The organism is Amycolatopsis sp. NPDC104587, from assembly GCF_055583645.1.
In genome coordinates, this window is the sequence record NZ_JBVJNO010000008.1 from 461,257 (window position 1) to 509,884 (window position 48,628).

52 protein-coding genes are annotated in these 48,628 nt (G+C 71.4%); 31 read left to right on the forward strand and 21 right to left on the reverse strand.

The features are described from left to right. Positions 1-141: 141 nt before the first annotated feature. Together ACZ61C_RS27215 and ACZ61C_RS27220 are read left to right on the forward strand one after the other, a co-directional pair. Positions 142-966 (forward strand): NAD(P)H-binding protein, encoded by an 825-nt coding sequence (locus ACZ61C_RS27215; RefSeq protein ID WP_465310640.1) that lies wholly within the window; start codon positions 142-144, stop codon positions 964-966. 7 nt (positions 967-973) lie between these two features. Continuing rightward, entirely contained in the window at positions 974-1,849 is an 876-nt protein-coding gene (locus ACZ61C_RS27220) for a M48 family metalloprotease (protein WP_465310641.1), read from the forward strand. Here the strand turns inward: ACZ61C_RS27220 and ACZ61C_RS27225 are convergent. Genes ACZ61C_RS27225 through ACZ61C_RS27235 form a run of 3 tightly spaced genes read right to left on the reverse strand, consistent with a single transcriptional unit; the run spans position 1,839 to position 3,477 of the window. Then, positions 1,839-2,792, reverse strand: a complete 954-nt coding sequence (locus ACZ61C_RS27225; protein ID WP_465310642.1) for an NAD(P)-dependent alcohol dehydrogenase — start codon at positions 2,790-2,792, stop codon at positions 1,839-1,841. The genes ACZ61C_RS27220 and ACZ61C_RS27225 overlap by 11 nt on opposite strands. Next, positions 2,789-3,013 carry a helix-turn-helix transcriptional regulator gene (locus ACZ61C_RS27230; RefSeq protein WP_465310643.1) on the reverse strand — a complete coding sequence of 75 codons (225 nt, stop codon included), beginning with the start codon at positions 3,011-3,013 and terminating at the stop codon, positions 2,789-2,791. The genes ACZ61C_RS27225 and ACZ61C_RS27230 overlap by 4 nt, the downstream gene beginning before the upstream one ends. Further along, entirely contained in the window at positions 3,007-3,477 is a 471-nt protein-coding gene (locus ACZ61C_RS27235; protein ID WP_465310644.1) for a hypothetical protein, read from the reverse strand. The genes ACZ61C_RS27230 and ACZ61C_RS27235 overlap by 7 nt, the downstream gene beginning before the upstream one ends. Positions 3,478-3,562: 85 nt before the next feature. Here ACZ61C_RS27235 and ACZ61C_RS27240 point away from each other — a divergent pair, with 85 nt between their 5' ends. The 3 genes from ACZ61C_RS27240 to ACZ61C_RS27250 are packed head-to-tail and all read left to right on the forward strand — an operon-like array spanning position 3,563 to position 5,706. After that, a complete protein-coding gene (locus ACZ61C_RS27240; protein ID WP_465310645.1) occupies positions 3,563-3,913 on the forward strand; it encodes a YciI family protein in 351 nt (116 codons plus the stop codon). 2 nt (positions 3,914-3,915) lie between these two features. Then, on the forward strand, positions 3,916-5,154 hold the full coding sequence (locus ACZ61C_RS27245; RefSeq protein ID WP_465310646.1) for an RNA polymerase sigma factor: 1,239 nt from the start codon (positions 3,916-3,918) through the stop codon (positions 5,152-5,154). 9 nt (positions 5,155-5,163) lie between these two features. Further along, on the forward strand, positions 5,164-5,706 hold the full coding sequence (locus ACZ61C_RS27250; protein ID WP_465310647.1) for a hypothetical protein: 543 nt from the start codon (positions 5,164-5,166) through the stop codon (positions 5,704-5,706). On the opposite strand, the gene ACZ61C_RS27255 is transcribed toward ACZ61C_RS27250, so the two are convergent. Both ACZ61C_RS27255 and ACZ61C_RS27260 read right to left on the reverse strand, forming a co-directional pair. Beyond that, positions 5,682-6,326 carry an enoyl-CoA hydratase/isomerase family protein gene (locus ACZ61C_RS27255; protein ID WP_465310648.1) on the reverse strand — a complete coding sequence of 215 codons (645 nt, stop codon included), beginning with the start codon at positions 6,324-6,326 and terminating at the stop codon, positions 5,682-5,684. The genes ACZ61C_RS27250 and ACZ61C_RS27255 overlap by 25 nt on opposite strands. Further along, entirely contained in the window at positions 6,323-6,916 is a 594-nt protein-coding gene (locus ACZ61C_RS27260) for a TetR/AcrR family transcriptional regulator (RefSeq protein WP_465310649.1), read from the reverse strand. The genes ACZ61C_RS27255 and ACZ61C_RS27260 overlap by 4 nt, the downstream gene beginning before the upstream one ends. A 53-nt stretch (positions 6,917-6,969) precedes the next feature. On the opposite strand from ACZ61C_RS27260, the gene ACZ61C_RS27265 reads away from it, so the two are divergent. Genes ACZ61C_RS27265 through ACZ61C_RS27275 form a run of 3 tightly spaced genes read left to right on the forward strand, consistent with a single transcriptional unit; the run spans position 6,970 to position 8,589 of the window. Continuing rightward, positions 6,970-7,326 carry an arsenate reductase family protein gene (locus ACZ61C_RS27265; RefSeq protein WP_465310650.1) on the forward strand — a complete coding sequence of 119 codons (357 nt, stop codon included), beginning with the start codon at positions 6,970-6,972 and terminating at the stop codon, positions 7,324-7,326. Between the two features lie 10 nt (positions 7,327-7,336). Next, a complete protein-coding gene (locus ACZ61C_RS27270; protein WP_465310651.1) occupies positions 7,337-8,134 on the forward strand; it encodes a thymidylate synthase in 798 nt (265 codons plus the stop codon). After that, positions 8,131-8,589 carry a dihydrofolate reductase gene (locus tag ACZ61C_RS27275; protein ID WP_465310652.1) on the forward strand — a complete coding sequence of 153 codons (459 nt, stop codon included), beginning with the start codon at positions 8,131-8,133 and terminating at the stop codon, positions 8,587-8,589. The genes ACZ61C_RS27270 and ACZ61C_RS27275 overlap by 4 nt, the downstream gene beginning before the upstream one ends. Here ACZ61C_RS27275 and ACZ61C_RS27280 read toward each other — a convergent pair. Continuing rightward, a complete protein-coding gene (locus tag ACZ61C_RS27280) occupies positions 8,551-9,798 on the reverse strand; it encodes a threonine synthase (RefSeq protein ID WP_465310653.1) in 1,248 nt (415 codons plus the stop codon). The two genes, ACZ61C_RS27275 and ACZ61C_RS27280, sit on opposite strands and share 39 nt — an antisense overlap. A gap of 13 nt (positions 9,799-9,811) precedes the next feature. Next, positions 9,812-10,303, reverse strand: coding sequence for an EXPERA domain-containing protein (locus ACZ61C_RS27285; RefSeq protein ID WP_465310654.1), 492 nt, complete (start codon positions 10,301-10,303; stop codon positions 9,812-9,814). Positions 10,304-10,333: 30 nt separating this feature from the next. On the opposite strand from ACZ61C_RS27285, the gene ACZ61C_RS27290 reads away from it, so the two are divergent. Both ACZ61C_RS27290 and ACZ61C_RS27295 read left to right on the forward strand, forming a co-directional pair. Further along, positions 10,334-11,128, forward strand: a complete 795-nt coding sequence (locus tag ACZ61C_RS27290) for a DUF1295 domain-containing protein (RefSeq protein WP_465310655.1) — start codon at positions 10,334-10,336, stop codon at positions 11,126-11,128. Then, positions 11,098-11,937: a carbon-nitrogen hydrolase family protein gene (locus ACZ61C_RS27295; protein ID WP_465310656.1), complete on the forward strand. Its 840-nt coding sequence runs from the start codon at positions 11,098-11,100 to the stop codon at positions 11,935-11,937. The genes ACZ61C_RS27290 and ACZ61C_RS27295 overlap by 31 nt, the downstream gene beginning before the upstream one ends. A 17-nt stretch (positions 11,938-11,954) precedes the next feature. Here ACZ61C_RS27295 and ACZ61C_RS27300 read toward each other — a convergent pair whose 3' ends face one another. From ACZ61C_RS27300 to ACZ61C_RS27310, 3 genes are all read right to left on the reverse strand, one after another. Beyond that, positions 11,955-12,701 (reverse strand): SDR family NAD(P)-dependent oxidoreductase, encoded by a 747-nt coding sequence (locus tag ACZ61C_RS27300; protein WP_465310657.1) that lies wholly within the window; start codon positions 12,699-12,701, stop codon positions 11,955-11,957. Positions 12,702-12,785: 84 nt separating this feature from the next. Continuing rightward, a complete protein-coding gene (locus tag ACZ61C_RS27305; RefSeq protein WP_465310658.1) occupies positions 12,786-13,685 on the reverse strand; it encodes a LysR family transcriptional regulator in 900 nt (299 codons plus the stop codon). Then, positions 13,685-14,947, reverse strand: a complete 1,263-nt coding sequence (locus ACZ61C_RS27310) for a cytochrome P450 (RefSeq protein ID WP_465310659.1) — start codon at positions 14,945-14,947, stop codon at positions 13,685-13,687. The genes ACZ61C_RS27305 and ACZ61C_RS27310 overlap by 1 nt, the downstream gene beginning before the upstream one ends. Before the next feature lie 46 nt (positions 14,948-14,993). Between ACZ61C_RS27310 and ACZ61C_RS27315 the strand changes: the two genes are divergently transcribed. Together ACZ61C_RS27315 and ACZ61C_RS27320 are read left to right on the forward strand one after the other, a co-directional pair. After that, complete coding sequence (locus ACZ61C_RS27315; RefSeq protein ID WP_465310660.1) at positions 14,994-15,722, forward strand: alpha/beta fold hydrolase; 729 nt, start codon at positions 14,994-14,996, stop codon at positions 15,720-15,722. A 241-nt stretch (positions 15,723-15,963) separates the two neighbouring features. Continuing rightward, the gene (locus tag ACZ61C_RS27320; RefSeq protein ID WP_465310661.1) at positions 15,964-19,203 is read left to right on the forward strand and encodes a tetratricopeptide repeat protein; all 3,240 of its coding nucleotides are present in this window, start codon (positions 15,964-15,966) and stop codon (positions 19,201-19,203) included. Positions 19,204-19,300: 97 nt separating this feature from the next. On the opposite strand, the gene ACZ61C_RS27325 is transcribed toward ACZ61C_RS27320, so the two are convergent. Next, on the reverse strand, positions 19,301-20,077 hold the full coding sequence (locus ACZ61C_RS27325) for a methyltransferase (RefSeq protein WP_465310662.1): 777 nt from the start codon (positions 20,075-20,077) through the stop codon (positions 19,301-19,303). Positions 20,078-20,105: 28 nt separating this feature from the next. Between ACZ61C_RS27325 and pdxR the strand changes: the two genes are divergently transcribed. From pdxR to ACZ61C_RS27340, 3 genes are all read left to right on the forward strand, one after another. Next, positions 20,106-21,551 carry a MocR-like pyridoxine biosynthesis transcription factor PdxR gene (pdxR, locus tag ACZ61C_RS27330; protein WP_465310663.1) on the forward strand — a complete coding sequence of 482 codons (1,446 nt, stop codon included), beginning with the start codon at positions 20,106-20,108 and terminating at the stop codon, positions 21,549-21,551. 173 nt (positions 21,552-21,724) lie between these two features. After that, positions 21,725-23,494 (forward strand): MFS transporter, encoded by a 1,770-nt coding sequence (locus ACZ61C_RS27335; protein WP_465310664.1) that lies wholly within the window; start codon positions 21,725-21,727, stop codon positions 23,492-23,494. Positions 23,495-23,556: 62 nt separating this feature from the next. Further along, positions 23,557-24,549 (forward strand): hypothetical protein, encoded by a 993-nt coding sequence (locus tag ACZ61C_RS27340; RefSeq protein ID WP_465310665.1) that lies wholly within the window; start codon positions 23,557-23,559, stop codon positions 24,547-24,549. Here the strand turns inward: ACZ61C_RS27340 and ACZ61C_RS27345 are convergent. Further along, positions 24,539-25,636, reverse strand: coding sequence for an acyltransferase family protein (locus tag ACZ61C_RS27345; RefSeq protein WP_465310666.1), 1,098 nt, complete (start codon positions 25,634-25,636; stop codon positions 24,539-24,541). The two genes, ACZ61C_RS27340 and ACZ61C_RS27345, sit on opposite strands and share 11 nt — an antisense overlap. A gap of 246 nt (positions 25,637-25,882) precedes the next feature. Between ACZ61C_RS27345 and ACZ61C_RS27350 the strand changes: the two genes are divergently transcribed. The 4 genes from ACZ61C_RS27350 to ACZ61C_RS27365 all read left to right on the forward strand — a co-directional run bounded on the left by ACZ61C_RS27350 (position 25,883) and on the right by ACZ61C_RS27365 (position 28,940). Beyond that, on the forward strand, positions 25,883-26,920 hold the full coding sequence (locus ACZ61C_RS27350) for an HYD1 signature containing ADP-ribosyltransferase family protein (protein WP_465310667.1): 1,038 nt from the start codon (positions 25,883-25,885) through the stop codon (positions 26,918-26,920). A gap of 2 nt (positions 26,921-26,922) precedes the next feature. Beyond that, positions 26,923-27,201, forward strand: a complete 279-nt coding sequence (locus tag ACZ61C_RS27355) for a DUF6881 domain-containing protein (protein ID WP_465310668.1) — start codon at positions 26,923-26,925, stop codon at positions 27,199-27,201. 211 nt (positions 27,202-27,412) lie between these two features. Next, positions 27,413-28,378, forward strand: coding sequence for a hypothetical protein (locus ACZ61C_RS27360; protein ID WP_465310669.1), 966 nt, complete (start codon positions 27,413-27,415; stop codon positions 28,376-28,378). Positions 28,379-28,457: 79 nt separating this feature from the next. Beyond that, positions 28,458-28,940: a hypothetical protein gene (locus tag ACZ61C_RS27365; RefSeq protein WP_465310670.1), complete on the forward strand. Its 483-nt coding sequence runs from the start codon at positions 28,458-28,460 to the stop codon at positions 28,938-28,940. 528 nt (positions 28,941-29,468) lie between these two features. On the opposite strand, the gene ACZ61C_RS27370 is transcribed toward ACZ61C_RS27365, so the two are convergent. Further along, complete coding sequence (locus ACZ61C_RS27370) at positions 29,469-30,128, reverse strand: peptidylprolyl isomerase (RefSeq protein ID WP_465310671.1); 660 nt, start codon at positions 30,126-30,128, stop codon at positions 29,469-29,471. A gap of 26 nt (positions 30,129-30,154) precedes the next feature. Continuing rightward, the gene (locus ACZ61C_RS27375) at positions 30,155-30,409 is read right to left on the reverse strand and encodes a DUF2631 domain-containing protein (protein WP_465310672.1); all 255 of its coding nucleotides are present in this window, start codon (positions 30,407-30,409) and stop codon (positions 30,155-30,157) included. 199 nt (positions 30,410-30,608) lie between these two features. On the opposite strand from ACZ61C_RS27375, the gene dxr reads away from it, so the two are divergent. From dxr to ACZ61C_RS27395, 4 genes are all read left to right on the forward strand, one after another. After that, a complete protein-coding gene (gene dxr / locus ACZ61C_RS27380; protein ID WP_465310673.1) occupies positions 30,609-31,811 on the forward strand; it encodes a 1-deoxy-D-xylulose-5-phosphate reductoisomerase in 1,203 nt (400 codons plus the stop codon). 3 nt (positions 31,812-31,814) lie between these two features. Further along, positions 31,815-33,029, forward strand: coding sequence for a M50 family metallopeptidase (locus tag ACZ61C_RS27385; RefSeq protein ID WP_465310674.1), 1,215 nt, complete (start codon positions 31,815-31,817; stop codon positions 33,027-33,029). Positions 33,030-33,147: 118 nt separating this feature from the next. Next, entirely contained in the window at positions 33,148-34,299 is a 1,152-nt protein-coding gene (gene ispG / locus ACZ61C_RS27390) for a flavodoxin-dependent (E)-4-hydroxy-3-methylbut-2-enyl-diphosphate synthase (RefSeq protein WP_465310675.1), read from the forward strand. 52 nt (positions 34,300-34,351) lie between these two features. Further along, on the forward strand, positions 34,352-34,924 hold the full coding sequence (locus ACZ61C_RS27395) for a class I SAM-dependent methyltransferase (protein ID WP_465310676.1): 573 nt from the start codon (positions 34,352-34,354) through the stop codon (positions 34,922-34,924). Here the strand turns inward: ACZ61C_RS27395 and ACZ61C_RS27400 are convergent. Beyond that, positions 34,913-35,167: a hypothetical protein gene (locus ACZ61C_RS27400; RefSeq protein WP_247062465.1), complete on the reverse strand. Its 255-nt coding sequence runs from the start codon at positions 35,165-35,167 to the stop codon at positions 34,913-34,915. The two genes, ACZ61C_RS27395 and ACZ61C_RS27400, sit on opposite strands and share 12 nt — an antisense overlap. An 81-nt stretch (positions 35,168-35,248) precedes the next feature. On the opposite strand from ACZ61C_RS27400, the gene ACZ61C_RS27405 reads away from it, so the two are divergent. Beyond that, positions 35,249-36,055, forward strand: a complete 807-nt coding sequence (locus ACZ61C_RS27405; RefSeq protein ID WP_465310677.1) for a helix-turn-helix domain-containing protein — start codon at positions 35,249-35,251, stop codon at positions 36,053-36,055. Next, on the forward strand, positions 36,052-36,441 hold the full coding sequence (locus ACZ61C_RS27410; RefSeq protein WP_465310678.1) for a VOC family protein: 390 nt from the start codon (positions 36,052-36,054) through the stop codon (positions 36,439-36,441). Before ACZ61C_RS27405 ends, ACZ61C_RS27410 begins: the two co-directional genes overlap by 4 nt. A gap of 9 nt (positions 36,442-36,450) precedes the next feature. Here the strand turns inward: ACZ61C_RS27410 and ACZ61C_RS27415 are convergent, their stop codons facing one another. Next, positions 36,451-36,657, reverse strand: coding sequence for a DUF4177 domain-containing protein (locus ACZ61C_RS27415; RefSeq protein ID WP_465310679.1), 207 nt, complete (start codon positions 36,655-36,657; stop codon positions 36,451-36,453). 100 nt (positions 36,658-36,757) lie between these two features. On the opposite strand from ACZ61C_RS27415, the gene ACZ61C_RS27420 reads away from it, so the two are divergent. From ACZ61C_RS27420 to map, 3 genes are all read left to right on the forward strand, one after another. Further along, complete coding sequence (locus ACZ61C_RS27420) at positions 36,758-37,612, forward strand: GNAT family N-acetyltransferase (protein ID WP_465310680.1); 855 nt, start codon at positions 36,758-36,760, stop codon at positions 37,610-37,612. Between the two features lie 61 nt (positions 37,613-37,673). Continuing rightward, on the forward strand, positions 37,674-39,470 hold the full coding sequence (locus tag ACZ61C_RS27425) for a penicillin-binding transpeptidase domain-containing protein (protein ID WP_465310681.1): 1,797 nt from the start codon (positions 37,674-37,676) through the stop codon (positions 39,468-39,470). 23 nt (positions 39,471-39,493) lie between these two features. Further along, positions 39,494-40,351: a type I methionyl aminopeptidase gene (gene map, locus ACZ61C_RS27430; RefSeq protein WP_465310682.1), complete on the forward strand. Its 858-nt coding sequence runs from the start codon at positions 39,494-39,496 to the stop codon at positions 40,349-40,351. 1 nt (position 40,352) lies between these two features. On the opposite strand, the gene ACZ61C_RS27435 is transcribed toward map, so the two are convergent. From ACZ61C_RS27435 to ACZ61C_RS27455, 5 genes are all read right to left on the reverse strand, one after another. Then, positions 40,353-41,156 carry an ABC transporter permease gene (locus tag ACZ61C_RS27435; RefSeq protein WP_465310683.1) on the reverse strand — a complete coding sequence of 268 codons (804 nt, stop codon included), beginning with the start codon at positions 41,154-41,156 and terminating at the stop codon, positions 40,353-40,355. After that, positions 41,156-42,112: an ATP-binding cassette domain-containing protein gene (locus ACZ61C_RS27440; protein WP_465310684.1), complete on the reverse strand. Its 957-nt coding sequence runs from the start codon at positions 42,110-42,112 to the stop codon at positions 41,156-41,158. Before ACZ61C_RS27440 ends, ACZ61C_RS27435 begins: the two co-directional genes overlap by 1 nt. Positions 42,113-42,140: 28 nt before the next feature. Then, complete coding sequence (locus ACZ61C_RS27445) at positions 42,141-42,983, reverse strand: DUF4097 family beta strand repeat-containing protein (RefSeq protein ID WP_465310685.1); 843 nt, start codon at positions 42,981-42,983, stop codon at positions 42,141-42,143. A gap of 70 nt (positions 42,984-43,053) precedes the next feature. Further along, positions 43,054-43,545, reverse strand: coding sequence for a toxin-antitoxin system HicB family antitoxin (locus tag ACZ61C_RS27450; RefSeq protein ID WP_465310686.1), 492 nt, complete (start codon positions 43,543-43,545; stop codon positions 43,054-43,056). Positions 43,546-43,709: 164 nt separating this feature from the next. Continuing rightward, on the reverse strand, positions 43,710-44,393 hold the full coding sequence (locus ACZ61C_RS27455) for a FadR/GntR family transcriptional regulator (RefSeq protein WP_465310687.1): 684 nt from the start codon (positions 44,391-44,393) through the stop codon (positions 43,710-43,712). Between the two features lie 49 nt (positions 44,394-44,442). Between ACZ61C_RS27455 and ACZ61C_RS27460 the strand changes: the two genes are divergently transcribed. The 3 genes from ACZ61C_RS27460 (at position 44,443) to ACZ61C_RS27470 (ending at position 48,518) form a co-directional block, all read left to right on the forward strand. Beyond that, positions 44,443-45,672 carry an MFS transporter gene (locus ACZ61C_RS27460; RefSeq protein ID WP_465310688.1) on the forward strand — a complete coding sequence of 410 codons (1,230 nt, stop codon included), beginning with the start codon at positions 44,443-44,445 and terminating at the stop codon, positions 45,670-45,672. A gap of 52 nt (positions 45,673-45,724) precedes the next feature. Continuing rightward, positions 45,725-46,621: an XRE family transcriptional regulator gene (locus ACZ61C_RS27465; protein WP_465310689.1), complete on the forward strand. Its 897-nt coding sequence runs from the start codon at positions 45,725-45,727 to the stop codon at positions 46,619-46,621. 85 nt (positions 46,622-46,706) lie between these two features. Next, positions 46,707-48,518, forward strand: coding sequence for a proprotein convertase P-domain-containing protein (locus ACZ61C_RS27470; protein WP_465310690.1), 1,812 nt, complete (start codon positions 46,707-46,709; stop codon positions 48,516-48,518). Positions 48,519-48,628 lie beyond the last annotated feature (110 nt).

Sequence of the window (48,628 nt, forward strand, 5' to 3'; positions counted from 1 at the left end):
CGTCTGGGCGAGAGGGGGGGGGCGTGGCCGAGCTCGGCCAGCCCCAACCCCCCCCCCCCCCCCCCCCCCCCCCCCCCCCCCCCCCCCCCCCCCCCCCCCCCGCACGGCGCTACTCTCGCCCCCAACACTGGGGGAGGGGTCATGTTCCTGGTCACCGGCGCCACCGGAAACGTCGGCGCGGAAGTGGTTTCGGCACTCGCGGGAGCGGGCGAGCCGGTCCGGGCGCTGGTGCGCCGGGCGGACGCCCTCCTGCCGGAGGGCGCCGAAGCCGTCGTCGGGGACCTCAACGATCCCGGCGGCCTCGACGACGCGCTCAAGGGCGTCGAAGGTGTTTTCCTGCTCGCCGGCTACAACGACATGCCCGGCATGCTGCGGAAGGCGCGCGACGCGGGCGTGCGGCGGATCGTGCTGCTTTCCGGCGGTTCGGCCGCACTGGAAGACCTCGGCAACGCGGTTTCGCGGTACATGACGCTCGCCGAACGCGCGGTGCGCGCGTCCGGGCTGGACTGGACGTTCCTGCGGCCGCGCGCGTTCATGTCCAACGCGCTGCGCTGGCTGCCGCAGCTGCGCGAGGGTGACACCGTGCGCGCGCAGTTCCCCGAGGTGGCTGCCGCGAGTGTCGACCCGGCCGACATCGCGGCGGTCGCGGCCCGCGCGCTCGCGGGCGGCCACGAAGGACGCGCCTACGACCTGACCGGCCCGGTTGCGCTGCGGCCCGCGGAGCAGGTCGCCGTGCTGGCCGAGGTGCTCGGCCGGGACCTGGAGTTAGTCGGCCTGACGAACGACGAGACGCGCGCGGAGCTCGAGGCGAGCCTGCCGGCCGAGTACGTCGACGCGTTCTGGAACTTCTACGTCGACGGCACGCTCGACGAGGCGACGGTCCACCCCGCCGTCCCCGAGGTGACGGGACGGCCGGCGCGCACGTTCGCCGAGTGGGCGGCCGCGCACGCGGACCTGTTCCGCTGAGGCGGTCGTGACCGAGCGGAAGCGCACCGACCTTTCCGCGGTGCTGGGGGTCGTGCTGGCTGTGCCGGTCGTCGCCAGCAGCCTGTTCGTGCTGGCGTTGCTCGGGAAGCTCGTCTGGCCGCCGTACTTCTGGGTGCTGCCGGCCGGGTGGGTGGTGGCCGGGGCGATCACGTTCGTGCCCGCCTTCGAGCACTTCCTGCTGCCGCTGCTGTTCGGCATGCGGTCGCCGACGGCGCGGGAGCTCGAGCGGCTCGGCCCGTGCTGGCAAGCCGTCTGCGAGGCGGCGGAGGTCGACGGCGGCAAGTACCGGCTGTGGGTCGAGCGGTCGCGCGAGCTGAACGCCTTCGCCGCGGGCGGGCACACCGTCGCGGTGACGCGGACCGCGCTCGAACTCCCGCAGGCCGGCCTGGAGGCGATCCTGGCGCACGAGCTCGGCCACCACCTGTCCGGCCACACGCGCATCTCGCTCTACGTCTGGTGGCTGGAGCTGCCGGCCCGGGTCCTGACGCTCGTGGTCCGGCTGCTCGCGCTTGCCGTGCCGCACATCGGCCGCGCGTTCGCCGCCTTCGGCCGGTCGGTGGCGGTGCTCGTCACCGTGCTGCTGACGCTGGGGATCCTCACCGCGCTCGCGTTCCTCGACCCGTGGCTGCTGCTGGCGCCGCTGCTCGGCCCGGTGCTCGCCTGGTCGAAACGGCTCGGCGAGTACCGGGCCGACCTGATGGCGGCGCGGCTGGGGTACGGCCCGGAGCTGATCACGCTGTTCCGCGAGTGGATCCGGGTCAACGGCGGTGACGAGCGGCGGCTGTGGTCGCGCCTGCTGGCCGGGCACCCGGCCCACATCGACCGGATCAAGCACCTGAAGGACCGCGGTTTCAGAGCGTGAGGACGACCTTGCCCGCCGCGTGCCCCGCGTGGACGTGGGCGATCGCGGCGACGGCGTCGGCGAGCGGGTAGGTCCGGTCGAGCAGCGGCGTGAGCTGCCCGGCCTCGATCTTCTCGCGCAGCGCTTCGAGGTCCGCGCGGCGGACGCTCGAGATGAGCCCGCGCAGCTGCTGCCGCACGAACGGGTTCAGCAGCGCCGCGCGGAACACGCGCTGGATCCCGCCCAGCCACCGGCCGCCTTCCCCGCCGACGATCACGAGCGTGCTGCGCGGGGTCAGCGCCCGGCGCAGGTGGCGCAGCGAGCGCAGGCCCGCGGTGTCCACGACCAGGTCGTACCGCTCGGTCGTGATGTCCTCGCGGGTGTAGTCGACGACGTCGTCGGCGCCGAGCGTGCGGACGAGGTCCGTCTTCGCCGTGCTGCACACCGCCGTGACGTGCGCGCCGGCGGTCTTGGCCAGCTGCACCGTGAACGACCCGACCCCGCCTGCCGCGCCGATCACCAGGACGCGCTGTCCCGGCTCGACGTCGTGCAGCGCCTGGAGCGCGGTGCAGCCGGAGACCGCGACGGCCGCCGCCTGCTCGAACGAGAGGCGGGCGGGCTTCGCCACCACGAGGTCCTCGTTGGCGACGGCCAGTTCGGCGAACGCGCCTTCGCAGGTGCCGAACACTTCGTCACCCGGCCGGAAGCGCCGGACGCCGTCGCCGATCTCCTCGACGGTGCCGGCAAAGTCGAGGCCCCGCACCGGTTTCTTCGGCCGGCGCAACCCGAAACCCAGCAGCCGCAACAAGTACGGCTGCCCGGTGGTGAGGTGCCGGACGCCCGGGTCGACGCCGGCCGCGTGCACCCGCACGAGGACCTCGCCGGCTCCGGGCGCGGGTCTGTCGAGGTCGCGGAACACGAGCGTTTCGGGCGGGCCGTAGCGGTCCTGGACCAGGGCTTTCACGAGGACTCCTCCGGGTACTGGAACACTTCTTCGAGCGGGACGCCGAACACGTGCGCGAGCTGGAACGCCATCTCGAGCGACGGCGAGTAGCGGCCCTGCTCGATCGCGATGACGGTCTGGCGGGTGACGCCGATCCGGGTGGCGAGCTCGGCCTGGGTCAGCCGGCCGTGCGCGAACCGGAGGGCGCGGAGCGAGTTGGTGACGCGGGTCGGTTTCACCACGGCTGGAAACCACGGCGGTAGGCGAAGATCCGGGCGACCGACCCGAGGATCGCCGAGAGCGTGAACGCCAGGTACACCGTGTTGGCGATCCAGAAGTGCGGCGTCTCGGCCATCGCCAGCAGCAGCGCCGTGACGGCGCCGATGACGACGAACGAGTGGCCGACGTACTCGCCGAACCGGCCGATCTCGCGGTCGCGCTGGTCCTTGCCGCCGTCCTTCGAGAGCACCGCGGCGAGGATGCTCGCCACGATCGTCGCGGCGATGGACGCGCCGACCGTCCACAGCAGCGTCCCGGTGTACGGGACGTCGGCCAGCGGTCGTCCGCCGGCCCGGCCGAGCACCACCACCAGGTACACCGCGTAGCTCACTATCGCGGCGATCCCGAGGATCCAGGCGCGCTTCTCTTCGTGGGTCACCTCCTCAAAGTAAAACAAACCAGACACCGTGTCAAAGTTTCTTGACATGAGAAAATCTTCGGCGAGGGTGTCCAAGGCGGCGTCGGCCGTTCGTAGTCACCGCGTACGGCAACCGAGCCACCGGAGGATCCCCATGCAGTACCTGATGCTGATCAACGCTTCGCTCAACGCCGACGGCGAGCCCACCGGCTGCAGCACGCCCGAGGACTGGATGCTGTTCGACAAGGCGATGAAGGACGCCGGTGTCCACGTCGGCGGCAACTCGCTCGCCGACTTCACGACGGCCGCCGCGGTGCGCGTCACCGAGGGCGGCGAGCGGGTCGTCACCGACGGGCCGTTCGCGGAGTCCCGCGAGGTGCTCGGCGGTTACTTCGTCATCGACGTGCCGGACTTCGACGTCGCGCTCGACTGGGCGGCGCGTTGCCCAGGCGCCCGCGACGGCGGGCACATCGTGGTCCGGCCGCTCGCTTCCTACGGAGGCTGACGGTGCCGGGGCGGGCCGCGGTCGAGGCGGTGTTCCGGGAGGAGCGCGGGCTGGTGCTGGCCGCGCTCGTCCGCCGGTTCGGCGACCTCGACCTGGCCGAGGAGGTGACGTCGGAGGCGATCGAGGCCGCGCTGGTGCACTGGCCGGCCGACGGCGTGCCGCCGAAACCGGGCGCCTGGCTGATGACGACGGCCCGGCGCAAGGCCGTCGACCGGCTGCGCCGCGACCAGGCCTACGCGGCCCGGCTCGCGGTGCTGCGGGTCGAGGCCGAGCGCGCGCCCGCCCCGCCGCCGGACGCCGGCGGCGACCTGCCGGACGAGCGGCTCCAGCTGTTCTTCACCTGCGCCCACCCGGCCCTGTCGGCCGAGGACCGGACGGCGTTGACCCTGCGCTGCCTCGCCGGCCTGACCACGCCGGAGGTGGCGCGCGCGTTCCTGGTGCCCGGCGCGACGATGGGGAAGCGGATCGTGCGGGCGAAGAACCGGATCCGCACGTTGCGCATCCCGTTCCGGGTGCCGGACGCCGATGAGCTGCCCGCGCGGCTGCCGGGTGTGCTCCAGGTCGTCTACTCGATCTTCACCGAGGGGTACGCGGCCAGCTCCGGACCGGACCTGCAGCGGCTCGACCTGGCGGAGGAGGCGATCCGGCTGGCCAGGATCCTGCGCCGGTTGCTGCCGGGGGAACGCGAGGTGGCGGGGCTGCTGGCGCTGATGCTGCTGATCCACGCGCGCCGCGACGCCCGCACCGGCCCGGACGGCGACCTGGTGCTGCTCGACGACCAGGACCGCGCCCGCTGGGACCGCGAGATGATCGACGAAGGGGCGTCGCTGGTTCTCGTGGCCCTCACGGGCGGGCCGCCGGGACTGTACGGCGTCCAGGCGGCGATCGCGGCCCTGCACGACGAAGCGGCGGACGTGGCGAGCACGGACTGGCCGCAGATCGTGGGGTTGTACGAGGTGCTGCGCGGGCTGGCGCCGTCCCCGGTGGTGGAGCTGAACCGCGCGGTGGCGGTGGCGATGCGCGACGGCCCGTCGGCGGGGCTGGCCCTGCTCGACGACCTGGCGGGCGACCCGCGGCTGAGCGCCTACAGCCCGTTCCCGGCCGCCCGCGGCGATCTCCTCGTCCGCCTCGGCCGGTCCGCGGAGGCGGCCACCGCCTACGGTGAGGCTCTCGCGTTGGCCGGGACCGAACCCGAGCGGGCCCACCTGCGCCGCCGGCTTGCCGAGTGTGAAGAGTGGTGAAGGGCAACCGTGGACATCGTCGAAGGTGAGCTGCGGCGCCTCCGGTCCGGACTCGACGCCGAGGACGCCCGGCAGCGGCCGTTCCTCGTCCGGGTCCGGTTCACCGCCGAGGATCCCGGCCGGGTCGTCGCCGACGCGCGTGCGGTGCTGACGTGCGTGGTCGAGCAGGCGGGTGACCGGCCCGCCTTCGAGCGGTGGGCGCAGGTGCTGCCGGCGTGGTTCGTCCGGCGGTGCGCGCCCGAGCCCGAGGATCCCGGCGTGCCCTTCGACGTCGAGGCCTGGCAACGGCAGTGGCGGGCGATGACGCCGGCGCGGAAAGCGGCCGCCGCCGAAGGGGCGTGGACCCTGTCGGATTGGCTGTACTCCTTCGACCTCGCCGAAGGAGCCGGCGACGATCGCGGCTGGTGGTGGTGGCACGCGGGAGCCGACGAGTCCGGCGGCTGGATCCAGGTCGCCACCACCGGCCGGCCGTTCGGCAGCGGTGCGCTGTCCTGGCTGATCGAGGCCGGCGGCGGCGCGGACCTCCGTTACGGGGTGGGGGCGGAGGGCTGAGCCGGACTGCGCAGCGCCGCGATCGCCGGGGCGAACATCGTCGCCTTGATCGCCCCCAGCGTCCCGCGATCCTTGCCCGCCAACACCTCGACCCGCTCCGAAGCGACCTGGACCACGGCGGACTCGGCCGCGATCTCGTCGACGAGGCCGAAGGAAAGCGCGTCCGCCCCACCGAACCGGCGTCCCGTGGTCATCGACGCGATCGCGGCCGACGGCGTCAGCTTCCCCTGGATCAGCGCCGCCATCCCCGGGGTGAACGGGATGTTGATGTCGGCCTCCGGAAAGCAGAAGTACCCGCGGTCCGAACGCATCACGCGGAAGTCGTGCGCCATCGCGAGCATCGCGCCCGCGCCGAACGCGTGGCCGTTGATCGCCGCCACCGTCGGGACCGGCAGGGCCAGCACACGCGCGAACAGCTCCTGCACGTCGGCGACGTACTCGGAAGCCTTGTCCCCGTTGGCCATCAGCCAGTCGAGGTCGAGGCCGTTCGAGTAGAACTTGCCGCTGCCGGTCGTCACCACCGCATCGGAGACACCGTCCAAAAAGGAATGCGCACGCTGCAGCCAGTCGGGGGAGAAGCGGTTTTCGTCGTCGCCCAGGTCGAACACGGAGACGGTCACGGTCGGTCCTTTTCTCGAGGGGGCACGGTCAGCACGGCCCGCACGGCGGCGGCGAGCCGTGCCCGCACCAGGGGATCGGTGATGTCCCGCCGGAAGAACGCGGTCGGCAGGTCGACGACGCAGGTGGTGATCACCTCGACCGCCAGGCCGTCACCGCGGTCCCACACCAGGCGCGCGAGCCGCACGAGCAGCGCGACCAGGCGTTTGTCCAGCGCGTGCAGGGCGTCGGCCAGCTCGTCGGGCAGCTCGGGCCCGAAGAGCCGGTCGCCGCGGACCCGCAGCAGCATCCGCGCCCCGTCGGGACGCAGGGAAGCGAACACCGCCGGGGTGTCCGCTGCCGCGACGACGGCCTCCACCGGGGAGGACGCCGCGTCCACGTGCGCGGTCTGCAGGTCGAGGAACGCCGTCGCCGCGCGCAGCCAGACCCGGGCCAGCAGCGCGCTGAGCGAGCCGAACGCGTGGTAGATCGTCCCGTTCGGCACGCCCGCGGCGGCGGCCAGCTCCCGCACGGTGACCTCCCCGGACGACGCCACGAGCCGCTCGGCGACGTCGAGGAGCTCGTCGAGGTCGTGGACGCGGGGGCGGGGCATGCCGCGACCGTAACAGAACGCGTGCTCCAAAACCAGGACGGTAAGCTGCCGCCGTGGAGATCTGGGTCAACCCGGCGTGCGCGAAGTGCCGGTCCGCCGTGTCCCTGCTGGACGAGGCCGGCGCGGAGTACACCGTGCGCCGCTACCTCGACGAGCCGCCGTCCGCGGCGGAGCTCGAGGCCGTCCTCGAGCGCCTCGGCCTCGAACCGTGGGACATCGCGCGCACCACCGAGGCGGTCGCGAAGGAGCTCGGCCTCAAGACGTGGGGCCGCACCCCCGACGACCGCTCGCGCTGGATCGACGCGCTGGCCGAGCACCCGAAGCTGATCCAGCGGCCGATCATCACGGCCGACGACGGCACGACGGTCGTGGCGCGGACGCCCGAAGCGGTGCGTTCGGTCCTGCCTTAGGCTCGCAGGCATGCCGGACACGCAGTACGAAGACCTGCTCCGCCACGTGCTCGACACGGGCGCCCGCAAAGCGGACCGCACCGGGACGGGCACCCGCTCGATCTTCGGGCACCAGCTGCGTTACCGGCTCTCCGACGGCTTCCCGCTGGTCACGACGAAGAAGGTCCACTTCCGCTCGATCGCCTTCGAGCTGCTGTGGTTCCTGCGCGGCGACTCGAACGTCTCGTGGCTGCAGGAGAACGGCGTCTCCATCTGGGACGAGTGGGCGTCCCCCGAGGGTGAGCTCGGCCCGGTCTACGGCGTGCAGTGGCGCTCGTGGCCGACGCCCGACGGCGGGCACGTCGACCAGATCTCCGAGGTGCTGCGCACGCTGCGCGAGAACCCCGACTCGCGGCGGATCATCGTCTCGGCGTGGAACGTCGCCGACATCCCGCGGATGGCGCTGCCGCCGTGCCACGCGTTCTTCCAGTTCTACGTCGCCGACGGCGAGCTCTCCTGCCAGCTCTACCAGCGCAGCGCGGACCTGTTCCTCGGTGTGCCGTTCAACATCGCGAGCTACGCGCTGCTGACGCACATGATCGCCGAGCAGGTCGGCCTGCGGGCCGGCGACTTCGTCTGGACCGGTGGCGACTGCCACGTCTACGACAACCACGTCGAGCAGGTCCGCACGCAGCTCGCGCGCGAGGCGCGGCCGTTCCCGACGCTGAGCCTCAAACCGGCGGAGAGCCTCTTCGACTACACCTACGAGCACTTCGCGCTGGAGGGCTACGACCCGCATCCGGGCATCAAGGCGCCGGTGGCGGTGTGATCGGGCTCGTCTGGGCGCAGTCCGCGAACGGGGTCATCGGCCGTGACGGCACGCTGCCGTGGCACCTGCCGGAGGACCTGAAGCACTTCCGGTCGGTGACCGCCGGCGCGACCGTCCTCATGGGCCGCCGGACTTGGGAGTCGCTGCCGCCGCGGTTCCGGCCGCTGCCGGGCCGGCGCAACCTCGTGCTGTCACGCACGCCGCAGCAGGGCGTCGAGACGTTCCCCGACCTGCCGGAGGCGCTCGCCGCGGTGTCCGGTGACGGCTGGGTGATCGGCGGCGCGGCCGTCTACCGGGCGACCCTGCCGTTCGCCGACCGGATCGTCGTCACCGAGCTCCGGGAGAGCTTCGACGGCGACACGCTCGCACCGGACGTCGGGCGCCCGCCGGACGCGGCCGGGGAGTGGCTCGAGTCGTCAACCGGGCTGCACTACCGGTTCCTGACCTGGGGCTGAAGGGATCTCACCGGTCTTCGCGAGCAGCGGGACGTCGAGCGGGACCGTCTCCGGGTACTTGATCCCGGCGCCGGTGTTGAGGACCACGACGTCTTCGTCGCCTTCGAGCCAGCCTGACTCGCGAAGGTGCCTCAACGCGGCGAAGCACGCTCCGCCTTCCGGGCAGACGAAGGTGCCTTCGTGTTCGGTGAGCTCCCGTTGCGCCGCAAGCAGTTCGTCGTCGGTGACGGCGACCGCCGTGCCGCCGGTCGCGTACACGGCGTCGAGCACGAGGAAGTCGCCCAAGGCCTTCGGCACGGTGATGCCGAAGGCGACTGTCCGCGCGTCGGGGAACGGCTCGCTCTCGCGGGCGCCCTGCTCGAAGGCCGTCACGATCGGCGCGCAGCCGGTGGCCTGCACAGCGACGAGCCGGGGCAGGTCACCGGACACCCAGCCCAGCTCCCGCATCTCCAGCAGCGCCTTGTAGATGCCGATGATCCCGACCCCGCCGCCGGTCGGGTAGAGGATGACGTCGGGCAGCCGCCAGCCGAACTGCTCGGCGATCTCGTACCCCATCGTCTTCTTGCCCTCGATGCGGTAGGGCTCCTTCAGCGTCGAGACGTCCTGGACGCCCGGGCGACGCGGAACCGCCGCGGCGACGAGCTTCCCCGCGTCGCCGATCAGACCGTCCACGCGGTACAGCTCGGCGCCCGCGGCGACGCATTCGCGCATGGTGATCTGCGGCGCGTCGTCCGGCATGGCGATCAGGCTCGTCATCCCCGCGCGGGCCGCGTACAACGCCCACGCGGCGCCCGCGTTGCCGTTGGTCGGCATCGCGATCCCGCGCACACCCAGCTCGGCCGCCCGTGAGACGCCGACCGCGGCGCCCCTCGCCTTGAACGTGCCCGTCGGGACCAGGCCTTCGTCCTTCATCCACAGCCGCGACAGCCCCAGCTCACGGCCGTAGCGCGGCAGGCGCAGCAACGGCGTCATACCCTCGCCGAGGCTGACGACGTTCTCGGCCGACCGCACCGGCAGCACCTCGTGGTAGCGCCACAGCGTCGGCTCCCGCCCGGCGATGTCCTTCGGCGTCACGGCCTCGCGGACACCGTCGAGGTCGTACCGCGCGAGCAGCGGCGCGCCGGCCGGCGACAGGCCCTGGACGACGTCGGCGTCGAAGCGCTCGCCGGTCCGGGAGCAGTCGAGGTGGCTGAGGAACGAGTGCGGCACGGCGCCTCCGGGGTCAGAAACGGCGGGTGAACGGCAGCGGCCTGCGCATCCGGACCAGCAGCAGGAGCGGGACCAGGACGTACGGCAGGTTGAAGGCGAGGAACTTCGCCGGGTTGCCGGTGCGCGTCGCCGGGTCGCCGAAGAACTCGACACCGAACACGACGACCCCGGTGAGCGTGACGATCATCGTCGCGTAGACCACCGACGGCAGCTGGATCCAGTTCCGGCCGGTCAGCAGCGCGAAGACGAGCACGACGTAGAACGGCAGGTAGACGAACGCCGAGAGCCCGGTGACGATCCGCATCCAGTCCGGCGGGTGCATGAACAGCGGGTCGGCGTCGTGGGCGTACCAGTAGTTCGAGTTCACGAAGAAGTTGTCCGACGGCGTCGAGAAGTCGACCCCGACGGTCGGCAGCAGGTCGCTGATCAGCGACGTCACCGTGAAGGCCGAGAACAGCACCGCGAAGAAGACGTCGATCTTCCGGTCCCGCAGCGGCAGGTTCATGTGATCGATCCTAGGTCCTATTCTGAGGAGATGGACGCGCTGCGGGTCTGCCTGTACGTCTTCGCCGGGGTGACGCTCGGTACGTGGCTGATGTCGGTGCTGACCAGGGAGTACTCCTGGGTCGACCGGATCTGGTCGATCGTCCCGGTCGCCTACGTGGCGATCTTCGCCGGCGCGGCCGGGTTCGCCGACGCGCGCCTCGACGTGCTGTTCGCGCTGGTCACCCTGTGGGGGATCCGGCTGACGTTCAACTTCGCCCGGAAGGGTGGTTACGCCCGCGGCGGCGAGGACTACCGGTGGGCGGTGCTGCGCGAGCGGATGGCGCCGTGGCAGTTCCAGGTGTTCAACTTCTTCTTCATCTCGCTGTACCAGAACGCGATCCTGCTGCTGATCACGCTGCCCGCGTACACGGCTTTGCAGCACCGGGGCTCGTTCGGGGTGGCGGACGTCGTCGTGGCGGTGATCTTCGCCGGGTTCCTCGCCGGCGAGACGGTCGCGGACCAGCAGCAGTGGGAGTTCCACGGCGAGAAGCACGCGGGCCGCGCGTCGACGCGGTTCCTCCAGGAGGGGCTGTTCCGCTACTCGCGGCACCCGAACTTCTTCTTCGAGCAGGCCCAGTGGTGGGCAGTGGCGGCGTTCGGCGTCGTCGCCGGCGGTCTGCAGTGGACGGTCGTCGGCGCGGTGCTGCTGACGCTGCTGTTCGTCGGCTCGACGAAGTTCACCGAGAGCATCACGAAGTCGCGGTACCCGGAGTACGCCGACTACCAGCGGCGGACGTCGGCGGTGGTGCTGTGGTGGCCGCGACGCGAACCCGCCCGCTCGTGACGGTCGTCGCTGCCCTCCAGGTCGGGACGGGCGTGCCGCTTTCCCGGATCCTGGAGTTCGAGGACGAGATCAGTGGCGCCTCTCTGGTGGTCCTGCCGGAAGCCGTCCTCGGCGGCTACCCGCGCGGCGGGCCGTTCGTCGAGTACTTCGCCTCGTCGGTGACCGTGCCGGGCCCCGAGACGGCCGCGCTGGCCGGGCTCGCGGCGCGCACGGGCGCGAGCCTGGTCGTCGGCGTGATCGAGCGCGACGGCTCCACGCTGTACAGCACGGTGGTGTTCCTCGACCCCGGCCTCGGACTGGTCGCCAAGCACCGGAAGCTGGTGCCGACCGCCCGTGAACGGCTGGTCTGGGGCCGCGGCGACGGCTCGACGCTCCCGGCGGTGCCCACGGCGGCGGGCCTCGCCGGGGCGGCGATCTGCTGGGAGAACCACATGCCGCTGCTGCGCGCGGCGATGTACGCGAAGGGCGTGGAGATCTGGTGCGCCCCGACCGCGGACGACCGTGACGTCTGGCAGGCGTCGATGCGTCACATCGCCGACGAGGGCCGGTGTTTCGTGGTTTCGGCGTGCCCGTACGAAAGCGAGGGCGACGACCCGTTCCGCGGCGGAAGCGTGATCGTGGGCCCGCTCGGCGACGTCCTGGCCGGCCCGCTGCACGATCGCGAGGGCCTGATCACGGCGGAGATCAACCTCGAGGACGTGGTGGCCGCGCGTCACAGCCTCGACGTCTCGGGGCACTACGCGCGGCCGGACGTCTTCGCGCTGACCGTGGACGAGCGTCCCCAGGACGGCGTCACCTTCCTGCGGTGACGCCGTCCCCCAACGGCTCACACCGCCAAGCGGCCGCCGTCCACCGGGAGCACCGCGCCCTGGACAAAACTCGACTCTTCGCTCACCAGGAACACGATCGCCGCCGCGATCTCTTCCGGCGCTGCCACGCGGCCGGCCGGGCCCGCCGCGGCCAGCTCGTCCAGGCCGTCGCCGAAGACCGCGGTGCCTTCGGTGCGGGTCGGGCCCGGGCTGATCGCGTTGACGCGGACCCCGGACGGCCCGAACTCCGCCGCCCACGCCTTGGTCATCAGCTCGACCGCCGCCTTCGACGAGCCGTAGAGCGCCATTCCCGCCATACCCCGCGTCGCGACCATCGTGGACACGTTGACGATTGCGCCGTGCCCGCGCGAAGCCATCTCCGGCGCCAGCGAAGCGACGAGGAAGTACGGGATCTTCACGTTCGTCTCGTAGACGCGGTCGAAGTCGGCCTCGGCCGTGTCCGAAGTGGACCCCGTCGGGAAGATCCCGGCGTTGTTCACCAGCACGTCGATGGGCCCGCCCACCTCACGGGCCCGCGCGGCCAGCGAGCGTGCCGACGCGGCGTCCGTCAGGTCGGCCGCGACGAAGTCGGCCTTCCCGCCCGCCGCCCGGATCCGCGAGACGACCTCTTCGCCGCGGGTCGCGTCCCGGCCGGACAGCACGACGTGCGCGCCGAGCCCGGCCAGCGCGACCGCCGTCGCCCGCCCGATGCCGCTCGTTCCGCCGGTCACCAGCGCCGTCGACCCGGAAAGTTCCGAACTCATCACTCAACTCCTCGTACCCGTTGTCCTTCACCGGGTACAAGGACGAGCGCTCCGGCGGGCTTCCGGAGATGCGTTCGGCGCTGCTTATGCCCGCGATTCGCCGGGCCGATGGTCGTCGAGCGCCGCGACGAACTCCGCGACGTCCCGGCGGTGCGACGTCGCCGGCCACACGGCCCACGTCCGGCGCACGATCGGGTTGCCCGCCAGGGGCAGCCACCGCACGGTGTCCGGCATCGGGTACGGCCACTGCGGCGGCGCGAACGCGTACGCTCCACCGGAGCTGACCGCCGGGATCTTCAGCTCGACGATCAGCCGCTGCTCCTCGGGCACCTCGGGCCCGACGTCGAGGCCGTGGCTGCGCAGGATCGCGGCCAGCTCGTCGTACCAGGCCGGGCTGCCCGCCCGGGCGAACGCGAACCACTCCAGCCCGGCCAGCTCCTCCAGCCGGACCGGCGAGCCCAGCTTCTCGGCCAGGTCCGCCGCCAGCAGAACGCCGACGTTCTCCGCCACCGCGAGCACCGCGTCCAGGTCGGGGCCGGGCGGGCGTTCGCGGACCAGCCCGACGTCCAGCTCGCCGGCCCGCAGCGCCGCCACCTGCGCGACCGACGACAGGTGCCGGGCCTGCACCCGCGTGTCCGGGAACGTCTCCGCCAGCCTTGCGAGCGCCGAGGGCAGCAGGTCCGGCGGCAGCTCCAGGGGGATGCCGACCCGCAGGACGTCGGTCGTCGTGTGCCGCGCCAGCGCGGCGAGAGCCTGCTCGTGCCGCGCCAGCACCGCGCGCGCTTCGCCCAGCAACGTCGTCCCGGCGTCGGTCGTCTGGACGCCGGTGCTGGTGCGGACCAGCAGCTGGACGCCGAGCCGCCGTTCGAGCGCGGTCATCGTCTGCGACAGCGCGGGCTGGCTCACGTGCAGCTGCCGCGCCGCCTTCGACATCGCGCCCGCCTCGACCACCGCGACGAACGCCCGCATCTCCCGGATCTCCATCAGCGGCGCCACCGGATCGGCAGGGACTTCAGGCCGTTCTGGAAGTTCGACCGCAGCCGCACCGGCTCGCCGGCGAGCTCGGCTTCGCCCAGCAGGTCGAGGACCGCGGTGAACATCGCCCGCAGCTGGACGCGCGCGAGCTGGGCGCCGAGGCAGAAGTGCGGGCCGTGGCCGAAGGTCAGGTGGTCGTTCGGGGTCCGGGCGACGTCGAAGGTGTCCGGATCGGCGAACACCGAAGGGTCGCGGTTGGCCGCGGAGAACCAGACCACCACCTTGTCCCCGGCCCGGATGTCCACATCGGACAGTCGCGTGTCCGCGGTCGCCGTGCGGCGGAAGTGCATCACCGGCGTCCACCAGCGGAGCATCTCCTCGACGGCGGCGGGCAGCAGCGACCGGTCGGCCAGCAGCCGCCGGTACTGCGCCGGGTGCGCCAGCAGCGCCAGCATCCCGCCGGGCAGGCCGTTGCGCAGGGTTTCGTTGCCCGCCACGGAAAACAGCCAGAAGAGGTTCTCGAACTCGGCGAGCGAGACGCGTCCGCCGTCGTCGGCGACGTGCTGCATGAGGGTGCTCATGACGTCGTCACCCGGGTGCTCGCGCTTGTGCTCGCCGAGGGCGTTCGCGTACGCGTAGAGGTCCGGCATCCCCGCTCGCGTGCGCGGGTCCGGCATCACCCCGTCCGGGCCCGGGGACGGGCGGACGGCGAGCGCGGCCCGCGCCAAATCGGTCACGTCCGCCTCGGCGACGGTGGCGCTGACCGCGTAGTCGGCGTCCTGGTAACCGATGACGCGGTTGCTCCAGTCGTACATCAGCCGCCGGTCCTGCTCCGGCACGCCGAACACCGCGGCCAGCGTCAGCAGCGGCAGGTCCGCGGCCAGCGCGGCGAAGTCGCACTCGCCCCGGCCCGCGACCGCGGTGACGAGGGCACGCGCGTGCGTCTCGATCCGCTCGGTCAGCTTCGCGATCGCCCGCGGGGTGAACGCCTTCGTGAGCAGCCCGCGCAGCCGGCCGTGCTCCGGCGGGTCCATGTTGAGCATCATCCGGCGCACGTAGGCCAGGTCCGAAGCCGACGCCGGGTCGCGGATCTGCGTGCCGCCGAGCTGCGAGGAGAACAGGCCGGGAGCACGCAGCACCGTGCGCACGTCGGCGTGCCGCAGCACCGCCCAGAAGTCGTCGACGCGCACCACCGGCGAGCCGCGCCGCAGCCGCGCCAGCTCGTCGTACGGGACACCCCGCACGTAGGTGTCCGGATCCGTGATCCCCACGAGCCGACCCTAGCCGCGAACGCCGTTGTCGGGCAGGCTGCTGCGGATGGACACGCTCACCATGCGCACCGGCGGCGAGGGCGAGCCCGCCGTTCTCCTCCTGCACGGCCTGGGCGCGACCGGCGCCGCGTGGGCCCACTTCCCCGAGCTGCTCGCCCGGCGCGTCCTGGTGCCCGACCTGCCCGGCCACGGCCGGTCGGCGCCGCTGCCGCACTACAGCTTCCGGACGCTCACCGCCGCGGTCGCGCGGGCGCTGCCGGACCGGCGTCCGCTCGTCGTCGTCGGCCACTCCCTCGGTGGGGTGCTCGCGCTCGAGCTGGCGTCCGGCGAGTACGACGTCGAGGTCGCCGGGGTGCTGGCGGTCGGCGTGAAGGTCGAGTGGAGCCAGGACGACCTCGGGCGGGCGGCGAGCTTCGCGGCGCGGCCGGCCCGGGTGTTCGAGACCCGGGAAGACGCCGAGCAGGCGTACCTGAAGGTGTCGGGGCTGCTGGGGATCGCGCCCGCCGACCCGGCCGGGCTTCGCGAGACCGAGGGAGGTTACCGCCTCGCGATGGACCCGGCCGCGTTCGGCGTCGGCGCGCCGGACATGCCGGCGCTCCTGACCGCGGCGCGGTGCCCGGTCGTGCTGGCGGCGGGGGAGACCGACCCGATGAGCCGGCCCGAGCAGCTGCGGGCACTCGACCCGGACGCGGTCGTCCTCACCGGCCTCGGGCACAACGCCCACGTCGAGGACCCAGCCGCCGTGCGGGCCCTCTTGGCACGCTTCGACGTCTAGGAGGCTCGGGTGCAGCCGTCGTACCCCACGCGACGGCTGCTCCGAACCCCTCGCCACCACCGGACCCCCGAAAGCCTAGGAACCCGTGGTGGACGAGCGCCTGTACTCGCGGGATACGCCGTTGTCACCGTCGGTACCTGCGGAAACGGTTATCTTCGCCGTTCGGTGGTACTCGGGGAGCGGCACGATCGTGATGCTTGAGGGGTACGTTTCCGCTCGGGGCACGCGGGAGAGGACACCAGTGGACGAAGGCCTGTCGTTCGCCGGCTGGCTGCGGGAACGCCGGGTGCTCGCCGGGCTCACCCAGGCCCAGCTGGCCGAGCGCGCCGGCGTGAGCCTGCGCGCGGTGCGCAACGCCGAGCTCGGCACCGTCCGGCGGCCCCGGCCGGGGACCGAACGGCGGTTGCGGGAAGCGCTTGCCGAAGCCCCGCCGGAGCCGGTGCGGATCGGTGTGCTGGGCCCGCTCGTGGTGCGGCGCGGGGAGACGCCGGTCGAGATCGGCGCGGAGAAGCAGCGGCTGCTGCTGGCGATGCTGGCCCTGCAGCCGAACCGGACCGTGCGGCGCGAGGACCTCGTCGACGTCATCTGGGCCGAGCCGCCGCCGTCGTGCCTGGACCTGCTCCACACCTACGTCGCGCGGCTGCGGCGGGCGCTGCGGCCCGCCGACCTCATCACCACGGACAAGGGCGGCTACCGGCTGTCCGCGGACGAGGACGTCCTCGACCTCCTGCGCTTCGAAGCACTCGCGGACCGCGGCGCCCACCGCGAGGCCCTGGAGCTCTGGCGCGGTCCGGTGCTCGCCGACGTCGAACGCCTCCGGCAGTACCCGGCTCGGCTGGGGCTGGCCATGAAGCGCGCGAAGACGGTAATGGCCTACGCCGACGTCGCGGATCCGGAGGACGCGGCGGTGCAGCTGCGCGGGCTGACCGCCGAGGAGCCGCTGAACGAGTCCGCGCACGCGCGGCTGATGCTCGCCCTCGCCGCGTCCGGACGCCAGGCCGGCGCCCTGGCCCTGTTCGAAGAGGTCCGCCACCGGCTCGACGGTGAGCTGGGCATCGAGCCCGGTCCGGAGCTGCGCGCGGCCCAGCAGCAGGTGCTCCGGCAGGACTTCGCCGGCCGGGAGCTGCCCTCCCGCGGTCCCGCGCAGCTGCCCGCGGACGTCGCCGGCTTCCGCGGCCGCGCCACCCAGCTCGCCGAGCTGGACGACCTCCTGAACCGTGACGGCACCGGCGCCCGCATCGCCGTCCTGTCCGGCACTGGCGGGGTCGGCAAGACCGCACTCGCCGTCCACTGGGCCCAGCGCTCGCGGGCGGAGTTCCCGGACGGCCAGCTCTACCTCGACCTGCACGGCTACGGCACGGTCCGGCCGGTCGAGCCGGGCGACGCGTTGTCCGGGTTCCTGCGCGCCCTCGGGGTCGACGGCGCGGACATCCCCGCCGAGCAGGACGAACGCGCGGCGAAGTTCCGCACCGCGCTGGCGGGCCGGCGGATGGTGCTGGTGCTGGACAACGCCGGGTCGGTCGGGCAGGTCCGCCCGCTGCTCCCGGGTTCGGCGTCGTGCCTGGTGCTGGTGACCAGCCGGGACGCGCTGCCCGGGCTGGTCGCCCGGCACGGCGCCCGCCGGGTGCTCGTCGACCTGCTCACCGAAGCCGAAGCCCGCGACCTGCTGCGGACGTTGCTCGGCCGGCGCGCCGACGACGAACCGGACGCCACCGCGGCGCTGATCGGTTACTCCGCCCGGCTGCCGCTGGCCCTGCGGCTCGTCGCGGAGCTGGCGCTGAGCCGGCCGGGGGAGCGGCTCGCCGCCCTCGCGGCCGAGCTGGCCGACGAACGCAGGCGGCTCGACCTGCTCGACGGCGGCGGTGACCCGCTGACCGCGGTCCGCGCCGTGTTCTCGTGGTCCTACCGGCACCTGGCGGCCGACGCCGCGCGCGTGTTCCGGCTCTGCGGCCTGCACCCGGGCCGCGACCTCACCCCCGCCGCGATCGCCGCGCTCGCCCGCGTCCCGCTGCCGGAAGCGGAACGGCTGACCGGCGCCCTGGTGCGCGCCCACCTCGCGCAGGAGACCGGCGACGACCGCGTCCAGCTGCACGACCTGCTGCGGGTCTACGCCGCCGAGCTCGCGGCCGAATCGGCCGGCGAAAGCCACGAGGCGCAGGAGCGGCTATTCGACTTCTACGTCCGATCGGCCGCGCAGGCCATGGACGTCGTCCTGCCGCAGGAACGGCACCTGCGCCCGGAGGTGCCGGACCCCGACGTCAAGGTGATCGACGCGCAGGCGTGGCTGGAGGCCGAGCGCCGCAACCTGCTGGCGGTCGCCGCGCACGCGACCCGGCACGGCTGGGCCGACCACCTGCGGCTGCTGTCCGGGATCCTGTGGCACTACCTCGACGTCGGCGGTTACCACGAGGAGTCGCTGGTGCTGCACTCGCACGCGTCGGCGCTGGCCCACGACGCCGGCGACCGGGTGGCCGAAGGCGAGCGGCTGACGCTCATCGGGCTGGGGCACTGGCGCGTCGGCCGGTCCCGGGAGGCGCGGCGGTACCTCGAGGAGGCGCTCGTCCTCGTCCGAGAGACCGGTGACCGGCGGACCGAGATCCACGTGCTCAACACGCTCGGCCTGGTCTGCCGGGCGCTCGGCCGGTTCGCCGAAGCGATCACGTACTCGACCGAAGCGCTGGCGCTGGCCCGCAAGAACGGTGACCGCACCAGCGAAGGCCTGGTGCTGGTGGTGCTCGGCTGCTCGTGCCGCGGCATCGGCCGGTACGGCGAGGCGATCGGCCACCACGAGGACGCGCTCGCTCTCGCGCGGGAGATCGCCGACCGCACGAGCGAGGGATACGCCCTGGTCAACCGGGGTGACGCGCTCTCGGCGCTCGGCCGTCACGACGAAGCCGCGCGTTCGCTGGCCGAGGGGATGGAGCACTTCCGCGCGATGGGGGTGCGGGTCAGCGAGGGCTACGCGCTGGGCATCCTCGGCGACGTCGAGCACGCGCGAGGCCGTGACACCGAGGCCGCGGCGCACCTGGAGCGCGCGCTGGGAATCGCCCAGGAGACCGGAAGCCCGACGAACCGGAGTGTCGCGTTGAAGCACCTGGGCGACGTCCGGCTGGCGCAGGGGAAGCACGCGGAGGCGGCCCAGCACCTCGAAGAAGCGCTGGGACTCGCCCGCGAATGCGGGGACCGCGGGGTGGAGTCCCGGGTCCTCAACAGCCTCGGCGCGCTGTCCGCCGCGCGCGGGATGGCTTCGGACGCGCTCACGTACCACCGCGAAGCCCTGGCCGCGGCGAAGGAGACGGGCTGCCGTCCCGAGCAGGGTCGCGCCCACTGCGGGCTCGGTGAAGTCCACTGTGGACTCGGGGAGCCGGAAGCCGCACGTGAGCACTGGGAACGCGCGATGGCCTGTTACGCCGGGGAGTGGGTGCCCGGGGCGAGCCGCGTCCAGGACCACCTGCGGGCGCTGGACCGCGTCGCCGGGTAGGGGCGGTCGAGCGCGACGAGGTCGTTTTCGACGCGCTGGCGGTCGCGGTCGACGAAGTTCGTGCTGCCCGCGAGACGGCGGGTGCGGCGCCAGGTGATCACGATGTCCCTCCGGTGGCCTTGAAGAACGTGTAGTGGAAGGTGCCGTCCTCGGTGCGGCGCAGGTCCGCGACCCCGCGGGCCCAGGCGGCCTCGGTGCTGAGCCCGCTCGCGACGGCCGGTTCGCCGACGCCTTCGACCATCGCCGTGAAGGTGTCGCGGGTGAACCCGGTGACCAGCTCCGGCCGCGACCGGTCGACGTAGACCGTGCGGGGTTCGACCACGACGTCGCCGAACCCGGCGCCGTCGAGGAGCGGGAAGAGCCGGCGGCCGATGAGCGCGTCGCCGCCGGCGTCGGCCTGCAGGCGGACGAGGCAGTCGATCGCGGCCTGGGCGTGCTCGCTGCGCGGGTGGAAGAAGGCCGAGCCGTGGTCACCCTCGATCACGGTGATCGTGCCGCCCGGCCGCAGCAGCGTCTTCAGGTGCGACAGCGCTTCCTCCGGCTCCAGCAGGTGTTCCAGGACGAAGCAGACGAAGACGTGGTCGTAGCTGCCGTCGAGGTCGAACAGGTCGGCCTGGCGGAAGTCGGCGCCCGGCACTCTTCGTCTCGCCTGGGCGAGGGAGTCCGCGGAGACGTCGACCGCGGTCAGGTGCGCGTCCGGGCTGCGGGCGGCGAGGTGGACGGTCTGCGCGCCGACCCCGCAGCCGACCTCCAGCACGCGGCTCCCGGCCGGGTAGGCCGTGCCGGCGTGGAGCAGCTCGGACAGGGTGTCGGCCTGGTCGCCCAGGCGGCGGGCCTCGGGGCGGGTGTATCCGTGCACGTAGGTGGTGTCCATGAGTCCAGCGTGCTGCGACAATGGCCTGATGGACAGGGCCAAAACTTCGCTTCCGGAGGGGTCCATAGGCTCGGACTTCCTGCAGCTCGACGTCCGCGAGGCGCCGCCGGGCGGGCTCGCGGACTGGCTGGCCGGGCAGCTGCGCGCCGCGGTCGCCGACGGCCGCCTCCCGGTCGGCGGCCGGCTGCCCGCGTCCCGGGTGCTGGCCGCCGAACTGCGTGTCTCGCGAGGTGTGGTCACCGAGGCCTACCAGCGGCTGATCGACGACGGCCACGCGGCGGGCCGCGGCCGGGCGGGCACCGTGGTGGTCGCCGCGCCGGTGAGCGCGCCGGAGCCCGCGCGCGTCCGGCCGCCGTCGAAGGTGATCACGCCGCTGCCGGGCGTCGAGGTCTTCGACGAGGTCCGCGCGGCCCCGGCCCGCATCGACCTCACCCCCGGCATGCCGGACCTGACGGCGTTCCCGCGCGCGGCGTGGCTGAAGGCGGAACGCGCGGTGCTCGACGAGCTCGAGCCCGCCCACTTCGGCTACGGCGACCCGCGCGGGGCGCCGGCGATGCGGCTGGCGGTGTCGCGCTGGCTGGCGCGCAGCCGCGGCATCCGCGCCGACCCGGGCGAGATCATCGTGGTAGCCGGCGTCGCGCAGGCGTTGACGCTGGTCGGGGCGGTGCTGCGGCAGCACGGGATCACCGAGATCGCGGTGGAGGACCCGAGCTCACTCGGCGCGCGTCAGCACCTGCACCACTGCGGCCTGGCGACCCCGCCGGTCCCGGTGGACGACGACGGCCTGCGCGTCGCGGAGCTCAACGCCCCGGCGGTGCTGCTGACTCCGGCCCACCAGTTCCCGATGGGCGTGGTCCTCGGCGGCGAGCGCCGCCGAGCCCTGATGCGCTGGGCGCACGACGGCGGCGTGATCGTCGAGGACGACTACGACGCCGAGCACCGGTACGACCGCGCGCCGGTGCCGGCGGTCCGGTCGATGGTGCCCGAAGTCTGTTACACGGGAAGCGTTTCGAAGCTGCTGGCCCCGGCGTTGCGCGTCGGCTGGCTGGTGGCGCCGCCCCGTTTCCGCGACGATCTGGTGGCCGCGAAGCGGTTCGCGGACCTGGGCAACGCGGTGCTGGCCCAGCTGGTCCTGGCCCGGCTCATGGAGACCGGCGAGCTGGAGCGCCAGCTGAGGGTGGTCCGCGGCAGGCACCGCCGCCGCCGTGACGCGATGATCCGCGCGCTGACATCGGACGTGCCGTCGGCGGTCGTCCACGGCGCGGCGGCGGGGTTGCACCTGACGATCACGTTCTCGTCGGAGGTGGACGACGTTGCTCTGGCGGCGGCCGCGCTGGAGGAGGGGGTGAAGGTGCAGCCGCTGTCTTGGCACCGTCAACGGCCGGGGAGGCCGGGGTTGGTGCTGGGGTACGCGGCCCGGACGGGGACGGAGATCGAAGAGGGGGTGGCGGTGCTGGGCCGGCTGCTGCGGTGACGGCGGTGCTCGCGGGGCGAGCCACTCCTGCCGTGCGGTCTTGAGTAAAGACTCCACAAAGGACAGTCAAGCGACTGTGATCATGCTCTCCCAGGCAAATCCGGAACTTGGTTGCCATACGCAAGCAAGTTGCTTAGCCTAGCTAAGGGACTGATGAGCGGAAGGGTTGCACAGTGGCGGAACGCCGGACGTATTCGATCGCGGAACTGGGGCCGCGGTACAAGTGGATCGCGCTGTCCAACACGACGCTGGGCATGCTGATCGCCACGATCAACTCCTCGATCGTGCTGATCGCGCTGCCCGACATCTTCAAGGGCATCGGCATCAACCCCCTGGAACCGGCCAACACGAGCTACCTGCTCTGGATGATCATGGGCTTCCTCGTGGTCACCGCGGTGCTGGTGGTGAGCTTCGGCAGGCTCGGCGACATGTACGGCCGCGCGAGGATGTACAACCTCGGCTTCGCCGTCTTCACGGTTTCTTCCATCATGCTCGCCATCACCTGGTTCGACGGTGACGCCGCCGCGTTGTGGCTCATCGGCTGGCGGATCGTGCAGGGTGTCGGCGGCGCCTTCCTGATGGCGAACTCCTCGGCGATCCTCACCGACGCCTTCCCGGCCAACCAGCGCGGCCTCGCGCTCGGCATGAACGGTGTCGCGGCCATCGCCGGCTCGTTCCTCGGCCTGGTCGTCGGCGGGGTGCTCGCCCCGGTCGACTGGAACCTCATCTTCCTGGTCTCGGTGCCCTTCGGCGTCATCGGCACGATCTGGGCGTACCTCAAGCTGCACGACACCGGTGTCCGCAAGCACGCGCGGATGGACTGGTGGGGCAACATCACCTTCGCCGTCGGCCTGATCGCGGTCCTGGTCGGCATCACCTACGGCATCCAGCCCTACGGCTCCTCGCCGACCGGCTGGGGCAGCCCGATGGTCCTCTCCTGCCTGATCGGCGGCGTCGCGGTGCTGGTCGCGTTCGTGGTCATCGAGACGAAGGTCGACAACCCGCTGTTCCGCCTGTCGCTGTTCAAGATCCGCTCGTTCACGTGGGGCAACGTCGCGAACCTGACGGCGTCGCTCGGCCGCGGCGGGCTGCAGTTCATCCTGATCATCTGGCTGCAGGGCATCTGGCTGCCGCAGCACGGCTACACCTTCGAGCAGACGCCGTTGTGGGCGGGCATCTACATGCTCCCGATGACGGTCGGCTTCCTGGTGGCCGCGCCGACGTCGGGCATCCTCGCCGACCGGATCGGCAGCCGCCTGCTCGCCTCCAGCGGCCTGCTGATCACGGCGATCACGTTCCTGCTGCTGATCATCCTGCCGGTGAACTTCGACTACTGGGCGTTCGCGGCGATCCTGCTGGTCAACGGCATCGGCATGGGCATGTTCTCCTCGCCGAACCGCGCCGAGGTGATGAACAGCCTGCCGGCGGACTCGCGCGGCTCCGGCGCGGGCATGATGACGACGTTCCAGAACGCGGCGATGGTGCTCTCGATCGGCTTCTTCTTCAGCCTGATCATCGCGGGCCTGTCGAGCAGCCTCCCGTCGACGATGCACGCGGGCCTGATCGCCCACGGCGTCCCCGACGCGGCGGCCACCCAGGTGGCGAACCTGCCGGCGGTGGCGGTGCTGTTCGCGGCGTTCCTCGGGTACAACCCGATCCAGCAGCTGCTGGGCGGCCAGCTCACGTCGCTGCCGCCGGACCAGGCTTCGTTCCTGACCGGACGCAGCTTCTTCCCGAACCTGATCTCGGGCCCGTTCCAGTCCGGCCTCGCGGTGGCGTTCGGCTTCGCGATCGCGGTCTGCCTGATCGGCGCGGTGGCGTCCCTGCTGACCAAGGACGCGCGCCCGAAGAACGGCGAATCGGTGGGCGAAGAGCTGGCGGCGGTCGCCGGGGAGTCCGGCGGCGGGCCGAGCGAACTGGTGTCGCCCGCGAGCGAACGCTGACGGTAGTTTCGAAACCGGGTGCCGCACTGCGCGGCACCCGGTTTTTCCGTCCTGGGGGAGTGGTGGCGCGCGTCTACCGAGTTCTGTGCGGCCGGGAACCGGAGCTGCCGGTGCTGGCCCGGCCGGCGACGCCGGTGCTGCGTGAACTGACCGGTGGCGACGACGAAGTCGTGGCCGGAGCGCGGGAGTTCCGCTTCGGTGCGGCGTCCGTCCGGACCGGCGGAGGCACCCGGCTGGAGGTGACTGCCGACCGTCCCGGGGACGAGGCCCTCGCGCTCGTGACGGCGGTCCTCGCGACCGTCTTCTACGACGGCTACTTCGTTGATGATCTGCGCCGCGAGGAGCGGGCTCTGGCCCACCGCACGTTCCGGTCGGGCAACGGCCCGAAGCTGACCGCCGAGCACCTCGGCCGGGTGCTGGCCGAGGCGGGAACCCAGGCGAGCGCTCTCGCCGGCGAGGCGCTGAGGGCCGGTATCGCGCCCAGCTGGCCCGACAGCACCTGGCCGGTGTGGCTGGCGCGCTCGCGCTACGGCCTCCGGGAACGCCGCAGCCGCCAGGGCGGGCAGGGTTCCGTCGACTTCGAAACGGCGCTGCGCGCGCTGGGCGCGTACCCGGGTGTCGCACTCGCGCACGCGCAGATCGACGACCGTGCGCGGGAGCGCTACCTCTTCGAGGTGTTCCTGACGCCGGACCTCGGCCGTGTTGTCGCCTGCTTCGGCGTAGCACGGCGGAGCGAGTCCCGGGCGCCGGACGCGCCGTCGTGGACGCGGCTCGAGGAGATCGTGCTCAGGCCCCTTCCGGAGGCCGCCGAGAAGGTCGCGCAGCTGCGCGAGGAGGGCGTCCCGGACGTGGCCGCCGGGCTCGTCGCCGGGCTGGAGAAGTACCTCGCGACCCGGCACTGGTCGAGCTTCGGGAAGTACGCCGAGCTGGTGCCCGCGTTCCCGTCGCCCGAGGCCGCGCGCCACCTCACGGCCGCGCTGGACGATCCCTGGGCCGGCGACGGCCTGCTCGCGGTGGTGGAGAACGCGCTGGCGGCGGTGCGGGTCAGGCCGTGACGAGCGCGGGCTCGGTGACCTCGGCCGCCGGCGTCGCCTTCTTCGCGCGGCGCCGGGTGATGATCCGGCGGCCGACCTCGATCATGGGGAGCTCGACCCAGCGGTAGAGCAGGTCGGCGGCCATCAGCCCGACGATCGTCACGGCGACGGCCGTGAGCGTCCGGTGCGGGGCGAACTGCGGGATCGCGCCCGCGAGCCCCACCGCGACGACGATCTGGATCAGGTACAGCGAGTACGAGCGCTCGCCGATGAAGCGCATCGGACGCAGCGACAGCACCCAGGCGAGCGGCCCGCGGCCGGCGACCAGGGACGGCACCAGCAGCGCAACGAGCAGCACGTAGACCGTGCCGGTGATCGAACCGCCTTCGTCGTTCAGCACCTGGGCGATCTCGCCGAACATGGTCTGGACCGTGACCAGCGCGGCGGCGACCACGAGCCCGACGACGGGGTGGGTGAACCCGCGCAGCACGGCGAAACCCTTGCGGTGGTGCAGGACGATCGCCAGCGTGCAGCCGATGAGGATCGGCGAGTACGCGCCCGCGTAGGGCATGAAGGGGATCAAGGCGAGCATGATGGCGACGAGGCCGACGGCGAGGCTCAGGCGCTTCACGAAGCCGAGCGCGCCGAGGCCGAACGCGAGCAGCGGCCACACGAGGTAGAACTTCTGCTCGACCCCGAGCGTCCAGGCCTGGCCGAACAGGGCCATCTGGTGGTACTCGCCGACGAAGGCGACGTTCCACGGCAGCGCCGTGACGATGCCGCTGTGCCTCAGGCCCATGCCGCGGAAGTAGGCGAAGACGACGACCACGCCGATGACGACGTAGTAGACGGGAAGGATCCGGAACGCACGGCGGATGTAGAACTCGGCGAGGGAAACCCGGCCCGAGCGGTCCTCTTCGCGCAGCGCCAGCGTGGTGATGAGGTAACCGGAGAGCACGAAGAACAGGTGCACGCCGATCCAGCCGTTGGCCCGCTCCCAGTTGGGGCCCCCGTAGTGGAAGACGACGACGAGCACGGCGGCGATGGCGCGGACGCCGTCCAGAGCCGGGAATCTTCGGGTCGCCAGGTACTGATCATGCGTCATCATCACGTGATCCCCCCACGAGGTGCTGCCGACTGAACTTCGCCCAATGTAATCGGACGATCCCGCCATTCACTCGGTGGGGTGACGTATCGGGTGGTCCGGCGTAGCCATCCGTCAGCTGAGCGACGGACCGGAGCGGTCGGACCCGTGCCTGAGCCGTGGAGTGCTGGTCGACTACCAGGTTGGAACTTGTCGCCGAACTGGACATGGGCCACGGGTGCGACCCGCTCAGCGCATGAGACCTCGTCGGTGCGGCTGGGGACCAGTACGAACCCGGGAACCGGTCCAGATCGCGGCGGCCTGCCGGCGATCGATTACCGGGCAGCCGGTCAGGCGGCGGCGAAGAACAACCCGTTGCCGGTGCCGAAGGCGGCGACGCAGCCCGTGTACGGCAACAGTGGCGGGATCAAGCCGCCGGTGTCGTCGTCACCGAACCTGCCGGCGTCGGCGGTAGCGGAGACGGTGGTCGGTGATCCGAACACGCAGAAGATCACGCAGGCGGTGACGGGTCAGAACCCCGTGGTTCAGACAGTCGGCCAGGCGCCGGTGTCTGAGCTGCTCCCGGCCGGCCCGGGGCAGGGGCCGGGGTTTGCCGACCAGGTCAGCGGGTTGATGAACCTGATTCCGCTCAGTGGTCTTGGAATGGCTTGGCGTTTGGTCACCGCGGACAGCTGGGCAGACGCGGGTCACCAGTTGCTCGATCTGGCTGGGTATGTCCCACTCGCCGGCGAGGTGGCCGACGGCGCGAACGCGCTCTGGTATCTCGGCGAGGGCGACGACCTGAATGCAGGGCTCTCTGCGGCGGCTGCGATCCCGTTCGTTGGTTGGGCGGCGGCCGCGGGAAAGACGGGCGCGCGGATAGGTAAGACTGCGGCCGGCGGCGCGCGCGAGGCCGGACAGGCGGCCGCAGGCGCCGGGCGAGCCGGTCTCCCAGGTTTGACAGGTGGATCGCCGGGGCCGACGCTCTTTCATTACACTGACGAAGCAGGTCAAGCAGGTATACGTGAGAGTGGTGAGTTACGTCCTTCCCTGAAGGCATCGAACCCGAAGGATGCCAAGTTTGGCGACGGCCAGTACTTCTCCGATATTGCTCCAGGAACTTTATCGTGCGCCCAACTGTCGCGTTGTTTTATTGGTATCCCATTTCAGGGTTCAAGATTCACTCATTACGTGGAGGTCGACGTGGCGGGACTCAATGTAGTGAAGGGTCGTGACAACGTTTTTGTCGTGCCAGGTGATACGCCGTTGGACGTGACGCGTCGAATTGTAGGGTGGGGAAGGAATTAATCATGGAGTACATTCAAGTCGTATGGCACCACAAGGCGGTCGAAGATCCGATATTGCTGTACAGTGAGCTGGATGCCGAACGGTATGAAGTCCGGAAAGTTGAGGTTTATCTCGATGGCCGGCGCGACTGGGCTGGGCCTGAGGGGGCGGTCGGCAGTACTGTGCTTGGGGAACTTCCGGTGCCTGTCCTCGCCGAGATCGCTCGGCAAGCGGAGTTCACTCCGAAAATGATCGACCGCGAGATTTTTGAAGCGGTGTGGAATCAGGCCACCGCGGAGTGATGGCTTCGCTGAATTAGGGCTTCTGGCCGATGAAAGCCCGCTGGATCTTCATCGAATATGGGGCGGCCCGTTCAGGATGATCCTGTCTGTGCGGATCACGGTGCCCGGGAGCTCAGTGCCGTCGATCTCTACGGTCAGCTGCTTTGGTACTGCTACAGCAGCCTGATCATCAGGGGCATCTGCGCGTGTGGTTCCACGCTCACCCTATCAATTGCCCAGACTCCAACCCGCGAACCGGAGCTTCAGTTCGCTCCGCGGTGGCCTGCCGGCGATCGATTACCGGGCAGCCGGTCAGGCGGCGGCGAAGAACAACCCGTTGCCGGTGCCGAAGGCGGCGACGCAGCCCGTGTACGGCAACAGTGGCGGGATCAAGCCGCCGGTGTCGTCGTCACCGAACCTGCCGGCGTCGGCGGTAGCGGAGACGGTGGTCGGTGATCCGAACACGCAGAAGATCACGCAGGCGGTGACGGGTCAGAACCCCGTGGTTCAGACAGTCGGCCAGGCGCCGGTGTCTGAGCTGCTCCCGGCCGGCCCGGGGCAGGGGCCGGGGTTTGCCGACCAGGTCAGCGGGTTGATGAACCTGATTCCGCTCAGCGGTCTCGGCGTGGCATGGCGCTTGATCACGGCGGACAGCTGGACGGACGCTGGTCACCAGCTGCTCGATCTGGTCGGGTATGTCCCGGTCGCGGGCGAGGTGGCGGATGGCGCGAACGGGCTCTGGTACCTGGGCGAGGGGGACAGTCTCAACGCGGGACTGTCCGCGGCTGCGGCGATACCGTTTGTCAGTTGGGCGGCCGCTGCGGGCAAGGCAGCGAAACGCGCCGGTAAGGCTGTCGAGGATGCAGGCGCCGCCGCCAAGGACCTGCCTCGGGTCACGCCACCGGGCAAAGCACCTGAGTCGCCGACGATCGACCTCGGCAACTACCGCGGCCGTTTCCAGGCGCAGCTCAGCCGGGACGGGCTCAAACGGCTGCCGTCGGACTGGGACGCGCATCACGCGATCCCCCAGGAGTACCGAAACCGTCCGGATTTCCGGGGCTTCGACTTCGACGCTCCGTCCAACATGCGTGGTGTGCCGGGATCCAGGATGAACTCGCGTGGTGCTAACGTTCGCCAAGAAATTACCAACCAGTGGAAGTGGTTCAACGACTTGAACCCGTACGCCACCCGGACGTAGATCGAAAATTTCGCCGCGCAAATCGACAGGGGATACGGTGCCTACTACTGGCGAGAGTTTAAGTGACTGGGTTGCGGAAATGAACTCCCTCGCGGGGGAGTTCGTTGCTTCTTTCGAGAGTCGCTACGGCTATCCTCCCGAGGACAATGAGATAAAGATCTCGGATGTTGAGGGGACCGGGTCGCGGTCGGGATTAGCCGATTCCGACCTGCCGCCGGAGATCATCGACTTCTACGCTGTAGTGGAAGAAGTATCATTGCCTGACGTCGGCAATGGCTACTTTGTTCATCGGTTTGATCATGTGCTCTCGGGCGTGCAAGGTCAACAGCCAATCCGACTGGTGGGCGCAGCGGATGATGACATTGTGGTCTTCGGCTCGGGTGGCGGTGGGGGGCTCTTCGCCTTGAGTTCGAGTGGTCGCGGGGTCTACGGTTTGACTGGTGGCGCATTTATCGAAAATTACTACGACGTCGATAGTGTCGGGTTGTCGATAGTAGCAAACGATTTTTTCGGCTTCCTTGAATTTCTGCGCGATGAGTTGCGCGCGGCGCTGGGCGAGTAGGCTGCTCGACGTGGACAATCGAATGGGTGTGGCTCGCGAGGGCGAGAACTTGTTCTGCTATTCGGGGATGATTTCTTGGCTGGGCGCCGGCTAAAGGCGGTCTGGGCGCGCTGGTGGTTCGGGCGTCCCTGGGTGGCCGGATATTGGCCTTCTTATTCTCTGGCGAAGAAGAAGGCCTGGATTGAGGTTGCATGGCTGAGTTTGCGACTTCAGCTACCTGTCCGGGAGGTCGAAACTTTCGCTCTTGATGGTCGGTTGATGCGCCAAGCTTCTACTGTGCTTTGGGGGAGGCTGGCAATGGCCCTGGCGGCTACTGCGGTGCCAGTCTGGACGGCGTTGTCGACTGCACGGTCGGTGGGTTTGGTCCGGTGGCACCATCCACTCTCAAATGGCAGGGATCTGAATATTCCAGAGCGCTTCTTCTGGGTGGCGAATCAGATCAGGGTTTTTGGGGAAAATATTTAAGGTGTTCGCCGAGTGTGGTGTCGAAGTCAGACTTGAATGATTCGGCGTCCGTAGGCAGCAGGGCTACCAGCCGAGCGACGCCCGCTGGATCTTCACCGGGTGCGCCGGCGCGCCATCGAGGGGGCCGTTCGGGTCGGTCGGGATGATCCCGTCCGCCACCATGTGGTCGATCGCCGACATCCCCCGCACCACGGTCCCCAGCACCGAGTAGCTGGCCGGGATGTTCGCGAAGGAATGCACGATGAAGAACTCGGACCCGTTCGTCCCCGGCCCCTGGTTCCCCATGGCCACGGTGCCGCGCGGGTAGGTCTCCGCCCCGGTGACCTCGTCCGGGAACTTGTACCCCGGGCCGCCCTTCTCGACTTCGTAGATGTCGCCGCACTGCAGGACGCCGAGCCGGGAAGAGTTGGACAGCCGCCAGCACTGCGAGTGGTCGTAGAACCGCTGGGCGATCAGCGAAACCATGTTGTGCACCGCGCAGGGAGCCGCCCCGGCGCGGTTCAGCCGCACCGTCACCGGGCCGTAGTTGAAGCGGAAGGTCACGTCGACGGTCCCGCGCGTCAGCGCGAACGGCAGCGGGCGCACCACCGGCCGGGCGGCGGGGTTGTCGGGTGTCGGGGTGAACGAGCACCGCGTCACCACCGGAGACGCCGATGCCGTGGCCGGGGCCACCAGCAACGCACCCAGCACACCGACGAGGGCCAGACCCCAGCGCAGCTTCATGCCCCGGGACGTTAGCCGTTCACCGACTACTTGCGCCAGGCCGTGCGCTGCTTGCGGATGTCCAGCACGAGCAGCAGGATCAGGAACAGCGAGAGGCCGACGAGCCAGACGTTCTCGGTGTTGTTCTCGTGGTTGCCCTTGATCATCACCAGCAGGATGATCGCGCTGAGCCAGCCGGCGATCCGGGTGGCCTTCGGGAACGACCCGTGCCAGCCCCAGGCGGCGGACGGTTCGTCGCGGGGGTCGACCTCGGGCCGCTTCTCGACCGCCTTGCCTGCCACGATGAACTCCTCAAGACCCTTGAACCACGGACGCCCAGATGATCCCACACCTCCGGGCGCGCCGCGGACACGGCCCGCGTGGTGGTGGCCACTCGCGAGAGCCCGCGGACCGGGTGCCGCGGAGGGCCGAGGACCCCGGCCTGCCCGAGGGCAACCTCCAGGTGCGCCGCGGAGACGCCCCGCGCGACAATGACCCGCGATGACTACCTCGCGAAGCGTTCTCGTGCTCGGCTCGACCGGGTCCATCGGTGTGCAGGCCCTCGACGTCGCCGCGCGCAACCCGCATCTCTTCCGGGTGGCCGGGATCGCCGCGGGTGGGGCCGATCCGGCCGCGCTCGCCGCGCAGGCGCTCGCCCATGGTGTCGAAGCCGTCGCCGTGACCAAGGCCACCGCCGCCGAGGACGTTCAGCTCGCGCTCTACGCCGAAGCGCAGAAGCGCGGCTACAACCAAGGCGACTTCAAGCTCCCGCGGCTCTTCGCGGGCTCCGACGCCGTCACCGACCTCATCGACGCCGTGCCCGTCGACACCGTCCTCAACGCACTGCCCGGCTCGCGCGGCCTCGAGCCGACGCTCAAGGCGCTCGCCACCGGCGCCACCCTCGCGCTCGCGAACAAGGAGTCGCTCATCGCCGGCGGGCCGCTGGTGCTCGCCGCCGCGAAGCCCGGGCAGCTCGTGCCGGTCGACTCCGAGCACTCGGCGATCGCGCAGGCGCTGCGAGCGGGGCACAAAACCGAGGTCGCCCGGCTCGTGCTCACCGCTTCGGGCGGCCCGTTCCGCGGTCGCAAGCGCGCCGAGCTCGCCGACGTCACCGTCGAGCAGGCCATGGCCCACCCGACCTGGTCGATGGGCCCGCTGATCACGATCAACTCCGCCACGCTGGTCAACAAGGGCCTCGAGCTGATCGAGGCGGCGCTGCTGTTCGGCATCGCGCCGGACAAGATCGACGTCACCGTGCACCCGCAGTCGATCGTGCACTCGATGGTGACCTTCACCGACGGCTCGACGATCGCCCAGGCCAGCCCGCCGGACATGCGGTTGCCGATCGCGCTCGCGCTGCACTGGCCCGACCGGGTGCCCGGCGCTGCCGCCGCGTGCACCTGGGACAAGGCCGCGACCTGGACTTTCGAGCCGCTGGACGACGATGCCTTCCCGGCCGTCGAGCTGGCCCGGCACTGCGGCACCGTGGGCGGTTGCCTGCCCGCGGTCTACAACGCCGCGAACGAAGAGCTCGTCGCGGCGTTCCTGGCGCAGAACGCCCGCTTCACGTCGATAGTGGACACTGTTTCCGAGGTGGTGGGAGCCGCCGACGAATGGCGTCGCGAACCACGCGACGTCGAGGACGTTCTCGCGGCCGAGCGCTGGGCTCGCGCCCGGGCCGGTTCGATCATCGAGGGGAAGTAGCGGGTGCTCGCCTACATCATCGGTGTGGTGCTCTTCGCGCTGGGGATCTGCGTCTCCGTCGCACTGCACGAGGCCGGCCACATGGTCACCGCGAAGGCCTTCGGCATGAAGGTCCGCCGGTACTTCGTGGGCTTCGGCCCCACGGTGTTCTCGTGGCGCCGCGGGGAGACCGAGTACGGCCTGAAGTGGATCCCGCTCGGCGGGTTCTGCGACATCGCCGGCATGACCGCGCTCGACGAGGTGACGCCGGACGAGGCGCCGCGCGCGATGTGGCGGTTCAAGACCTGGAAGCGCACGGTCGTCATGAGCGCCGGGTCGGTCACCCACTTCATCCTCGGCTTCGTCGTGCTCTACCTGATGGCCGTGACGATGGGGCTGCCGAACCTGGCGCCCACCTCGACCGAGCCGATCCTGGCCTCGACGTCGTGCGCCCGGTCGACCACGACCGAGGAACAGGCCAAGGACACCAGCTGCCCGGCGGGCGCGCCGACCCCGGCCAAGTCGGCGGGCCTGCTGCCCGGCGACAAGATCGTCTCCGTCGGCGGGAAGCCGATCGCGACCTGGGACGAGATGCTCGCCGCCGTGCAGGCCACCAGCGGCCCGACGCCGTTCCAGGTGCTGCGCAACGGCCAGACGCTGAACCTGACCGTCGACGTGCCCAAGGTGCAGCGCTGGACCAGCGCCGGCGTCAAGAGCGTCGGCATGATCGGCGCGTCGGCGCAGGCTCCGGCGCTGACCACGCAGTACGGCCCGGTCGCCGCGGTCGGCGCCACCTTCAGCTTCACCGGCACGATGTTCGCCGAGACGGCGCAGCGGCTCGTCGAGTTCCCCGAGCGCATCCCGGCCGTCGTCACCGCGATCTTCGGCGGCGAGCGTGACCCGAACACCCCGGTCAGCGTCGTCGGCGCGAGCCGGATCGGCGGCGAGGCCGTCGAGCGGGGCATCTGGGTGCTGTTCTTCTTCCTGCTGGCCAGCCTGAACTTCTTCATCGGCGTGTTCAACCTGCTGCCGTTGCTCCCGCTCGACGGCGGGCACATCGCGGTGGTCTGGTACGAGCGCATCCGCGACTGGATCCGCGCGCGCCGCGGCAAGGTGGCCGGCGGGCCCGTCGACTACACCAGGTTGTCCGGGATCACGATGGTCCTGGTGCTCATCGGCGGTGCGGTCACGCTACTCACGGTGACTGCGGACATCGTCAACCCGATTCGCTTGCAGTAGCGCCCCGCCACGGAGGGGTTCCGGCCCCTCTGTGGCGTGCCGCACACGCCGTAATGCTGCTCACCGTGGCGGTTGACTTGGTGCGGGTGGCCCGGTCGGGGTAGGTACGCTGGAGGCCGTGACCGTCGCACTCGGTATGCCAGCCCTGCCCCCGCCCGTCCTGTCCGAGCGCCGCAAGACCCGCCAGCTCCAGGTGGGCCCGGTCGGTGTCGGCAGCGAGCACCCGATCTCCGTCCAGTCGATGACCACGACGCTCACCTCCGACGTCAACGCCACGCTGCAGCAGATCGCGGAGCTGACCGCGGCGGGCTGCGACATCGTGCGGGTCGCGTGCCCGTCGGCCGACGACGCCGAGGCGCTGCCCGCGATCGCGCGCAAGTCGCAGATCCCGGTGATCGCCGACATCCACTTCCAGCCCAAGTACGTCTTCGCCGCGATCGAGGCCGGCTGCGCCGCGGTGCGCGTGAACCCGGGCAACATCCGCAAGTTCGACGACCAGGTCAAGGAAATCGCCCAGGCAGCCAAAGACCACGGCACACCGATCCGGATCGGCGTCAACGCCGGTTCGCTGGACAAGCGTCTGCTCGAGAAGTACGGCAAGGCGACCCCGGAAGCGCTGGCCGAGTCGGCGTTGTGGGAGGCGTCGCTGTTCGCCGAGCACGACTTCCACGACATCAAGATCTCGGTCAAGCACAACGACCCGGTGGTCATGGTCCGCGCCTACGAGATCCTCGCCGAGCAGTGTGACTATCCGCTGCACCTCGGGGTGACCGAGGCCGGGCCGGCGTTCCAGGGCACGATCAAGTCGGCGGTGGCGTTCGGGGCGCTGCTGCGCCAGGGGATCGGGGACACGATCCGGGTGTCGTTGTCGGCGCCGCCGGTGGAAGAGGTCAAGGTCGGTATCCAGATCCTGCAGTCGTTGAACTTGAAGCAGCGGAAGCTGGAGATCGTGTCGTGCCCGTCGTGCGGGCGCGCGCAGGTCGACGTGTACACGTTGGCCGAGCAGGTCACCGCGGGGCTGGAGGGCATGGAGATCCCGCTGCGCGTGGCCGTCATGGGCTGCGTCGTCAACGGCCCCGGCGAGGCCCGCGAGGCTGATCTGGGTGTGGCCTCGGGTAACGGCAAGGGGCAGATTTTCGTGAAGGGTGAGGTCATCAAGACCGTGCCGGAGCACGCGATCGTCGAGACGCTGATCGAAGAGGCCATGCGCATCGCCGAGGAGGCCGGGGAGTCCCTCGGCCAGGGCGAGCCCGTGGTCACCGCTGGCTGAGCTGCTGACGGACGACGCTCTGGAGGCGTCGTCCGTCGTCGCCAACCGCGCGATGAACCGCGAGCGGCGGTTGGCCGGGCGCGACGGTTATTCGCGGGTCCTCGGGTTCGACATCCTGGGCCTGCCGCCGGGCGCGCGCTGGCTCGACCTCTGCTGCGGCAGCGGGCGCGCGCTTCTGGACGCGGCCGCCGTCCGGCCCGACCTCGACATCACCGGCGTCGACCTGGTCGGGTACTTCGCGGCGGCCGGACCGGTCCGGTTCGTGACGGCGTCGATCACGGCGTGGGAGCCCACCGCCCGGTTCGACCTCGTCACCTGCGTCCACGGGCTCCACTACGTCGGCGACAAGCTGGGCGCGCTGCTGCGGGCGGCGTCCTGGCTGAGCGAAGACGGCGTGTTCGTGGCGAACTTCGACGTCTCGGGCGTTCAGCCGGCCGGCGGCGCACGGCGGGTGCTGCCCGCCCTGCGTGAGGCGGGTTTCGCCTACGACTCGCGGACCCGCCGGATCCGGCGCACCGGCCCGTTCACCGGGACCCTGCCCTTCCGCTACCTCGGCGCGGACGACCGGGCCGGCCCCAACTACACGGGCCAGCCGGCCGTCCGCTCCCACTACTCAGCCCTGTAGGTGGTGCTGGGCGGCGTCGCGGATCTGCAGCCGGACGTTCTCCAGCGCGGCCGCGACCTCGTCGATCTGCTGGGAGGCCAGCTGGATCGAGCCTTGGATCGCGGTCGCGGTCGACGTCTCCCCGAGCAGGCCCATCACCTGGGCCTGCAGGTCTTCGAGGTCGCTCTTCGTGGCGAGCGCGATGCCGGTGGGCACCTGGTCGGCGAGCAGCTCCAGCTGCTGCGCCTGTTCCTGGATCGTCATCGGGGGTTCCTTCCGCGGGGGGACGCACCTTCCGTGTTAGCAGAAACCCGAACTGTCGGTGGTGACGTTTACGCTGGTTTCGTGAGCGTGACCTGGGCCGTCCGGCAGCCGTACCCGGTGGTGCGGCCCCTGGTCACGCGCTACGTCGGGTACGCGCAGGACGACGTGACGCTGCCGGTGCACCGCGGGCTGCCGTCCCGGCACGTGACGCTGGTCATCAGCCTGGCCGGGCCGGTGCGGATGGCCGGGCGCAGCCTGCAGGCGCTGGTCGGCGGGCTGCACACCCGCGCGGTGCTGATCCGGCAGGACCGCGTGCAGGAGGGGCTGCAGCTGGAGCTCGACCCGCTGGGCGTGCGCACGCTCTTCGGCGTCACCGCGGCGGAGCTGAGCGGCGAGGTGGCCGACCTCGCCGACTTCGGCCTCGGCTCGCTGGCGGCGCGGCTGGCGGAGCTGCCCACCTGGGCCGAGCGGTTCACGCTGCTCGACGACGTCCTGGCCGCCCGGGCCGTCGAGCCGGTGGCGGCGCCGCCCGAGCTGGGGGAGGCGTGGCGCCGGATGCGCGGCGCCGACGGGCGGGTGCGCGTCGCCGACCTCGCCGGCGAGGTCGGCTGGAGCCGCCGTCACCTCGGTGAACGCTTCCGCACGGAGCTGGGCCTGGCGCCGAAGCAGGCGGCGCGGGTGCTGCGGTTCGAGCGGGCCACCCGGCTGCTGCGGCAAGGGCAGAGCGACCTGGCCGCGCTGGCCGTCGAGTGCGGGTTCTACGACCAGGCGCACCTGAGCAACGAGTGGCGCGCGCTGGCCGGGTGCACGCCGGGCACCTGGATCGCCGAGGAGCTCCCGTTCCTCCAAGACGAGGAGGTGGGCGCGGGGCAAGACTGCCGGGTATGACTCCTGAACCGAACGTCTGGCCCGCCCTGCGTTACGACGACGCGCCGGCGGCCGTCCGCTTCCTCGTCGACGTCCTGGGCTTCACCGAAACGCTGGTGGTGCCCGAGGGCGACTTGATCGCGCACGCCGAGCTGCGCTGGCCCGAGGGCGGCGCGGTGATGCTGGGCAGTGTCCGCGGTCCGGACGGCGTCCACGACGCGATGAAGCCGGGCACGGGCGCGGTGTACGTCGTGTCGGACAAGGTCGACGAGATCCACGACCGCGTCAAGCGGTCCGGCGCGGAGATCACGGCGCCGCTGACGGACACCGACTACGGCTCCCACACGTTCAGCCTCCGCGACCCGGAGGGCAACGCGTGGACGATCGGCAGCTACCGCGGCGCCTGAGAAGCGCCGCTACCGCACCGGCCGCTCGAAGGTGACCAGCAGTCCGTCGACGCCACCGGGCCCGACGCGGCCCTTCACCTCCGCCGAGGTGATGGCCTTCAGCTGCCAGCCGTCCTCCGCGTGGTCGTTGAGCAGTTTCTCGAGCTTGTCGCCCGACATCTTGCCGCCGAGGAGCTTTTCCCGGACCTCGACGACCTTGTACGTGTAGCGCTGCATGCCTCCGATTCTGCCCAAGAGTCGCGCCTCCGGCCGTTCATCTGAGCGTGTCCGGGGCCTCGCGTTCCGTTTCGGCTGTTCATCTGGCACCCTGGACCCCGTGTTGCGGCTTGCAGGTGCACGGCTGCTCGATGATCGGGACTATCCGGCGGTCCGTGCCGCGCTCGCCGCCGACCCGGTGGGCAGCTGCATGGTCAGCGCCCGGGTCGAGGCTGCCGGTCTCGACCCGTGGCGGCTCGGTGGTGAGCTCTGGGCCGCCGACAGCCGTCCGGTCCGGGCCGGACGGCTCCAAGGGCTGTGCTTCGCCGGCCCGAACCTCATCCCGCTTCGCGGCAACGCGCCCGCGTTGCGCTCGTTCGCCGATCGCGCGCTGCGCCGGCAGCGGACCTGCTCTTCGCTGGTCGGGCCGGCCGAGCAGGTGCTCGGGCTGTGGGACGAGCTGGCCGACGAGTGGGGCCCGGCGCGCGAGATCCGGGGTGACCAGCCGCTGATGGCGCTGGACAGCACCCCGCTGGTCGCCGCCGATCCGCAGGTCCGGGCGGTGCGCCCGGACGAGCTCGAGCGCTACCTGCCCGCGGCCGTCGCGATGTTCATCGAAGAGGTCGGTGTCGACCCGCGCAGCGGGGACGGCGGGGCCAGCTACCGCGCGCGGGTCACCGAGCTGATCGGCGCCGGGCGTGCGTTCGCCCGGTTCGAGAACGGCGAGGTCGTGTTCAAGGCCGAGATCGGCGCGATGTCGGCGACCGTCGGGCAGATCCAGGGTGTCTGGGTGCACCCGGAACGCCGGGGTGGCGGTGTCGGCACCGCCGGCACGGCCGCGGTGGTGAACCGGCTGGTCCGCGGTCTGGGCCGGACCGCCAGCCTCTACGTCAACGCCTTCAACACCCCCGCCCTCGCGGCCTACCGCAAGATCGGCTTCCAGCAGGTCGGCCAGTACGCGACGGTGCTGTTCTAGCACTCTTCCGTGGCGGCGTTTCGGGGCTGGGACACCCCCGCTGACCAGGCATCATCCGGCCATGAGTGCACGTCGACGCCGCGGTGTGCTCGCGGTGCTGCTGCTCGTCGCCGCGACCACGGCCGGCTGCTCGGGTGACAGTCCCGAAGACGCCCTCTCCGCCTTCCTGGACGCCGTCGCGTCCGGGGACGTCGCCGCCGCGGCCGCCGGCACCGACTCGCCGGACGCGGCCAGGACCGTGCTGTCCCAGGTCCGCGCGGTGCTCGAGCCGGAGTCCCTCGACGTCGACGACGAAGAGGTGAAGGAGCCGGCGAACGGCGACACCGTCACCGCCGGCTACCAGCTCACCTGGCACCTGCCGCACGGCCGCACCTGGACCTACCGCGCCGACGCCCAGCTGCGCGCGGCCGAGACCGGCTGGCAGGTGCACTGGCAGCCGACCGTCGTGCACCCGCAGCTGGCCGTCGGCCAGACCCTCGGCCTGCTGCCGCAGCTGCCCGAGACCGCGCCGGTCCTCGACCGCGACGGCGTGCCGCTGATGCGCCCGCAGACCGTGGTGGGTGTGGTCGTCGACCCGCAGAAGACGGGGGACTCGAGCGCCGTCGCGGGGTCGCTCGCGAAGGCGCTGCACCGGTTCGAGCCGTCGGTCACCGGCCGGTCGGTGCTCGACGGGATGAACAAGACCAAGCCCGGGGACGCCTACCCGGTGATCACCCTGCGCGCGGGCGACTACCAGCGCGTCAAGCCGGTGATCTACGACCTGCCGGGCGTCCGGTTCGCCAGCCAGGAGCGGCTGCTGCCGGTCACCCGCGGGTCCGGGCAGCAGGTGCTGCCGGGCATCCGGGCGCTGGTCGAGCAGGAGCTGGCCGGGGCGGCGGGCTGGCGGATCGTCACCCGGGACGTCACCGGTGGCGAGGCCGCCGAGCTGCGGGCCGAGCCGCCGCGGCCGGCGCCCGCGGTCACCAGCACGCTCAGCGCGAAGGTCCAGGACGCCGCCGAGAAGGCCCTCGCCACCGAGGACTACCCGGCCGCGCTGGTGGCGATCCAGCCTTCGAGCGGGGACATCCTCGCCGTGGCGCAGAACACCGCGGCCGATGAGGAAGGCTCGCTGGCGCTGTCCGGGCGGTACCCGCCGGGGTCGACGTTCAAGATCGTCACGGCGGCGGCCGCGCTCTCGACCGGCGACGTGGACGCGGGCAGCCTCGTCGACTGCCCGGGCACCACGACGGTCGAGAACCGCGTCATCCCCAACGAAGGCCGGTTCGACCTGGGCCGCGTCCCGCTGAAGACGGCGTTCGCGCGCTCGTGCAACACGACGTTCGCGCGCCTCGCCGCCGGCCTCCCGGCTTCGGCCCTCACCGACGCCGCCCGCTCGTTCGGCCTCGGCGCGGACTTCGTCGTCCCCGGCCTGACGACGGTCACCGGCGCGGTCCCGGCCAGCGACTCGGCCGTCCAGCGCGCGGAGAACGGCTTCGGCCAGGGCACGGTGGTGACCAGCCCGTTCGGCATGGCGCTGGTCGCGGCGGCCGTGCAGGCGGGGAAGGTGCCGACGCCGTCGATCGTCAAGGGGATGCCCGCGACCACGAACAACGTCGGCGACGCGCCGTCGGACGAGGTGCTCGGGGCGCTGCGCGGGATGATGCGCGAGGTCGTCACCGCGGGCACCGCGACCGGGCTGCGGGACATCCCGGACGTCGCGGGCAAGACCGGCACCGCCCAGTTCGGCGACGGCTCCCGCTCGCACGGCTGGTTCGTCGGCTACCGCGGCGACCTGGCGTTCGCGGTGCTGCTGACCGAGGCCGGGTCGTCCAAACCGGCGGTGCAGGCCGCGCACCGGTTCCTGGCGGCGATCGGCTGAGCGGACCGTCGTAAGGTGGGGGCATGTCCGTTCGTGCCCCGCTGGTGCCCGGCGTCCAGACGCCGCGCCGTGACGTCCCCACTTCCATCGCCCGTCCCGAGTACGTGGACAAGCCGGCGCCGAAGCGGGACACCGGCAACGGCGTGCGCACGCCCGAGGTGATCGAGGCGATGCGGATCGCGAGCCGGATCGCGGCGCAGGCGCTGGAGGAGGGCGGCAAGGCCGTCAAGCCGGGCGCCACCACCGACGACATCGACCAGGTGGTGCACGAGTTCCTGCTCGACCACCACGCCTACCCCTCGACGCTGGGCTACCGCCGGTTCCCGAAGTCGTGCTGCACCTCGCTCAACGAGGTCATCTGCCACGGCATCCCGGACTCGACGCCCATCGAGGACGGCGACATCTGCAACATCGACGTGACCGCCTACATCGGCGGTGTCCACGGCGACACGAACGCGACGTTCCTGGCCGGCGACGTCTCCGAGGAGGCGCGCCTGCTGGTGGAGCGCACCCGCGAGGCGACGATGCGGGCGATCAAGGCGGTCCGCCCGGGCCGGCAGCTCAACGTGATCGGCCGGGTCATCGAGGCGTACGCCAAGCGCTTCGGCTACGGCGTGGTCCGCGACTTCACCGGCCACGGCGTCGGCCCGGCGTTCCACACGCCCCCGACGGTCCTGCACTACGAAGAGCCCTCCGTCGACACGGTGATCGAGGAGGGCATGACCTTCACGATCGAGCCGATGATCACGCTGGGCACCATCGACTACGACATCTGGTCCGACGACTGGACCGTCACCACGAAGGACAAGAAGTGGACGGCCCAGTTCGAGCACACCCTCGTGGTGACGGCCGACGGCAGCGAGATCCTCACGCTGCCGTGAGTCAGTGGCTGGTCGCCTTCTTGTAGCAGCGCACCGAAAGCGGCACGAAGACCGCCAGCAGCACCGCGATCCACAGCACCGATGCCAGCACGGCGTGCTGCATCGGCCAGACGTCGTGCACCGGCATCGCCGCGCTCGTGTTGCCGAACAGCTCACGCGCCGCCTGCGTGATCGCCGAGACCGGGTTCCAGTCCGCGATCACCCTCAGCGGGGTGGGCAGCCGGCCGCTGTCGACGAACGTGTTGGCCAGGAACGTCAGCGGGAAGATCGCCACGCTCGAGACGTTGTTGAACACCTCGGGCTTGCGCACGGCCAGCCCGAGCGTCCCCATCACCCACGACAGCGCATACGCGAAGGCCAGCAGCAGAAGCACCCCACCCAGCGCTTCGAAGACGCCGGTGTGGATGCGCCAGCCGACGAGCAGGCCGACCAGTCCCATGATGAGCAGGCTCGTCACGTTGAGGATGAGGTCGGCGGTGGTCCGCCCGATCAGCACCGCCGCCGGCGACATCGGCAGCGACCGGAACCGGTCGATGAGGCCCTTCTGCAGGTCGTCGGTCAGCCCGTAACCGGTGACGATGCTGCCCATCGCCACCGCGAGCGTGAAGATCCCCGGCAGCATGAACTCGCGGTACGACATGCCCGGGATGTCGATCACGCTGCCGAACACGTACCCGAACAGCAGCACGAACATCACCGGCGTGAACACGATGGACCCGAGCAGGTCCAGCGACCGGAGGATCTTGATCGAGTTGCGCTTCGCGACGGTCACGCCGTCGGTCACGGCCATCTGCACCGCGTTCATCACACGGCCTCCAATTCGGTCTCGGTCACGTCATGGCCGGTGAGGGTGAGGAAAACGTCGTCGAGGGTGGGGCGGCGGACACCGACGTCGCGGACGTCGACACCTTCCACGGCGAGCAGGGCCAGCGCTTCGGTAAGCGCTTTCGCGCCGTGGCTCACGGGCACGGTGAGCCGGAAGCCCTCGGCCTGCGACTCGCCGCTGGCCAGCCGGGCGAGCGTCCGCTGCGCCACGACGACGTCGTCGTGCGTGCCGACCACCAGCTCGATCCGCTCGCCGCCGACGAGGTCCTTGAGCTCGTCGGCCGTGCCGCGCGCGATGACCCGGCCGTGGTCGACGACGGCAATGCTGTCGGCCAGCCGGTCGGCCTCTTCGAGGTACTGCGTGGTCAGCAGCAGGGTCGTCCCGCCCGCGACCAGCTCGGTGATGATCTCCCAGAGGTCGGTGCGGGCGCGCGGGTCGAGCCCGGTCGTGGGCTCGTCGAGGAACAGCACCGGCGGGTTCGCGACGAGCGCGCCGGCCAGGTCGAGCCGGCGCCGCATGCCGCCGGAATACCCCTTCACCGGGCGGTCGGCGGCCTCCTCCAGGCCGAACCGGGCCAGCAGCTCCCGGCCGCGGGCCTTGGCCCGCTTGGTGCCCAGGTGGTAGAGCCGCCCGACCATCTCGAGGTTCTCGGCCCCGGTCAGCTCCTGGTCGACCGCGGCGTACTGGCCCGACGCGCCGATGTGCGACCGCAGCTCGTGCGCGTCCCGCACGACGTCGAACCCGGCGACCGTCGCGTGGCCCGCGTCCGGCTTCTGCAGAGTGGTGAGGATCTGGACGGTGGTGGTCTTCCCGGCGCCGTTCGGCCCGAGCACCCCCAGCACGGTGCCTTCGGGCACCGCAAGCGACATCCCGTCGAGCGCGGTGACGCTCCCGTACTTCTTGACGAGCCCTTCGGCCACGATGGCGTCTGGCATCGGACTTCCTTTCCGGATAAGGGAAACTTCAGGCGCGGCGGATGACGACGTCGCCGGTGTAGGTGTGGGCCTTGACCTGGACGGTCTCGCTGGTCCCGCCGGGACCGTCGGACGGGGTGAGCGAGTTGTGCACGGTGCCGGTCAGCGAGTTGAGCTCGAGCCAGGCGGCGCTGCCCTCGCGGATGCCGACCTCGATCTCGCCGACCGCGGTCTCGAGGACGACGGTGTCGCGGATGACCTCGCCGATCCGGATGTCGCCGGCGGCGGTCTTGGCGTGCACCCCCGCGTGGGCGTGGTCGACGACGATGTCGCCGTTCGCGGTGCTGACCCGCAGGTCGCCGGTGACCTCGCCGACGCGGGTCTCGCCGTTGGAGTTCTTCAGCTCGGCGGTGCCGTCGATCTCGCGGATCCGCAGCTCGCCGGAGGCGGTGCCGACCTCGGCGTGCCCGGTGACCCGCTCGATGGTGACGTCGCCGGTCGAGGTGCTCGCCTCGAGCCGGGCCACCTCGTCGAGGTGGATGTTGCCGACGGAGGTCTTGATGCGGCTCTCACCGACGCGGCCGCTGATCCGGACGTCCCCCAGCGCGGCCGACGTCTTGACCCGCGAGCCGGCCGGCAGCTCGACCGAGATGTGCAGGGCGCCGCCCTTGCCCCACAGCTTGGTGGTGTACTTCGGGCCCTTGACCAGCAGCTGGCCGTCGGCGAACTCGACGCGGGTCTTCGCGACGGCCTTGAGGTCTTCGTTGTCGGACGGGTCGGCGGGTTCGACCTCGACGGTGGTTTCCGCGCGCTCCCCGGCGACGATCCGGACGTCCGCGAGGCTGACGTCGATCGTGGCCGTGATCGGCTCGGGGGTGGCGAAAAACGGCATGGCTGCGCCCTCCTGGGGTGCTCGGACGGCGTCTCCGCAGGTCGGAGACGTGACGGGAAACGGGAAAGGGTTACTGGACCCAGCCGGTGTACTTCTCACCGAACATCGACCGGCGGTGGGTGCTCTGGCTCCGGCCGGGGCCGAGCGCGGCGTTCGCGGCCCGGACGAGCCAGGCGTTGATCGAGAGCTGGTCGCGGTTCGCGGCCTCCTCGACGCGCTGCTTGAGCTGCTCGGGCAGCCGCAGGTTGATCCGGGAGACGGCGCCGTCGTCGGCCTCGGGCGGAGGCGCCGGAGCTTCCTCCGGAGCCGGCTCGGGCTGGGCAGGCAGCGCGACCGCGAACTCGGCTTCGCGGCGGCGCAGGCGCACCTCGACGGAGCCGGGAGCGAGGTCGCGGGTGATCTCGTCGGCCGCCGCCGAAAGCGCGTCGAGCAGGGTCAGCCGGATCGCCGACTCGAGCGGCGCGGTGAGCCGCTCGGCGAGGGCGACGGCTTCCTCACCCGCCGCCTCGGCGGCGACCGCGAGCTCCCGGCGGAGTTCGTCCACGAAGGGCGTCAGGTCCATGGCACTACTGTGGCACCGCGATGGCACCACGACAACCCTGAATTGGCGCCCTTAGGGGTGCAGAGTGGTGCCAAGCACGTGCCGGCCCGTGCACCCGAAGTCGATGACGGCGACCAGCCGCCGGACGAGGTCGTCGTCGATCGAGTTCCGGCCCGGGTGCCTGGTCATTCGCGTTCGAGGCGCTCCAGGAGCTCGTCCAGGAACCCGCAGGCCTCGGCAGTGGCCCGCTGGGGGTCGCGCTTGGCGATGGCGTCGGCCAGTCCTTCGTGCCCGATCTCGGGCAGGTGGTCGGTGCCCGGCGTGATGTTCGCCGTCGCCGCGACGCTCGCCGTGATGACCTCGGTCAGCCCGCGGTAGAGCTCGGTGAGCAGCTGGTTGTGCCCGCTGCGGACGACCGCGCAGTGGAACTCCGCGTCGGTGCGCGCGAAGTCCTCCCAGCGTCCTTCGTTCAGCTCGACCTCACGGCGGGCGAGGATCGACCGGAGCTCGGCGACCTCCTCCTGCGTCCGCTCGGTGGCGGCGAGCCGGGCGCCCTCGACCTCGAGGGTGCGGCGCACCTGGAGGACTTCACGCAGCTCGGAGCCGCAGAGCCGGCGGATCGCGCCGGACACCTCGCTGGTGGCGCGCACGTAGGTGCCGTCACCTTGGCGGACTTCGAGGATCCCCGTGTGCGCGAGCGCGCGGACGGCTTCGCGGACGGTGTTGCGCCCGACGCCGAGCTGGTCGACGAGCTCCGCTTCGGTGGGGATGCGCTCGCCGATGGGCCATTCGCCCTGCGTGACCGCGGTCCGCAGCTGCTCGATGACCTGGTCGACGAGGCCGGCCCGGCGGGTGGTGGCCAGAGGCACAGCTGTTATCCCTTCATCCAATCATCCTACGTATGCGATAGTAGCGGTCATGCCCGTCGAACACCGTGAATCCGCCCTCGAACCCGAGCTGGACGGCGCCGTGGAGCTGCGCACGCCGGGCGTGGTCGCCGCCGGCGCGCTGCTCGCGGTCGCGGTGGTGCTCACCGCCCTCAACCTGCGCCCGGCCATCACCGGGGTCGGCCCGATGCTCGCCGAAATGCGCGCCGACCTGGGCACGTCCGGGGTCTGGGCCGGGGTGCTCACGACGTTGCCGACGCTCTGCTTCGCCGGTGCCGGGCTGGCCGCGCCGCTGCTGGCCCGCCGCGCCGGGATCGGCGCCGCCATCGCGATCGCGCTGATCGCGCTCGGCGCCGGGCTCGTGCTGCGCGTGCTCGACGGCCCGGCCGTGGTGCTCGGCGGGACCCTCGTCGCCACCGCGGGGATCGCCCTGGTCAACGTGCTCATCCCGGTGGTCATCAAGGGCTCCTTCCCGGCTCGCATCGGCCTGATGACCGGCGTCTACACCGCCGCCCTGCAGGGTGGCGGCGCGCTCGGGTCGGCGGTGACCCCGCAGCTCGGCGACGCGTTCGGCGGCTGGCGGCCGGCCTTGGGCAGCTGGGCGGTGGTGGCCGTCGTCGCGTTGCTGGCGTGGATTCTCGCAGCCCGCGGCACCGGCCGGGTCCCGCGCCACTCCGACGCGGCCCAAGCCGGCCGGTCGCTGCTGGGCAACCGGCTGGCGTGGATCGTCACCGTCTTCTTCGGCCTGCAGGCCTTCTACGCCTACGCCGCGATGGGCTGGTTCCCGCAGGTGCTGATGGACGCCGGGGTGTCGCGCGGCGACGCCGGGCTGCTGTTCGGCCTGGTCGCGCTGATCGCCGTGCCGATCAGCCTGTTCGTCGCGCCGATGGCGGCCCGGCAGCGCGGGCAGGGCGGCTGGATCGTCGTGCTCGGGGTGTTCGGCTTCGCCGGCACAGCCGGGCTCATGCTCGCCCCGGCCTGGTCGCCGCTGCTCTGGAGCATTCTGATCGGCCTCGGGATGAGCGTGTTCTCCCTGGCCCTGACGGTGATCGCGCTGCGCGCCCGCACCGGCGCCGACACCGCGCGGCTCTCGGGCATGGCGCAGGGTTTCGGGTACCTCTTCGCGGCGCTGGGCCCTTTCCTGTTCGGCCTGCTGCACGACGTCGCGGGCGGCTGGCCGGTGCCGCTGGCCATGCTCCTGGTGCTGCTGCTGGTCCAGATGGTGTTCGGCGCGCTCGCCGGCCGTCACCGGTTTGTCTGACTCTTAACTGTTAACGGCTTTCGCCCGGGTCGGCGCGGCTTAAGATCACCGGATGGCAGTGCCGTCGCCGGACCTCGGGACGTTGCTGCGCGTGGGCCCGTTCGACGCCGCCCTGCGCGCGGCCATCCGCGCCCGCGGCCTGAGCCTCGACCGCCTGCGTGAGCACCTGCGCGCCCGCGGTGTCACGGTGACAACGGCGACGCTGAGCTACTGGCAGTCCGGCCGCAGCCGCCCCGAACGGCGGGATTCGGTGCGCGGGCTGGGGCAGCTCGAAGCCGTTCTCGAGGTGCCCGCGGGGTCGCTCGTCTCGCTGCTCGGGCCGCCGCGGGTGCGCCGGTCCGCGCCCGCCGAGCTCAGCCGGTTCTGGCCGGACGGCCGGCGCGTCGACGCCGCGGTGTCCGATGTGGACACCCGGTGGGACGAACGGCTGACCCGGCTCAGCCAGCACGACGTGGTCCTCGTCGGCGCCGGCCGCGAGGAGCTGGAGTTCCGGTCGCGGCAGGTGCTGCGCGCCGAGGCCGACGGCCCCGACCGCTGGGTGGTGATCCTGCACCTCGACGAGCACGACCGGCCGTTGCCGGAGCTGCGCGGCCTGCGCGGCTGCCGCCCGGGCCGCAGCGTGCACCGGTCCGAAGACGGCCTCCTCGTCGTCGAACTGCTTTTCGCCCGGCCGCTCCTGCGCGGGGAAACGGTGCTCACCGAACACACGCTCGTGAATCGCGCGCCTTACCCGGTTGCGACGAACTACGAACGCAAGTTCCGCTTGCCGGTCCGCGAATACGTGCTCGAAATCCGGTTCTCGCCCGAAGCGGTCCCGGCGGTGTGCCGCCGGTTCGCCGAGCCCGGCGAACACGCCGACGTCGTCCCGGAATCCGGTGCGGTGCACGGGGTCGCGCTGAACTTCGGCCCCGGCCGGTACGGGTTCGAATGGGATTGGCCCGCCAGTTAACTGTTAAGGACTTCCGGATCTTCAATCCGGTGTTTCCCGCGTTCTACGGTCTGCGCACGCCACTCGCCGATTCGAGGAGAAACCGATGCGCAGAATCGTTTCCGTCACGAGCGTGGCCGCGTTGGCCGCGCTCGGGCTGGGCCTGACGCCCGCCGAAGCCGCGGCGCCGGACCACCCGCCGGCCGAGATCGCCGGTGTCGCCGCGGCGTTCGGGCTCACCGCGGACCAGGCCCGCGCCCAGCTCACCGCCCAGGACGGCGCCCACCGGCTGGCCGCCACCCTGCCCGCCGCGGTGCGCGCGAAGTCGGCCGGGCAGTGGTTCGACGCGGCCGCCGGGAAGCTGACTGTCGCCGTCACCACCACCGAAGCCGCTGACCAAGCGCGCGAAGCGGGTGCCGCGGCGCAGGTCGTGGCGCGCGGCCAGGCCGAGCTGGACCGCACCGACGCGGCGGTCCGCGAGCTGGTCGGCGGCGGCGTGCCCGGTGTTTACGGCTGGGGTGTCGACGTCCGCGCCAACGACGTCGCCGTCGACGTCGACCGCACGAAGAAGACCGCGGCGACCGAGAGTTTCCTTTCCCGGGTGAAGGATCTCGGCGTCCGGATCACCGAGACGACGTCGTCGCCGCGCCAGCAGTCCGGCACGATCCAGACCGGCAACCCGTGGTGGCCGGGCAGCGAGTCGAACTGCTCGGTCGGCTTCCCGGTGACGGATTCCGCCGGTGCCAAGCACTTCCTCACCGCGGGCCACTGCACGAACGACGTCAACCAGGCCGCGTACGGCGCTTCGGGCCAGCAGAACAAGATCGGCACGTCGAACGTCGGCGGCACGCACAGCGTCAACGGCCGCGAAGGCGACATGGGTGTGGTCGCGGTGACGGAGGCGGGCTGGAACCTTTCTGCGTCGGTGAACACCTGGGGCCAGCCGGCGGTCACGCTCACCGGCGCGGCCGAGGCGATGGTCGGTGACCGCGTCTGCCACTCCGGCAACACCTCGCACTGGCAGTGCGGCGAAGTGAAGTACACGCACAAGTCCGCCGACTACGGCAACGGCCTGGTCATCGACGACCTGACCTGGACCACGGCGTGTTCGCTCGGCGGGGACTCCGGCGGCGGCTGGCTGCTCGGCGACAAGGCGACCGGCCTGCACGACGGCGGCCCGTCCCAGTGCGTCCAGAACCCGGGTGACGGCGACATGTCCCTGTTCCAGCCGGTGATCGAGGCGCTGAACAAGTGGCAGCTCACCCTGGTGACCAGCGGCGGCACCGGCGACACGACGGCGCCGACCGCGCCCGGCAACCCGCGTTCCACCGGCACGACGTCGAACAGCGTCTCGCTCGCCTGGGACGCTTCCACGGACAACGTCGGTGTCACCGGTTACGACGTCTACAACGGCTCCGCGCTCGCCACGAGTGTCGCAGGGACTAGCGCGACGGTCAGCGGCCTCACCCCGGACACGGCGTACTCCTTCACGGTGAAGGCGAAGGACGCGGCTGGGAACGCGTCGCCCGCGAGCGCGGCGGTGTCGGCCCGGACGCAGGCGGGCGTCGGCGGCAACCGCACGCTGACCAACGACACGGACTACGCGATCCGTGACTACCAGCAGGTGTTCAGCCCGATCGCCTCGACGCTCACCGGCAGCGCGGCCACCACGATCGGCGTCTCGCTGACCATCCGCCACACGTGCGCCGAAGACCTCGGCATCACGCTGCTCGACCCGCGAGGCAAGGCGTACGCGCTCAAGTACAGCGGCGGCAGCACCTGCACGCCGTGGAGCGGCGCGCGGACGTTCACCGTGCCGGCGACGGCGACCCCGGCGGCCGGCAAGTGGCAGCTGCGCGTGACCGACTACGGGCCCGGCGACACCGGAACCCTCGACACCTGGTCGATCACGCTCTAGGGACTCCCGCGGGGGGGGGGGGGGGGGAGGCCGGGCCAGGGGGGGGTAATGCCAGGGGGGGGGGGGGAGGGGGGGGGGGGGGAGAGAGAACCACCGGACCCCCCCCCCCA

Bases quoted from the DNA above. Each gene is read 5' to 3' on its own strand.
- ACZ61C_RS27260 (WP_465310649.1), bottom strand. From the start codon at position 6,916: ATGCCCCGCCCCCGCGTCCACGACCTCGACGAGCTCCTCGACGTCGCC.
- ACZ61C_RS27315 (WP_465310660.1), top strand. From the start codon at position 14,994: ATGGACACGCTCACCATGCGCACCGGCGGCGAGGGCGAGCCCGCCGTT.
- ACZ61C_RS27415 (WP_465310679.1), bottom strand. From the start codon at position 36,657: ATGCAGCGCTACACGTACAAGGTCGTCGAGGTCCGGGAAAAGCTCCTC.
- ACZ61C_RS27465 (WP_465310689.1), top strand. From the start codon at position 45,725: ATGGCAGTGCCGTCGCCGGACCTCGGGACGTTGCTGCGCGTGGGCCCG.
- ACZ61C_RS27460 (WP_465310688.1), top strand. From the start codon at position 44,443: ATGCCCGTCGAACACCGTGAATCCGCCCTCGAACCCGAGCTGGACGGC.
- ACZ61C_RS27345 (WP_465310666.1), bottom strand. From the start codon at position 25,636: ATGATGACGCATGATCAGTACCTGGCGACCCGAAGATTCCCGGCTCTG.
- dxr (WP_465310673.1), top strand. From the start codon at position 30,609: ATGACTACCTCGCGAAGCGTTCTCGTGCTCGGCTCGACCGGGTCCATC.
- ACZ61C_RS27440 (WP_465310684.1), bottom strand. From the start codon at position 42,112: ATGCCAGACGCCATCGTGGCCGAAGGGCTCGTCAAGAAGTACGGGAGC.
- ACZ61C_RS27235 (WP_465310644.1), bottom strand. From the start codon at position 3,477: ATGTCAAGAAACTTTGACACGGTGTCTGGTTTGTTTTACTTTGAGGAG.
- ACZ61C_RS27300 (WP_465310657.1), bottom strand. From the start codon at position 12,701: ATGAGTTCGGAACTTTCCGGGTCGACGGCGCTGGTGACCGGCGGAACG.
- ACZ61C_RS27355 (WP_465310668.1), top strand. From the start codon at position 26,923: ATGGAGTACATTCAAGTCGTATGGCACCACAAGGCGGTCGAAGATCCG.
- ACZ61C_RS27325 (WP_465310662.1), bottom strand. From the start codon at position 20,077: ATGGACACCACCTACGTGCACGGATACACCCGCCCCGAGGCCCGCCGC.
- ACZ61C_RS27400 (WP_247062465.1), bottom strand. From the start codon at position 35,167: ATGACGATCCAGGAACAGGCGCAGCAGCTGGAGCTGCTCGCCGACCAG.
- ACZ61C_RS27240 (WP_465310645.1), top strand. From the start codon at position 3,563: ATGCAGTACCTGATGCTGATCAACGCTTCGCTCAACGCCGACGGCGAG.
- ACZ61C_RS27395 (WP_465310676.1), top strand. From the start codon at position 34,352: ATGAACCGCGAGCGGCGGTTGGCCGGGCGCGACGGTTATTCGCGGGTC.
- ACZ61C_RS27290 (WP_465310655.1), top strand. From the start codon at position 10,334: ATGGACGCGCTGCGGGTCTGCCTGTACGTCTTCGCCGGGGTGACGCTC.
- ACZ61C_RS27270 (WP_465310651.1), top strand. From the start codon at position 7,337: ATGCCGGACACGCAGTACGAAGACCTGCTCCGCCACGTGCTCGACACG.
- ACZ61C_RS27435 (WP_465310683.1), bottom strand. From the start codon at position 41,156: ATGAACGCGGTGCAGATGGCCGTGACCGACGGCGTGACCGTCGCGAAG.
- ACZ61C_RS27470 (WP_465310690.1), top strand. From the start codon at position 46,707: ATGCGCAGAATCGTTTCCGTCACGAGCGTGGCCGCGTTGGCCGCGCTC.
- ACZ61C_RS27285 (WP_465310654.1), bottom strand. From the start codon at position 10,303: ATGAACCTGCCGCTGCGGGACCGGAAGATCGACGTCTTCTTCGCGGTG.
- ACZ61C_RS27370 (WP_465310671.1), bottom strand. From the start codon at position 30,128: ATGAAGCTGCGCTGGGGTCTGGCCCTCGTCGGTGTGCTGGGTGCGTTG.
- ACZ61C_RS27365 (WP_465310670.1), top strand. From the start codon at position 28,458: ATGAACTCCCTCGCGGGGGAGTTCGTTGCTTCTTTCGAGAGTCGCTAC.
- ACZ61C_RS27450 (WP_465310686.1), bottom strand. From the start codon at position 43,545: ATGGACCTGACGCCCTTCGTGGACGAACTCCGCCGGGAGCTCGCGGTC.
- ACZ61C_RS27425 (WP_465310681.1), top strand. From the start codon at position 37,674: ATGAGTGCACGTCGACGCCGCGGTGTGCTCGCGGTGCTGCTGCTCGTC.
- map (WP_465310682.1), top strand. From the start codon at position 39,494: ATGTCCGTTCGTGCCCCGCTGGTGCCCGGCGTCCAGACGCCGCGCCGT.
- pdxR (WP_465310663.1), top strand. From the start codon at position 20,106: ATGGACAGGGCCAAAACTTCGCTTCCGGAGGGGTCCATAGGCTCGGAC.
- ACZ61C_RS27445 (WP_465310685.1), bottom strand. From the start codon at position 42,983: ATGCCGTTTTTCGCCACCCCCGAGCCGATCACGGCCACGATCGACGTC.
- ACZ61C_RS27215 (WP_465310640.1), top strand. From the start codon at position 142: ATGTTCCTGGTCACCGGCGCCACCGGAAACGTCGGCGCGGAAGTGGTT.
- ACZ61C_RS27410 (WP_465310678.1), top strand. From the start codon at position 36,052: ATGACTCCTGAACCGAACGTCTGGCCCGCCCTGCGTTACGACGACGCG.
- ACZ61C_RS27305 (WP_465310658.1), bottom strand. From the start codon at position 13,685: ATGGAGATCCGGGAGATGCGGGCGTTCGTCGCGGTGGTCGAGGCGGGC.